General features: G+C 60.6%; 47 protein-coding genes and 2 pseudogenes. 16 read left to right on the top strand and 33 right to left on the bottom strand.

Features of this window, described 5'->3' with window-relative positions:
* The first annotated feature begins 745 nt into the window (after window positions 1-745).
* On the top strand, window positions 746-1,108 hold the full coding sequence (locus CKW38_RS27710; protein ID WP_095114389.1) for a DUF6124 family protein: 363 nt from the start codon (window positions 746-748) through the stop codon (window positions 1,106-1,108).
* A 118-nt stretch (window positions 1,109-1,226) separates the two neighbouring features.
* Here the strand turns inward: CKW38_RS27710 and CKW38_RS27715 are convergent, their stop codons facing one another.
* The 8 genes from CKW38_RS27715 to cpaB are packed head-to-tail and all read right to left on the bottom strand — an operon-like array spanning window position 1,227 to window position 8,675.
* The gene (locus CKW38_RS27715; RefSeq protein ID WP_095114390.1) at window positions 1,227-1,499 is read right to left on the bottom strand and encodes a DUF3613 domain-containing protein; all 273 of its coding nucleotides are present in this window, start codon (window positions 1,497-1,499) and stop codon (window positions 1,227-1,229) included.
* 10 nt (window positions 1,500-1,509) lie between these two features.
* Window positions 1,510-2,232: a tetratricopeptide repeat protein gene (locus CKW38_RS27720; protein WP_095114391.1), complete on the bottom strand. Its 723-nt coding sequence runs from the start codon at window positions 2,230-2,232 to the stop codon at window positions 1,510-1,512.
* 22 nt (window positions 2,233-2,254) lie between these two features.
* On the bottom strand, window positions 2,255-3,139 hold the full coding sequence (locus CKW38_RS27725; protein ID WP_007914637.1) for a type II secretion system F family protein: 885 nt from the start codon (window positions 3,137-3,139) through the stop codon (window positions 2,255-2,257).
* 1 nt (window position 3,140) lies between these two features.
* A complete protein-coding gene (locus CKW38_RS27730) occupies window positions 3,141-4,025 on the bottom strand; it encodes a type II secretion system F family protein (RefSeq protein ID WP_095114392.1) in 885 nt (294 codons plus the stop codon).
* A gap of 18 nt (window positions 4,026-4,043) precedes the next feature.
* Window positions 4,044-5,312: a CpaF family protein gene (locus CKW38_RS27735; RefSeq protein WP_095114393.1), complete on the bottom strand. Its 1,269-nt coding sequence runs from the start codon at window positions 5,310-5,312 to the stop codon at window positions 4,044-4,046.
* Entirely contained in the window at window positions 5,309-6,499 is a 1,191-nt protein-coding gene (locus CKW38_RS27740; protein ID WP_095114394.1) for a pilus assembly protein, read from the bottom strand. Before CKW38_RS27740 ends, CKW38_RS27735 begins: the two co-directional genes overlap by 4 nt.
* Complete coding sequence (locus tag CKW38_RS27745) at window positions 6,496-7,713, bottom strand: type II and III secretion system protein family protein (RefSeq protein ID WP_095114395.1); 1,218 nt, start codon at window positions 7,711-7,713, stop codon at window positions 6,496-6,498. The genes CKW38_RS27740 and CKW38_RS27745 overlap by 4 nt, the downstream gene beginning before the upstream one ends.
* 20 nt (window positions 7,714-7,733) lie before the next feature.
* Window positions 7,734-8,675: a Flp pilus assembly protein CpaB gene (gene cpaB / locus CKW38_RS27750; RefSeq protein ID WP_095114396.1), complete on the bottom strand. Its 942-nt coding sequence runs from the start codon at window positions 8,673-8,675 to the stop codon at window positions 7,734-7,736.
* Between the two features lie 340 nt (window positions 8,676-9,015).
* On the opposite strand from cpaB, the gene CKW38_RS27755 reads away from it, so the two are divergent.
* The 3 genes from CKW38_RS27755 to CKW38_RS27765 all read left to right on the top strand — a co-directional run bounded on the left by CKW38_RS27755 (window position 9,016) and on the right by CKW38_RS27765 (window position 9,929).
* Window positions 9,016-9,216 carry a Flp family type IVb pilin gene (locus CKW38_RS27755; RefSeq protein WP_042705039.1) on the top strand — a complete coding sequence of 67 codons (201 nt, stop codon included), beginning with the start codon at window positions 9,016-9,018 and terminating at the stop codon, window positions 9,214-9,216.
* An 18-nt stretch (window positions 9,217-9,234) separates the two neighbouring features.
* Entirely contained in the window at window positions 9,235-9,447 is a 213-nt protein-coding gene (locus tag CKW38_RS27760) for a Flp family type IVb pilin (RefSeq protein ID WP_007914651.1), read from the top strand.
* Window positions 9,448-9,518: 71 nt separating this feature from the next.
* Window positions 9,519-9,929 (top strand): response regulator, encoded by a 411-nt coding sequence (locus tag CKW38_RS27765; RefSeq protein ID WP_007914653.1) that lies wholly within the window; start codon window positions 9,519-9,521, stop codon window positions 9,927-9,929.
* Between the two features lie 636 nt (window positions 9,930-10,565).
* On the opposite strand, the gene CKW38_RS27770 is transcribed toward CKW38_RS27765, so the two are convergent.
* From CKW38_RS27770 to CKW38_RS27785, 4 genes are all read right to left on the bottom strand, one after another.
* The gene (locus CKW38_RS27770) at window positions 10,566-12,236 is read right to left on the bottom strand and encodes a ShlB/FhaC/HecB family hemolysin secretion/activation protein (protein WP_095114397.1); all 1,671 of its coding nucleotides are present in this window, start codon (window positions 12,234-12,236) and stop codon (window positions 10,566-10,568) included.
* Window positions 12,237-12,370: 134 nt separating this feature from the next.
* A complete protein-coding gene (locus CKW38_RS27775; protein WP_095114398.1) occupies window positions 12,371-14,050 on the bottom strand; it encodes a collagen-like triple helix repeat-containing protein in 1,680 nt (559 codons plus the stop codon).
* Window positions 14,051-14,349: 299 nt separating this feature from the next.
* Window positions 14,350-15,204 (bottom strand): MaoC family dehydratase, encoded by an 855-nt coding sequence (locus CKW38_RS27780; RefSeq protein ID WP_095114399.1) that lies wholly within the window; start codon window positions 15,202-15,204, stop codon window positions 14,350-14,352.
* Window positions 15,205-15,206: 2 nt separating this feature from the next.
* Window positions 15,207-16,559, bottom strand: coding sequence for a 3-oxoacyl-ACP reductase (locus CKW38_RS27785; protein ID WP_007950382.1), 1,353 nt, complete (start codon window positions 16,557-16,559; stop codon window positions 15,207-15,209).
* 257 nt (window positions 16,560-16,816) lie between these two features.
* On the opposite strand from CKW38_RS27785, the gene CKW38_RS27790 reads away from it, so the two are divergent.
* On the top strand, window positions 16,817-18,094 hold the full coding sequence (locus CKW38_RS27790) for an acetyl-CoA C-acetyltransferase (protein ID WP_095114400.1): 1,278 nt from the start codon (window positions 16,817-16,819) through the stop codon (window positions 18,092-18,094).
* Between the two features lie 210 nt (window positions 18,095-18,304).
* Here CKW38_RS27790 and CKW38_RS30770 read toward each other — a convergent pair whose 3' ends face one another.
* Together CKW38_RS30770 and CKW38_RS30775 are read right to left on the bottom strand one after the other, a co-directional pair.
* Window positions 18,305-19,072, bottom strand: coding sequence for a methyl-accepting chemotaxis protein (locus tag CKW38_RS30770; RefSeq protein WP_371748302.1), 768 nt, complete (start codon window positions 19,070-19,072; stop codon window positions 18,305-18,307).
* Between the two features lie 90 nt (window positions 19,073-19,162).
* A pseudogene (locus CKW38_RS30775) lies at window positions 19,163-20,251 on the bottom strand (cache domain-containing protein); the annotation flags it as partial.
* 447 nt (window positions 20,252-20,698) lie between these two features.
* Here CKW38_RS30775 and CKW38_RS27800 point away from each other — a divergent pair.
* Both CKW38_RS27800 and CKW38_RS27805 read left to right on the top strand, forming a co-directional pair.
* On the top strand, window positions 20,699-21,595 hold the full coding sequence (locus CKW38_RS27800) for a PA4780 family RIO1-like protein kinase (RefSeq protein ID WP_007914672.1): 897 nt from the start codon (window positions 20,699-20,701) through the stop codon (window positions 21,593-21,595).
* Between the two features lie 334 nt (window positions 21,596-21,929).
* A complete protein-coding gene (locus tag CKW38_RS27805; RefSeq protein WP_095114401.1) occupies window positions 21,930-23,138 on the top strand; it encodes an MFS transporter in 1,209 nt (402 codons plus the stop codon).
* Here the strand turns inward: CKW38_RS27805 and cueR are convergent.
* From cueR to CKW38_RS27820, 3 genes are all read right to left on the bottom strand, one after another.
* A complete protein-coding gene (gene cueR, locus CKW38_RS27810) occupies window positions 23,092-23,505 on the bottom strand; it encodes a Cu(I)-responsive transcriptional regulator (protein WP_007914676.1) in 414 nt (137 codons plus the stop codon). The two genes, CKW38_RS27805 and cueR, sit on opposite strands and share 47 nt — an antisense overlap.
* On the bottom strand, window positions 23,502-25,895 hold the full coding sequence (cueA, locus tag CKW38_RS27815) for a copper resistance metal-translocating P1-type ATPase CueA (RefSeq protein ID WP_095114402.1): 2,394 nt from the start codon (window positions 25,893-25,895) through the stop codon (window positions 23,502-23,504). Before cueA ends, cueR begins: the two co-directional genes overlap by 4 nt.
* A gap of 163 nt (window positions 25,896-26,058) precedes the next feature.
* Window positions 26,059-26,442 carry a hypothetical protein gene (locus tag CKW38_RS27820; RefSeq protein ID WP_007914681.1) on the bottom strand — a complete coding sequence of 128 codons (384 nt, stop codon included), beginning with the start codon at window positions 26,440-26,442 and terminating at the stop codon, window positions 26,059-26,061.
* 147 nt (window positions 26,443-26,589) lie between these two features.
* Here CKW38_RS27820 and CKW38_RS27825 point away from each other — a divergent pair, with 147 nt between their 5' ends.
* Together CKW38_RS27825 and CKW38_RS27830 are read left to right on the top strand one after the other, a co-directional pair.
* The gene (locus tag CKW38_RS27825; RefSeq protein ID WP_007914683.1) at window positions 26,590-26,787 is read left to right on the top strand and encodes a cation transporter; all 198 of its coding nucleotides are present in this window, start codon (window positions 26,590-26,592) and stop codon (window positions 26,785-26,787) included.
* Between the two features lie 87 nt (window positions 26,788-26,874).
* Window positions 26,875-28,077, top strand: coding sequence for a multidrug effflux MFS transporter (locus CKW38_RS27830; protein ID WP_095114403.1), 1,203 nt, complete (start codon window positions 26,875-26,877; stop codon window positions 28,075-28,077).
* 7 nt (window positions 28,078-28,084) lie between these two features.
* On the opposite strand, the gene CKW38_RS30265 is transcribed toward CKW38_RS27830, so the two are convergent.
* The 3 genes from CKW38_RS30265 to CKW38_RS27840 all read right to left on the bottom strand — a co-directional run bounded on the left by CKW38_RS30265 (window position 28,085) and on the right by CKW38_RS27840 (window position 29,756).
* Complete coding sequence (locus CKW38_RS30265) at window positions 28,085-28,258, bottom strand: hypothetical protein (protein WP_007914687.1); 174 nt, start codon at window positions 28,256-28,258, stop codon at window positions 28,085-28,087.
* Window positions 28,259-28,418: 160 nt separating this feature from the next.
* Entirely contained in the window at window positions 28,419-29,432 is a 1,014-nt protein-coding gene (locus tag CKW38_RS27835; protein ID WP_007914689.1) for a zinc-binding alcohol dehydrogenase family protein, read from the bottom strand.
* 30 nt (window positions 29,433-29,462) lie between these two features.
* A complete protein-coding gene (locus CKW38_RS27840) occupies window positions 29,463-29,756 on the bottom strand; it encodes a putative quinol monooxygenase (RefSeq protein WP_007914690.1) in 294 nt (97 codons plus the stop codon).
* A gap of 119 nt (window positions 29,757-29,875) precedes the next feature.
* Here CKW38_RS27840 and CKW38_RS27845 point away from each other — a divergent pair, with 119 nt between their 5' ends.
* From CKW38_RS27845 to CKW38_RS27855, 3 genes are all read left to right on the top strand, one after another.
* Entirely contained in the window at window positions 29,876-30,805 is a 930-nt protein-coding gene (locus CKW38_RS27845) for a LysR family transcriptional regulator (protein ID WP_007914691.1), read from the top strand.
* A gap of 317 nt (window positions 30,806-31,122) precedes the next feature.
* Window positions 31,123-31,857: a helix-turn-helix transcriptional regulator gene (locus tag CKW38_RS27850; protein ID WP_007914692.1), complete on the top strand. Its 735-nt coding sequence runs from the start codon at window positions 31,123-31,125 to the stop codon at window positions 31,855-31,857.
* 127 nt (window positions 31,858-31,984) lie between these two features.
* The gene (locus CKW38_RS27855; RefSeq protein ID WP_095114404.1) at window positions 31,985-33,367 is read left to right on the top strand and encodes an MFS transporter; all 1,383 of its coding nucleotides are present in this window, start codon (window positions 31,985-31,987) and stop codon (window positions 33,365-33,367) included.
* A 118-nt stretch (window positions 33,368-33,485) separates the two neighbouring features.
* Here the strand turns inward: CKW38_RS27855 and CKW38_RS27860 are convergent, their stop codons facing one another.
* The 3 genes from CKW38_RS27860 to CKW38_RS27870 form a co-directional block, all read right to left on the bottom strand.
* Window positions 33,486-34,439, bottom strand: a complete 954-nt coding sequence (locus CKW38_RS27860) for an adenosine deaminase (protein WP_007914694.1) — start codon at window positions 34,437-34,439, stop codon at window positions 33,486-33,488.
* Between the two features lie 80 nt (window positions 34,440-34,519).
* Window positions 34,520-35,485: a 2-oxoglutarate and iron-dependent oxygenase domain-containing protein gene (locus tag CKW38_RS27865; RefSeq protein WP_095114405.1), complete on the bottom strand. Its 966-nt coding sequence runs from the start codon at window positions 35,483-35,485 to the stop codon at window positions 34,520-34,522.
* Window positions 35,486-35,627: 142 nt separating this feature from the next.
* Window positions 35,628-36,701 carry a BMP family ABC transporter substrate-binding protein gene (locus CKW38_RS27870; RefSeq protein WP_007914696.1) on the bottom strand — a complete coding sequence of 358 codons (1,074 nt, stop codon included), beginning with the start codon at window positions 36,699-36,701 and terminating at the stop codon, window positions 35,628-35,630.
* A 274-nt stretch (window positions 36,702-36,975) separates the two neighbouring features.
* Here CKW38_RS27870 and CKW38_RS27875 point away from each other — a divergent pair, with 274 nt between their 5' ends.
* Window positions 36,976-38,067: a calcium:proton antiporter gene (locus CKW38_RS27875; protein ID WP_095114406.1), complete on the top strand. Its 1,092-nt coding sequence runs from the start codon at window positions 36,976-36,978 to the stop codon at window positions 38,065-38,067.
* Window positions 38,068-38,194: 127 nt separating this feature from the next.
* Here CKW38_RS27875 and CKW38_RS27880 read toward each other — a convergent pair whose 3' ends face one another.
* The 3 genes from CKW38_RS27880 to CKW38_RS27890 all read right to left on the bottom strand — a co-directional run bounded on the left by CKW38_RS27880 (window position 38,195) and on the right by CKW38_RS27890 (window position 40,863).
* Complete coding sequence (locus CKW38_RS27880) at window positions 38,195-39,553, bottom strand: 8-oxoguanine deaminase (RefSeq protein WP_095114407.1); 1,359 nt, start codon at window positions 39,551-39,553, stop codon at window positions 38,195-38,197.
* Window positions 39,554-39,803: 250 nt separating this feature from the next.
* On the bottom strand, window positions 39,804-40,490 hold the full coding sequence (locus CKW38_RS27885) for an SDR family oxidoreductase (RefSeq protein WP_086935984.1): 687 nt from the start codon (window positions 40,488-40,490) through the stop codon (window positions 39,804-39,806).
* 22 nt (window positions 40,491-40,512) lie between these two features.
* A complete protein-coding gene (locus CKW38_RS27890; RefSeq protein WP_095114408.1) occupies window positions 40,513-40,863 on the bottom strand; it encodes a MerR family transcriptional regulator in 351 nt (116 codons plus the stop codon).
* An 83-nt stretch (window positions 40,864-40,946) separates the two neighbouring features.
* On the opposite strand from CKW38_RS27890, the pseudogene CKW38_RS27895 reads away from it, so the two are divergent.
* Window positions 40,947-41,382, top strand: a pseudogene (locus CKW38_RS27895) (hypothetical protein).
* A 40-nt stretch (window positions 41,383-41,422) separates the two neighbouring features.
* Here CKW38_RS27895 and CKW38_RS27900 read toward each other — a convergent pair.
* The 7 genes from CKW38_RS27900 to CKW38_RS27930 all read right to left on the bottom strand — a co-directional run bounded on the left by CKW38_RS27900 (window position 41,423) and on the right by CKW38_RS27930 (window position 49,418).
* The gene (locus tag CKW38_RS27900) at window positions 41,423-42,349 is read right to left on the bottom strand and encodes an ABC transporter permease (protein ID WP_095114409.1); all 927 of its coding nucleotides are present in this window, start codon (window positions 42,347-42,349) and stop codon (window positions 41,423-41,425) included.
* A complete protein-coding gene (locus tag CKW38_RS27905; RefSeq protein WP_095114410.1) occupies window positions 42,349-43,455 on the bottom strand; it encodes an ABC transporter permease in 1,107 nt (368 codons plus the stop codon). Before CKW38_RS27905 ends, CKW38_RS27900 begins: the two co-directional genes overlap by 1 nt.
* 13 nt (window positions 43,456-43,468) lie before the next feature.
* Window positions 43,469-45,016 (bottom strand): ABC transporter ATP-binding protein, encoded by a 1,548-nt coding sequence (locus CKW38_RS27910; RefSeq protein WP_095114411.1) that lies wholly within the window; start codon window positions 45,014-45,016, stop codon window positions 43,469-43,471.
* 643 nt (window positions 45,017-45,659) lie between these two features.
* Window positions 45,660-46,241 carry a YigZ family protein gene (locus tag CKW38_RS27915; protein WP_038360728.1) on the bottom strand — a complete coding sequence of 194 codons (582 nt, stop codon included), beginning with the start codon at window positions 46,239-46,241 and terminating at the stop codon, window positions 45,660-45,662.
* 7 nt (window positions 46,242-46,248) lie between these two features.
* A complete protein-coding gene (locus CKW38_RS27920; RefSeq protein WP_038360732.1) occupies window positions 46,249-46,899 on the bottom strand; it encodes a TetR/AcrR family transcriptional regulator in 651 nt (216 codons plus the stop codon).
* A gap of 88 nt (window positions 46,900-46,987) precedes the next feature.
* Window positions 46,988-48,376 carry a uracil-xanthine permease family protein gene (locus CKW38_RS27925; protein WP_095114412.1) on the bottom strand — a complete coding sequence of 463 codons (1,389 nt, stop codon included), beginning with the start codon at window positions 48,374-48,376 and terminating at the stop codon, window positions 46,988-46,990.
* A 121-nt stretch (window positions 48,377-48,497) separates the two neighbouring features.
* Window positions 48,498-49,418, bottom strand: a complete 921-nt coding sequence (locus CKW38_RS27930; RefSeq protein WP_007914725.1) for a LysR family transcriptional regulator — start codon at window positions 49,416-49,418, stop codon at window positions 48,498-48,500.
* Window positions 49,419-49,556: 138 nt separating this feature from the next.
* On the opposite strand from CKW38_RS27930, the gene CKW38_RS27935 reads away from it, so the two are divergent.
* Complete coding sequence (locus tag CKW38_RS27935; protein WP_007914732.1) at window positions 49,557-50,906, top strand: aspartate aminotransferase family protein; 1,350 nt, start codon at window positions 49,557-49,559, stop codon at window positions 50,904-50,906.
* Window positions 50,907-50,983: 77 nt separating this feature from the next.
* Complete coding sequence (locus CKW38_RS27940) at window positions 50,984-52,477, top strand: CoA-acylating methylmalonate-semialdehyde dehydrogenase (protein WP_038360740.1); 1,494 nt, start codon at window positions 50,984-50,986, stop codon at window positions 52,475-52,477.
* Window positions 52,478-52,818 lie beyond the last annotated feature (341 nt).

Below are 52,818 nucleotides of genomic sequence, written 5' to 3' on the forward strand. Positions count from 1 at the left end.
CTTGATCATCTTCACGACTTGCAGCTTGAAGCTGTCGTCGAATGCCCTGCGTTTTTTAGTCATGAATAACTCCTCGATAGATGTATTTTCCACCTATCGGGGTGTCCGGGGAAATTAGACCACTGCAGTACCTCTACCAAACACCCCGGTCAGTCCCCTCTCCCTCTGGGAGAGGGCTAGGGTGAGGGGCTTTGATCTGTTTCAGAGTCTGAATTCGACTCGGTATTTCACGTCGGCGTAGCTCTACCAAACACCCCGGTCAGTCCCCTCTCCCTCTGGGAGAGGGCTAGGGTGAGGGGCTTTTGATCTGTTTCATAATCTGAGTTCGACTCGGTCTTTCACGCCGGCGTAGCTCTCCACAGACAACTCGGTCAGTCCCCTCGCCCTCTGGGAGAGGGCTAGGGTGAGGGTTGGCTTTTGGCTGTTTAAATTTGTTGCAGATAACCGGAACCTTCCCACACGGTTTTCAGGTTGTCCGTCGGACGTGCGCTCTTTAGTCTCTGGCTGTCGCTGAACACTCAGCGATCGGGTGTGAGAACCCGGCAATTTATGGTCATCAAGTCTTTGTGCACGCATAATCGCCGCCAGCTTGTCTGCTGTCTGCAATGTGTCATGGCGGCTGTGTGCGGGCAGACTTCGGTCTGGCCGGGTGTCCATAACCGGTATTCTCACCCCGCATACAGCTGCCACCTTTTGCCCCGTGAGAATGGCAGTGGGTGGCGGCAAAGACTTTGGAGTTGTTTCAATGGACAAACTGATCCCCGACCCACCCCACGAACCCACCACCCCGCTCGAAGATGCCATCCGCGCCGACGACCTCGTCAAGAACCGCGAAGCCATCAAACGCGCTCTTGATTTCTACCTCTGCCCCGAACCTGAAAAACCCCGCCAAGCCAGCACGATGTTTCTCATCCATCCGAAAATCGATACGGAAAGCCTGCTCGCCCATGCCTGCGAATCCCTGGCTTCGGCCAACACGCTGGCCGGTAACTTTGCCGATCAGTTGGCCCGGCCCGAGCGCAATACCGCGCTGGCGATTCAGCAGATCGTCATGCTGGCTGAGCTGGCGGTAAACCGGGCGCTGGATCGGGTGGATCCGCAGGCCTGATTCGGCAGGCAAACTGTGTCATCGTTCTTCGCGAGTAGGCTCGCTCCCACAGGTGGAGTGCATTTCAAAAGGTGGGAGCGAGCCTGCTCGCGAAAGCGCTCGCAAGGTCACCCCATCACTAATTCTTGCTCTCGATCTTCCCACCCGCATCCGGATCATAAAAATCCGGAATCTCATATTTGTACTTCTTCAGCCACCGCTGCATCGCCAGATCCCGTTCGGTTGCGGTCGCCGTTTGTGGCTTGGGTGAGGCGGCTTTGTTGCGGCTTTGCAGGACCAGCCAGCCTTCGGTCTCCTGTTGTTGCGCCGAGGCGGGGCCGGCGTCGATGGCGACGGCGCTGAGGGGCAGGCTGAGCAGGGTCAGGTAGCAGAGACCTTTGAAGGGATGCATGGCTGTCTCCTTACTTGAGCGATGACGGCAACGGGTCAGCGACGGCGGCCACTTGATTGCTGGTGGCCGGTTTGGTCTTGACCGGGGCTTTGAGTTTTTCTGCGCGTTGCTGGGCTTCGGTGAATTGTTCCGGGGTCAGTTTCGCGCGGCTGATGATTTCGGCAGCTTGTGGCCAGTCGTTCTGGTACAGCAACAGGGTGACCATGTTCAGGGTCGCCAGTTGGTTGTTCTGCTTGAGTTCGATCGCGGTGAGGAATTCGAAACGGGCGTCGTTCAGGCGCAGTTGGTTGAGATAGACCACGCCCAGGTCGTTGCGGATTTTTTCGTCGGTGGGCGCCAGGCGCGCGGCGCGTTGCAGGTGGGCCTGGGCCTGGCCGTTGTCGCCACGGGCGGCGTAGAGTTGGCCGAGGCCGTGTTCGGCTTCGGCGGTCAGGCAGCCGCCGAGCAGGCCGCGGTACAGCGGCTCGGCTTCGCTGCGGCCGAGCAAGCGATAGACCTTGGCTTTGCGCAGGCGCACTTCGCTGATGTTGTCCGGCAGGCTTTGCAGGTTGGCCAGGCTGGCGTGCAGTTTGCCGTCGTTGGCCAGGTCGTCCGCGAGGTTCAGGGCCAGCTCCTGCTCCTGGGTCATTTTGCTGCAACTGCTCGGTGACAGCAGCGCCGTCCACGGTGCCTGGCCGTCGGTGGCGCAACCGCCGAGCAGCAACAGACTTGCCATGACTATCAGTACTTTCATCAAACGCTCTCCATGAGCAAGGTCAGTTGGCAAACGCCCGGGCAATGGCGGTGAAGCCCGGGCCGGCGAGGACGATCAGCAGTGCCGGAAACAGAAACAGCATCATCACTACAGACATCTTCGCCGACATTTTCGAGATGTATTCCTGCAGGCGCGTCAGGCGGCGGTCATCCAGCAGTTGCTTGAGCGCCAGCAGCGACTTCATCGCGCCGCCACCCTGTTGAATCAGTTGCTGGAGGATCACGCAGGTGTCGCTGAATTCATCTACGGCGAGCATCACCGCCGCTTTGTTCAACTCCTGGCCAAGTTCCAGGCCGCTGTCGACACGGGCCAGAATCAGGCGCAGTTCGCTGGTCAGTTCCGGCAGCAGTTTTTGCGCTTCAATGCTGAGTACCCGCAGGGCTTGTTCGACGGCCATGCCGGATTCGAAAAGGATGCGCAGCAGCGGAATGAACGTCGACACCTCCACGGCAATGGTTTTCTGCCGCCGCGTCGCTGCGTAAGCCAGCAGACGTTTGGGCAGCAGATAGCCGCCGCCGGTGGCGAGCATCGGCACGATCCAGCGGTTGCTGGCCTGAGGGAAAAACACTTCTTGCAGAAAGATCGCCAGGCCCAGCGTCAGCAACGGCGTGCCGATCTGGCAGGCCGCGAACAGCGCTCGCTCGTTGGCGCGGCGCCAGCCGATACGGTTGAGCAGGGTCTGGGTTTCGCTGTCGATGCTCACCGAGCGTTGCCCGAACTTACTGCTGCCCAATGCGCGCAACCAGCTGCCGAAGCGGTTCTCGCGCACCAGTTGTCCTTGCAGGCGCTGGTTGACCTGGCGCACTCGACGGCGCTCCACCAGCAGGTGATTGATCACCAGCATCAAGGCGCCAAGCAGCAACATCAGAGCCGCGAGCCAGACCATGTCAAACGCTCCGCAACATGCGCCACAGCGCCAGGCTTCCGAACACTTGCAACACGGCGGCGCTGATCAGCATGTGCTGCCCGCTCGCGTCGTTCCACATCCCGAGCATGTAGCCGGGGTTGGTCAGCATGAAGTAACTCACCAGCAGCAACGGCAACGAGCCGAGCACCCACGCGGTCATGCGTGTTTCGCCGGTAAGGGCGCGCAGTTGCCGCGCGCCCTGATCGCGTTCGCGGATCAGTTTGATCAGGTTCTCCAGCAGTTCGCTGGCATTGCCGCCGTAGCGATGATTGACCTTCAGTCCGAGGGCAAACATGCGCAGTTCGTCCTGTTCATACAGTTCGGCAAAGTCGCTGACGGCATCCGGCAAGTTCACGCCTAATTGCACGTTGCGCTGGACCCGGCCCATGGCTTTTTTCAGCGGATCTTCACTGGCTTCGATGCCGCCCATGACCGCGTCACTCAGGGTGCGCCCGGACTTCAGGCTACGCACGGTGTGATCAAGCAACTGTGGCAGTTGCTCGATCATCCGTTTGACCCGGCGCTGGTAGAGCACGGCGATGTACAGCCGTAACGCCAGGGGCGGAATGAAGATCATCAGCAGCAGGCCGATCCAGTCGGCGAGAAAATAACCCAGTGCCATCGCCAGCGCCCACAGACTCAGCCACAGGCCGAAACGCTCGGTCGGGCGGCCCAGCCCTGCGCGCAGAAACATCCGTTCCAGGCCAACCCACACAGGTTTTTCTGGCGCCAGTTGCGGCTGTCCGGCGGCGAGACGGTTGAGGACTTTTTCCGTGGCGGTCTTGCGCAGGCCTTGCAGGAACAGACGGATCGACAGCCCCAGCAGCGTCAGGCAGATAACGATGAGAATGATCGGTCCCAGCATGCTCGGTGCTCCTTGCCGTCAGCCCAGATGCGTCTCGTGGCGCAGCTTGTCGCCGGCCGGATTGACGGCTTCGCGCAGGAAGCCGAAGCCCGTGCGGCGGTCGAGGCGGAACAGGGTGTTGGTGACGTAGACGTCTTCGCGAATACCGACCACTTCCACCACTTCACTGACGCAGCGGCGCCCGTCAGGCATGCGCGTCAACTGAATGATCACGTCGAGGGCAGCGCAGATCATCTGGCGCAGGGTGCGTTCGGCGATGGAACGGCCCGTCAGGCCGACCAGTGTTTCCAGGCGCAGCAGGGCATCCTGGGCGTTGTTGGCGTGCACGGTGCTCATCGAGCCGTCGTGACCGGTGTTCATCGCGGTCAATACGTCGACCACTTCGACGCCACGAATCTCGCCGAGAATGATCCGGTCGGGGCGCATCCGCAGGGCGTTGCGGATCAGGTCGCTGGCCTTCACTTCACCGTGGCCTTCGGCGTTCGGTGGCCGGGTTTCCAGGCGCACCACATGCGGGTGACCGAGCTGCAATTCGGCGACGTCTTCGATGGTCACCAGACGTTCGTGCGGGTTGATCAACTGGCTGAGAATATTCAGCAGCGTGGTTTTGCCGGTGCCGGTGCCGCCGCTGATCAGGATGTTGCAGCGCTTGCCGACGGCATCCTGGAAAAACTCGAAGATCGACAGGTCGATGGTTTGCATCGCCATCAGGTCGCTGCTCTTGAGCATGTCCTTGCGAAATTTACGGATCGACAGGCATGGGCCATCGAGGGCAATCGGCGGAATGATCGCGTTGACCCGACTGCCATCCGGCAGGCGCGCATCGACCATCGGCGAAGATTCGTCGAGGCGCCGACCGAGTGGCGCGAGGATGCGCTGCATCACGCGTTCGACGTGATGCGCATCGATAAACCGCAGGTCACTCTGGTGCAGCACACCGTCGCGTTCGATGAACACCCGGTGCGGGCCGTTGACCAGAATCTCGGTCACCGACTGATCGCGCAGCAACACTTCCAGCGGGCCGAAACCGGTTAACTCGTCGACGATCTCTTCGGCCAGCCGTTCCATTTCGTAGCGGGAAATCGCCAGGTGCAAACGCGCGATGTACTCGGCGACTTTGTCGGTGACGAACTGTGCGAGTTGCTGACGAGAACCTTCCAGCAGGTTTTTGCCCGACTCTTCGAGGGCGTCGATGATGTAGCGATGCAGAACCAGTTTCAGGCCTTCGTGGTCGCTGTTGCCGACGCCACTGCGGGGCGCCGCGCCGAAAAGTTTTTCTGCGCTCATGAGGTGCCTCGCAAGCGGTCGAACCAGGTCACTTTAGGCTTGGCCAGGCCCTCGGAACGTTTCGCTAACCTTTCACCGAGGGCGCGCAGGCTCTGGGTGAGTTTTTCCCGTGGGGCCAGTTCGAACAGACTGACGCCCTGGTTTTTCGCGTTCAGGCGCACTTCCGGGGTGAGGGCCAGCGTGGCGATCACTTCCAGGTTGAAGGTTTTGCCGAGGGTTTCCGAATTAGGCGCAACGTTGCTCAGGTAGCGGTCGATCAGCAGGCGTCCGTGGTCGAGCTTCATGCCTTTTTCCCGCCACAGATTGAGCACGGCGAGGTTGCGCCGGCAGTTGAGCACGTTCTGATCGGTGTACCAGAGCAACTTGTCGCAGTGGCTGACAAAGGTGCGCAAGGCTTCGCTGTCGGTCTGCCCGGTGAGGTTCACGACGATGTGCTGGAAGTGCTGGCGCAAGGCGCTGAGCAACATGTACAGCTCGGCGGCGCTGGTGTTTTCCAGCGGTTCATCGTTGCTGGCGTAGGCGAGAATGCGCAAGCCGGCCTCGGCGCTGGTGAAGGCACTGTCGATCAGCGTGGCGTCGAGCCTGCGCAGGTGGCGCAAGGCATCGCCGAAGTGAAACGAGCTCTCCAGCCCGAGCAGGGCGAGGCTGTCACCGCGCGGCAACCCGAGGTCGAGCAACAAGGTTTGCTGACCGCTCTTTTGCACCACCGAGGCCATGTGGTTGGCCAGCAGTGCGCCGTCGGAACTGCTCTGCACGCCATACATGACCGTGAGGCCACCCAACTGCGTGTTCGGTGCCACGGGCGGCAGGCGTTTGCTCAAGCGCCGCACCAGCCCGGCGACTTCACTGGAGCGCGAACCGTAGGCGACAAAATCCCGGGCGCCGGCGCGCATGGCATTGAGCACCAACTGATTGTCCATGCCGTCGCCAAGGGCCACGATTGCCAGCATCGGTTTGGCTTCCAGCGCGCCTTCGATCAATGCGCTCTGGGCGACCACGTGTTCGCGATCCAAGCCGACGAACACCAGGCTGGCAAAGGTCACGTCCACCAGTGCCAGCAATTCGTCGAGACTGCCGCCACCGGCGCTGACCACCTGACCGAGCGGCGCGAGCGCGCCTTGCAGCCACTCCAGATCGGTGCTGTTGCGGGTGATGGCGAGAAAGGTCTGGCTCAGATTCTGGCTCATTGGGATAACCCGCTGCGCTTGTCGAAGTTGCCGTTTTCAAGAAAAAACATGCGATAGAAATTCGGGTCGTAATTGCGCAGTTTTTCCCCGGGTAATGATGGCAGCTGGGCGTCGGCGGCCAATGGCTGCACCAGGTGCGGGGTGACGATCATCAGCAGTTCGCGCTCTTCGCGCTTGATCTGCGAGCCTTTGAAAAATGCACCGAGCACCGGGATGTCGCCGAGGCCGGGAAACTTGTTCACCTGCGAGCTGTTGGTGGTGCTGATCAAGCCGCTGATGACGAAGCTTTCGCCATCGCCCAGTGACACGCTGGTGTCGGTGCGGCGGATGGTCAGGGCGGGCACGGTGGTGCCGGCGATTTGTACGGCATTGCTGAAGTCCAGTTCGCTGACTTCCGGAGCGACCTTCAACGCGATGCGATCACGGCCGATGATGGTCGGCGTCAGAGTCAGGCGGATGCCGAATTCCTTGTATTCGATCGACACGCTGTCGCTGCCGGAACTGGGCACCGGAATCGGTATTTCACCGCCGGCCAGAAAGCTTGCGCTCTGACCGTTCAGCGCGACCAGACTCGGCCGTGCGAGGGTGTAGGCGAAGCCGCTGGTTTCCAGGGCATTGATGATCGCCATGGTCTTGCCGCCGATCCACGAAAAGTTGAACAGTGAGTTGTCCACCGGCAGACGTGGCTGCGGCACGCCATCAATGGGGGGCAGGGTGCCGGGCGAGCCGAACAGAAAGTTGCCGCGCGTGCCGATCAGCGAGGCGGTGGCTTCCTTGAGTTTGGTGCGGCTGACTTCGACGAAGCGGATGTCGGTCTGCACTTGCGACGGCAGGCTCGGATCATCCGACGGCAGGCTGCTGCTCAACGCAGCGGTGGCGGCGCCCTGCACGAACACCATGCTCTGGCGCGGCTCGCTTGAGCACGACGTCCAGACCATCAGGCTGGTGGCGCCGGGCGCCACACCGGTGAGCAGAAAGGACGAGCTGCCGTTGGCGTGTACGTCGGCGATTTTCGGATCGCCAATCGCCAGACGGGTGATCGCTACCGGGGACTGCACGTCCTGTTGAAACCCTTCGCCGATTTCGATCACCGGCGGCAAGCGCCCCAGTGCCGAACAGTTGCCGACCGCCGCGAACGCAGCGTCCATCGACAGACCCATCAGTAGCAGGGCGCGCAGCATGGTTTTGAATGTCGGCCTGAAACGACTCTGCATGCCCTTGGATCCTTGCGCAGTCATGGGTTTTGTTGGGTGATCTGATTGCCGCGAATGATTTCCACCGCCGGCCGTGCAGCGCCAGCGGAGCCGCCGCTGGAGGGCGCTTTCGGTGCCGCGCCCATGGCCAGTTGGGTGAACTGGAAGAGTTGTCGGTTAGCCGTGTCGACATGGGCCGCGGACTGATTTTCACCGGCCCAGTACTTGGCCAGGCGTTGTTCTTCACTGCTGCGTACGGCCAGGCGCAAGGTGCCGGCATGTGTGGCGAGCATCAGGCGACTGAGCAGTTGTTCCGGCACTGCCAGCACTACGGTGCGCGCGGCGATGCGGCGTTGATCCTGTTTGAGTTTTTCATCGGCGCTCAGGGCCGGCGATGCCGGTTGGCCGTCGTTGGTCAGGCCGTACTGATCACCCACACCAAGCACGCGCATGGCCGGTAGAACGATCTGCGCCGATTGTTCGAGGTTGCTGGAATCCTGGCGCAGGTAGAGCAAGACATCGACGTAATCGCCAGGGATCAGTTGCCCAGCCGCGCCGATCACTTCGTCGACCGCCACGGTCAATGCGCGCTCATCGCGGTGAATCATGCGTGCCAGTGAGCCGCCGGCGCTGAAGCTTTCATCATTCAGCCAGGTGCCGGCGCTGAGGTGCCGCCAAGGTGTACGGCCGATGGCCTGATCGACATTGCTCAAGCTGCCGGCCGGGGCACTGCGCAGTTTTTCCACCGTGACATCGGCGGCCGTCAGCGCGGTGAACGGCGGCACATCGTGCAGCAACACCACTACCGGTTGGCGGGTCTGGTCTTCGGCGATCGCGACAGTTTTTTCAACGGTGACAGTTGGGGCGACGGGGGCGGCGGCGACGGGCGCTGGTTGACGACTGAGTACCAGTCCCCAGTAACCGACAAAAATGGCTCCCAATAACAGGATGGCTGCAAGGCCCATGGTGACGCGACTGTTCATGACGGCTCTCCCTTTCCTGCTGCACTACCCACCGCACTTGCTAACGAGAGAAGTTCCCAATCCGGCAGCTATGAACATGCAACTATTTCGCTATTTCCACGCTAGCTGATCCAAGCCAAAACGCCATTACTGACAGGAAAATAACTCACGAAAGTATGAGTCTTGGCCAATTAACAGCAGCAATCGGCAACTTCGCGATGTGATTAATCCTTTGTGATTAATCCGTTCTTACAGTTGTTGGGCGGGGGTTTGTTGACAATGCTCAAATGGCACGGTGGGTCTTGGCCGGTGCAGCGTGACATTGGCGCCAAAGGCGCAAAGGAGTAGTCGTATGTGTCGGATGATCCTCGATTATTTGATGGCCAGAGTCCGTTTGCTGGTCAAAAACGAAGAAGCCGCGTCGGCGATCGAATATGCGATCGTGGTGGCGATGGTTGCGGTAGTCGTTGTGGCTTTTGTCACTCCGCTGGGTAACCGGGTGTTGGCTTACTTCAATAACATTCTGACCGGGCTGGGTGGCACAGCGGTAACCAGGCCCTGACTGGCGAGGAGAATTGCGATGCTCTTTGATTATTTGAAAGTGCGTGTCCGCGGCTTCTTTGCCAGTACTGAAGCAGCGTCGGCAATCGAGTATGCGATTGTCGTGGCGATGGTGGCGGTGGTGGTCATCGTGTTCGTCACCCCCGTTGGCGCCCGGGTACTGGTGATGTTCAACAATTTGCTGGTGGCACTGGGCGGCACTGCCGTGACGGCCCCCGCACCGCCGTCCTGAGCTGAACGAAGCTGATGCCTGGTTGATGCCGCGCTACACTCGGGTTCACTTTCAGTTTTCAGGGATTGCCCATGAATGCTCCTTCGCTGCCGCGCCAACAGTTGCTTCTGGTTGACGATGAAGAGGACGCGTTGCTGGAGCTGGCAGAGTTGCTGGAGGGTGAAGGGTTTACTTGCCATACGGCGACGTCGGTGAAACTGGCGTTGCATCATCTGACTCGCCATCCCGATATCGCGCTGGTGATTACTGATTTGCGTATGCCGGAGGAGTCCGGGATGTCGTTGATCAAGCGGTTGCGTGAGCATACTTCTCGGCAGCATTTGCCGGTGATTGTGATGTCGGGGCATGCGGATATGGAAGACGTCAGTGATCTGTTGCGGTTGCAGGTTGTGGATCTGTTTCGCAAGCCGATTTATTACGTCAGGTTGTTGGAAACTCTGGATAATTTGTTTCCCAAGCCTTCGAGGAATGTGGCTGGGTGATTGGGGGGCCTATCCGTTGCTGCGGGTGTGGCTGATTAGGGTTCCGCCCTTACGGCGGGTCACTTTTTCCAGACGCCGAAAAAGTAACCAAAAAGGCTTGCTCCTACGTGCGGCCCGCTCGCTGGGGCTCGGGGTTCCTTCGCTCCGGGATCGATCCGGGGGCAGCGCCTACGGTTTGCTTCGCTGCACCTCCTCTCGCTGTGTTTGGCTTCGCCAAACGGTCGCTACGCTCCCACCCTCGGATCAATCCCTCCACTCAGCCTTCCGACGCGGCCGATGAGTCAAGATCAAAAGCTGCAGCCGAGCTAAAGCTCATCCTGTTGAGTGGTGAGGAGCGGTAGCGATGCGCGGTGTGCGCTGTTTTGCTTTGGCTTTTCTGTGGGGGCGAGTTTGCTGCGGACGGCGTTCCTACGAAAGCGGCCTGACAGCCGGCCAATTTTTAACTGAATGCACTCAATCCAACTGTAGGAGTGAGCCTGCTCGCGATGGCGGCCCGACAGCCGACCAATTTCTCTCTGGATGCACCCAGTTCAACTGTGGGAGCGAGCCTGCTAGCGAAGGCGGCCTGCAATCCGACCCATTTCTGCCGGTTGTACATTCCACCCGCCGCTGCCGAAGTCTCCTGGGTGTTTCGGCTCACAACTGGTAGCTGAAGCTGATGCTGTAGCGCGGCCGGCGATTGAAGGTGTCCAGCGCTTCATCCGACATCGCCTTCGCCGCTTCCAGCGCAATGTTGTAGTACTTGGCATCGCCAAACCGCAGCCCGATCGCTGCCGATGACAGATTATTGGCCTTTACCGGCAGTTCGTTGAACCAGCTGCGCGAGCGGTCGAGCACCACGTACGGTTGCAGGATGCGCACCCAGTTGCCGTCGCGGTTGAAGCTGTAGTTGACCTCGTACGCTACGCCCCAGCCCTTGTCGCCGGACGCTTGATCGTCGGGATAACCGCGACCGAAATTCTGCCCGCCGAACACCGCGCGTTCGCTGTCGGGCAGGGTGTCGTCGCTCCAGTACAGCGCGGCCGACAGCACGCCTTGCCAGTTGTCGAGGAACTTGTTGCTCTGCACCCCGGACAGGCGTACGCGGAAGAAATCGAGGTCGATGTCGTCGTAGTTGGTATGCGCGCCCAGGCTGTCGAAACCCTGATACACGCCGCCACTGAGAATGCGCAGTTGCCGGGCATCGGCCTTGCGCCAGTCGCCTTCGAAGGCCAGAGCGCGTACGTCGGTGCGGAACTCGGTGCTGAACGGGAAGTTGATGCCGTTGTAGCGAGTCTTGTCGTCGACTGCGTACAGGCGCGAGCCGGCGGTCAGCAATTCGTTGGAGGCGGCAATCAGCGGCAGAGTGAAACCGATGGAGTAGCGGTCGTTTTCTCGATGGGTGCTGAGTCGACCACCGCCGTCGATGAGGACTTCGGTACTGGGATCGGCGCGGTAGCGTGATGCGGACAGCGCCAGTTGCGCGCCTTCGTCATTGAGGAACTGGTTGTAGTCGAGGCGGTAGTAATGTTCGTGATCGTCACCCGGCGGGAACAAACCGCTGAGGCTCAGTTGCTCGCCCATCGAGGTTTGCGAGTTGCTGCTGACACCGAGCAAAGCCTGGGTGCCGTTGCGGTTGTCTTCGGTGGTGCTCAGCGTACTGGTGAAGGGTTTGCGGCTGGCCTGGGCGACCAGGGTTGTCGCGCCGTCGGTGGTGCCCGGTGGTGGCACCTGGGCCTGAATCGTCACGCCGGGGATGCGCGTCATCAGCGTGGTGTAGCGCTCGAAGGTCTTGCGGGTCAGCGGCCGTTCGGCCTGGATCTTCGCCGCCAGTTTGTCGAGCAGCGCTTTGACCCGGCCGACATCGCCCTGGATCTGGACATCTCGCACGTAGCCTTCCACCAGCACCACGCGCGCGACGCCATCATTGAAGTTTTGCTGCGGCAAGAACGCATAGGACAGCAGGTAACCGTCCTGCTGATAGCGTCGAGTGATGTTTCGCGTGGCTTCGATCAGGTCGGCGAGCGTGGCTTGGTGGCCGATCAGGGGCTTATAGATTTCGGCGAGCTCGTTGAGCGGGTAGAGGGTTCCGCCTTCGATCTGCACGGTTTGCAGATTGATCTTGGTATCCATCAACAGCGGTTGCGCAGCGGCGGCACCGGCGTCCGGCACTTGCACGGGCGTGGCGCTCGGGCGATAAGCATCGGCCGGCAGGTTCGGCACAGGCAGGTTGCGGATGGTTTCGTTGCTGTTCAGAAAACTGGGCAGGGTGTCGGCGAGGGCGGCGGAACTGAGACTGAGGAACAGCAGGGATGCCATTACGCGCATAGGACACTCCATGGTCAGATCACAGCGCAGAGCTGTTTTTTTCCTAAGAAAAAAGCGGAAGACTCGTGGGAATCTTCCGCCCTCAACCAAGCGTAGGCGCTGTAGGTGAGGCCGTCGAATCGGCCAGGTGCAATTTAGCGTTTGTTGCCTCCCAAGGCGCCGGTCAGACCGCCGAGTACACCGCCTAGACCGCCACCGGTGGTACCCCCGCTGGTACCCCCGCTGGTACCGCCGTTGACCAGACCGCCGACGGCAGCGACGGTGCCGCCGACGTTGGTGACCAGACCACCGACCGCGGTGGTGACCGGGTTATTGGTCGCTGCAATGGTGTTGCCGATACTGCTGACCGCACCGCCAACCTGACCGGTGAGACCTGCAACAGGTGAGCCGATACCGGTCGCCGCGCCGACTTGTTGAGTCACGTTGGTAACAGCGCTGGTGACCGGGTTCAGGCCATTGCCTACGGTGGCGCCGACCGTGGCCAGAGGTGAAGTTGTCGCGGTGATCGGGGTGCCCGATCCGCCCAGCACGGTGTTGAGCGAAGCCACGGTATTGCCCAGGCCGACAGCGGTAACACCACCTGCGCTGACGACGCCATTGGTATTCCCGGCATTCAAACCTGCGCCAACGTTGACCACCGCACCGCCAACGGTTTGCAGCAAACCGGTGCCGCCGAGGCCACCGCCCAAGCCACCACCCACTCCACCGCCAGTACCCGCGCCGGTGCCGTTGGACACCAGACCGCCGGCCTTGCCCACCGCGGTGCCGGTATTGCTCAATGCGCCGCCGAGTGTGTTGGTCAAGGCATTGCCGTTACCCGCGTCGGTGACCTTGCCGCCCAGGGTGTTCACCGCGCCGCCGACTTGCGCAACCACGCCTTTGAGTGGATCGCCAAGACCTGTGGTCGCGCCGAGTTTGTCCGTGGTGCTTTCGACCATCGCAATCACCGGCACCAGACTACCGCCGAGTTTGTTGGTCAGTTGGCTGGTCGGGCCGCTGGTCAGTGTGGTGTCGAGGGTATTGCCGAGCATGGTGACTTTCTCGCCGACACCATCAAGCAACGGTGCGACTTTGGTCACCACACCGCCGACCACCGGCACGCTGCCGGTTGCCGTTGCCAGTTTGCCGCTGAGATCAGAGACGCCGTTGCCTACATCGGTGACCACGCCGCCGACCGAAGCGACGGTGGTGGTCAGGCCGTTAGGGTCGGTGGCCAGTTTACCGATGCCGTTGCTCACACCATTACCTAACGTAGTGACGACATTGCCGGCGGTGTTGGCCGCACTCTGGACCACGCCACCGACCACAGGAACGGTGCTCAGGGAATCGCCGATCTGGCCGACGCCATCGCCGACACCGGCCACGGTGGTGCCGACATCCTGCACCAGTGTGGTGGTGACCAACGGGGTGGTGGTTGGATTGGTCGGGTTGGTGGGATCGGTCGGATCTGTCGGGTTGGTTGGATTGGTCGGATCGGTGCCACCTGTGCCACCTGTACCACCGGTTCCGCCAGTACCACCCGTGCCACCGGTTCCGCCAGTCCCGGCAGTATCACCGGTGCCACCGGTGCCACCGGTTCCACCAGTCCCGGCAGTATCACCGGTGCCACCGGTGCCACCGGTGCCACCGGTTCCACCAGTGCCCGCAGTATCACCGGTGCCTCCCGTACCGCCAGTGCCAGCGGTACCGTCCGCCGCAGAGCTGCCGGAACTGCTTTTATGACCGCCACCACCGCTGCTGCACCCGGTGAGGCCAAGGGAGAGAATCAATGCCAGAGCGATTGCCGATTTGCACCATACGCCTTGAGTTTTCATGATCGTAATTCCTTGCACCTGTCACAACGTTCGTTGACTTCGATGGCTCGCCGATCTGTCGTCGGTGATGCCTTCGACCGTTGTGCTCAATCTCAGTCCAGGGGCGGGTTTCAGGCCATTCTCAAGTTGGTATTAACGCCTTTATATAGAGGGTGAAGTTCAGCGCCTAAGGACTAATACCCACGATATAGCCGCGCAAAAAAAGGCCTTGATAATCAAGGCCCGGGTTTTTTCGGCGAAGGGGGAAAGGCTGGGAAAAACTTAAGTGATATACACACAATTAACGGTGTTCCGAGTGCTCAGGCAATCGGTTGCCACTGCCCGACCATGTGCTCCAGGTCTTGTGCACCGATCAGCCGCAACTCTCCACTGGAACCCGCCGCGCTCGCCAGCAAGGTCACCTCACTGGGCAGGCGCACCGGTTTGCGAAAATGCACGGCGATTTCGAGGTTGGCCTTGGGCAAATGATCGCCCAGCGCCGCCAGGGTTCGAGCCTTGTTCCACAAACCATGGGCGATGGCTGTTGGGAAGCCAAACAGCTTGGCACTTGCCGCACTCAGGTGAATCGGGTTGTAGTCTCCGGACACTTTGGCGTATTGCCGACCGATATCGGCCGGGGCTTTCCAGCGCGCCACCTCCACCAGCGATTGCGACGGCTCCCAGGTCAGTTCGACCGGCTCGCCCTCAAGCTTGACGCCGCGACAGAGCATCTGGCTTTCCGCTTCCCACAATGGCCCGAGCTGATCATCCAGCGTGGTCAGCAGATCGAACGTCGCACCTTTGGGGTGCGGTTGCAGGTTGTGCACGCGAACGCTGACTTGCGCCCGACCGATCCCGCCCATCGGGCGCAACACGCGAATGCGGTTGCTCAAATGAATCAGCCCCAACAGGGGAAACGGAAACTCTTTGGCAGTGAGCAATTGCATCTGCAGGGCGAAGGCGAGGATGTGCGGATACGTCGGCGGCAGCAGACCGTCATCGACGAATCCACACACCTTGCGATAGGCCGCCAGACGTTTGCCATCGACATCGACCCAACAGCGCAAGCCGCCGTCAGGCAATTGAGTGCCGGTGATTTTCCGTCGTGTCGCCGCCCGTGCGTACAGCCCCGGCAGATTCGGTTCGCGATCCAGCGTATGCCATTCGATGCTCATGCCTAAGCCCCCAGAACACTTTGTCCACAAACCCGCAGCGCCTGCCCGGTGAATGCGCCGGTGCCTGGTTGCGCCAGCCACGCGACCGCTTCGGCGACATCCTGCGGCAAACCGCCCTGGCCCAGTGAACTCATACGCCGGCCAGCCTCGCGCAGGCCGAACGGAATGTGTGCAGTCATCTGCGTTTCGATAAAACCGGGGGCGACGGCGTTGATGCTGATACCGCGTTCCAGCAGCGTCGGCGCCCATGCCTGCGCCAGACCGATCAGCCCGGCCTTGCTCGCGGCGTAGTTGGTTTGCCCACGGTTGCCGGCGATGCCACTGATTGAGGCCAGCAGAATCACCCGCGCATTATCGTGTAGCGTGCCATTGTCGAGTAGCGCCTTGGTCAATACTTGCGGGGCATTGAGGTTGACTGCGAGCACCGCGTCCCAGAATTCCGGGGTCATATTGGCCAGGGTTTTGTCGCGGGTGATGCCGGCGTTGTGCACCAGAATGTCGAGGCCGTCAGGCAGTTGTTCGATCAATTGCGCGGCGGCGTCTTCGGCGCAGATATCGAGGGTAATCGCACGACCGCCGAGGCGCGCGGCGAGGGCTTCCAGATCCGTCTTGGCCGGGGGAACATCGAGCAGGATCACCTCGGCACCATCGCGGGCCAGGGTTTCGGCAATGGACGCACCGATGCCGCGTGCAGCACCGGTGACCAGCGCCTTGCGCCCGGCCAGTGGCCGCGTCCAGTCAGTCACCTGCGTTGCACACGCCGTCAGGCGAATCACCTGCCCGGAGACAAACGCGCTTTTCGGCGAGAGGAAAAACCGCAGCGGACCTTCCAGTTGATCTTCAGCGCCTTCGCCGACGTAGATCAATTGCAGCGTGCCGCCGCTGCGCAGCTCCTTGGCCAGCGAACGGGAAAACCCTTCCAGTGCTCGTTGCGCACTCGCGGCGAACGGGTCAGTCAGGCTTTCCGGCGCACGACCGAGAATCACCAGGTGCGCGCTGTGCTCAAGGTTCTTCATCAACGGCTGAAAGAATTCGCGCAGCTGTTTGAGCTGGTCGGTGTGCAGCAGTTCGCTGGCGTCGAACACCACGGCTTTGAGTTTCGGGCCGTGGCCGGGAATCCATTCAGTCGCGGTCGTCGGTTGCTCGCCGTAGCGGTAGATACTCTCGGTCAAACGGTTGGCGAAAGCGCTGACGCGTTCGGCCAGCGGCCCGCCGCCGATCAGCAGCGCACCTTCCACCGGCCGCAGGCGCCCGGCCTGCCAGCGTTCCAGTCGCACCGGCGACGGCAGACCCAGCGCCCCGACCAGACGATGGCCGATGGACGAGTTGGCGAAGTCGATATAGCGGTCAGACATGGAACGCTCTCCAGAAGTTGGGGTTCAAAGTGTGGACTGTCGATGGCAATCAATCGTTCGATTCACGCAATAAGGCCTACGCTAGACACTGAGGTTTAGCAGGTCTTGCAGAGGAACGCGGTACTTGTGGGAGCGAGCCTGCTCGCGAAAGCGATATGTCAGCCACTGAAGATGCTGAATGTGCCGGCGTTTTCGCGAGCAGGCTCGCTCCCACAGGGGACTGCATCAAATTCGATCAATTTGAAAAGGAGTTATTCATGAGTCAGCTGCGCCGCGTCGCGATCATCGGCGGTAACCGTATCCCTTTCGCCCGCTCCAACGGGCCGTACGCCACCGCGAGTAATCAGGCGATGCTCACCGCCGCCCTTGAAGGCCTGATCGAACGCTACAACCTGCACGGTCAGCGCATCGGCGAAGTGGTGGCGGGCGCGGTGCTGAAATTGTCACGAGATATGAGCCTGACCCGCGAATGCGTGCTTGGCTCGCGCCTGTCCCCGGCCACGCCGGCCTACGATATTCAGCAAGCCTGCGGCACCGGTCTGGAAGCGGCGATCCTGGTGGCAAACAAGATCGCCCTGGGTCAGATCGACAGCGGCATCGCTGGCGGCGTCGACACCACGTCGGACGCGCCGATTGGTGTCAGCGAAGGCCTGCGCAAAATTCTCCTGCAAGCCAATCGCGCCAAAACTACCGGCGACAAACTGAAAACCTTTCTGCAATTGCGACCGAAACATCTGATTCCGGATTTCCCACGCAACGGCGAGCCACGCACTGGTCTGTCGATGGGCGAGCACTGTGAATTGATGGCGAAGACCTGGCAGATCCCGCGTGAAGAGCAGGATCAACTGACCCTCGAAAGCCACCACAAACTCGCCGCGTCCTACAGCGAAGGCTGGCACAACGACCTGATGACGCCGTTCCTTGGTCTGACTCGCGATAACAATTTGCGCCCGGACCTGACCCTGGAAAAACTCTCGACGCTGAAACCGGCGTTCGAGAAAAGCGCTAAAGGCACGTTGACGGCGGGTAACTCCACGCCGCTCACAGATGGCGCGTCCGTGGTGCTGCTCGGCAGTGAGGAATGGGCGAAGGCGCGTGGCCTGCCGATCCTCGCTTATCTGCGCGATGGCGAAGCAGCGGCAGTGGATTTCGTCAACGGTGCCGAAGGGCTGCTGATGGCGCCGGTGTATGCGGTGCCGCGGTTGCTGGCGCGCAATGGTCTGACCCTGCAGGACTTCGACTACTACGAAATTCATGAAGCGTTTGCGGCTCAGGTGCTGTGCACGCTGAAGGCCTGGGAAGATCCGGAATACTGCAAAACCCGGCTGGGCCTTGACGCGCCGCTGGGCTCGATCGATCGCAGCCGACTCAATGTGAAGGGCAGTTCGCTGGCGGCCGGGCATCCGTTTGCCGCGACCGGTGGGCGCATCGTCGCGAACCTGGCGAAGTTGCTGGACGCGGCGGGGAAGGGCAGGGGCCTGATCTCGATTTGCGCGGCGGGCGGGCAAGGCGTCACCGCCATCATCGAACGCTAACGCTTGAAGAGCCCCTCACCCTAGCCCTCCCGAAACGTCGGACCGCCCAGAGGGAGAGGGGACTGATTGGGGGATGCTTTAGAGTTACACCGACCTGATCTTGCTTTACCGAATCCATAATCGACGGGGTATTTCAGGTCGATGCATGCCGCCAGACACCTCGGTCAGCCCCCTCTCCCTCTGGGAGAGGGCTGGGGTCGCTGTTGAGGTTCAGGTACGAAACCGTCTGACCAACCCATCCAGCTCATTCGACAACCCCGCCAGACTCTGCGAATCCAGACGCGCCGAGTTGGCCAGTTCTGCCACCAACTGCGCATCCCCGTGAATCTGGCTGATGTGCCGGTTAATGTCCTCTGCCACCTGATGCTGTTCTTCAGCGGCGGTAGCGATTTGCGTGTTCATGTCACGAATCACGTCCACCGACTCGCGGATCTGCCCGAAACTCTCGCGCGCCTCGCCGATGCGTGTCACCGACTGCTGCGACACTTGCAGGCTGGCGTGCATCTGTTGCGTGACCTGGCTGGTGCGCTTGGCCAGATTGCCGAGCAGGCCATCAATCTCTGCCGTCGAATCCGCGGTGCGTTTGGCCAGTGCGCGCACTTCATCGGCGACCACGGCAAAACCGCGGCCCTGTTCACCGGCACGCGCCGCTTCGATGGCGGCGTTGAGCGCCAGCAGGTTGGTCTGTTCGGCGATGGAACGGATGGTGCCGAGGATCGACTGGATATCGTTGCTGTCGCGCTCCAGTTGCTGCATCGACTGCGCCGATTGCTCCAGCTCTTGGCTCAGTTGGTCGACGCTGTGCACCGCCGCATCAATCTGCTGCTGGCCTTGACGAGCCTGACGCTGGCCGCTGTCCGCCGAGTCCGCCGCCTGACTGCACGAGCGCGCGACTTCGTTGGCGGTGGCGACCATTTCGTGGAAGGCGGTCGAGACCATGTCGACGGCTTCACGCTGCCGCCCGGCCGCTTCGGCCATGTCGCTCGACACGCGGGTCGAGCTCTGCGAGGTCGCGAGGATTTTCCCGGCGGCGCCGCCGATGTGCTGAATCAGGCTGCGGATCGCAGTGAGGAACTGATTGAACCAGTTAGCCAGTTGCGCGGTTTCGTCGTTGCCCCGAATGTCGAGGTTTTTGGTCAGGTCGCCTTCGCCCTGCGCGATGCCTTCCAGACCGCTGGCGACGCTGCGAATCGGACGCACGATCAGGCTGGCGAAACTGGCGCCGACCACGGCGAACAGCACGGCCAGCACGGCAGCGATGATCGCGATCAGCCAGGTCAGTTGCGTGGCCGAGCTCATCACGTCGCTCTGCTTGATCAGGCCAACGAAGGTCCAGCCCAATTGCTCCGACGGCCAGACGTTGGCCATGTAGCGCTCGCCATTAAGCTCGACTTCCACCAGGCCTTTGCCGGCCTTGGCCAGTTGCGCATATCCTTCGCCGAGGCTGTCCAGCGGCTTGAAATTGTGTTCCGGCTGTTTCGGGTCGACCAGCACCGTGCCGCTGTTTTCCAGGAGCATCAGGTAGCCGGTTTCGCCCAGCTTGATCTGTTTGACGATCTCGGTGAGCTGCTTGAGCGTCACGTCGATGCTGACCACGCCGCCGTTGCTGCCGAGTTTGTTGTCGATGGTGCGCACGGTGCTGACGTAGGTCGCATCGTCCTGCGCCCAGTAATAAGCGGCGGTACGCAACGGCTTGCCCGGTTTGGCCTGGGCAGCCTTGTACCACGGCCGCTGACGCGGGTCGTAGTTGTTGAGCTTGGGATCGTCCGGCCACGACACGTAACCACCGGCAGCGGTACCGACGATGGCGTAGGCGTAAGCCGGGTGAGCGTTGCCCAGGTCCTGGAGGAACGCGAAGACCTTTTTGTCCATCTCGCCCTGCGGGATGGATTCGGCGTTGGCGCCCATGTAGGTCTTGAGGCTGTCGTCGGTGTTTTTGATCAGCGGTTGCGACGCCAGGTAATCGACGTTCTGGCTGATGCCATCAAAAAACAGCTGCATGGCATTGCTGACCTGACGGATCTCGCGACCGCTGCTGTCGACAAAGCTGTCCCGGGCATCGCTGCGCAGGTTCATCACCACCAGCGTTGCGACCAGCACCACCGGCAAGCAGGCGATGATTGCAAACGCCCACGTCAATTTCTGTTTGATGTTCATCCGCGCTCCAGATTTTCTTGTAGGCCCACGCAGTGCAGATGACTTGTGGTTTATTGGCAGCCGAAAACGTTATGGATCACCCGTTGCCCTGAGTGCGGCATCGCTGATTATTGTGGAACGATTGTCGGACAAATCCCTCTGTCATTGAGGACTTCGGCTGCGAAACAGGGAAATTGAGGCGACTTTGCAAAAATCTTCCGAAGGGGCATCAGCCAAATGTCAGATTCTGTCGCAAATGCCCTTGAAGACATGTACCAACAAGTACAACAGGCTCGGCTATGATTCTCGACGGTCGATGCGCGAACGCAGAGTTGGCCCTGTTTAATCCGGCACAGTGTGTGCATTCTCAACGTTCACAGGTCGGCAACCCCTCCCCGTGATGCGAGGATTGCCGTATAACGAGTGACATTCGCGTGTTTGGTAATAAAGGACCCACAATAAAAGCTGATGAAGACTCCAAAACGCATTGAACCCCTGATCGAGGACGGTCTGGTCGACGAAGTGCTGCGCCCACTGATGAGTGGTAAAGAAGCAGCTGTTTATGTGGTGCGCTGCGGCAATCAGTTACGTTGCGCAAAGGTCTACAAGGAGGCGAACAAACGCAGTTTCCGCCAGGCGGCCGAGTATCAGGAAGGCCGCAAGGTTCGTAATAGCCGACAGGCTCGGGCGATGGCCAAGGGCTCCAAGTTCGGTCGCAAAGAGACTGAAGATGCCTGGCAGAACGCCGAAGTGGCGGCGCTGTTTCGTCTGGCCGGTGCCGGCGTGCGGGTGCCCAAGCCGTATGACTTCCTCGACGGCGTGCTGTTGATGGAGTTGGTGGCCGACGAATTCGGCGATGCCGCGCCGCGTCTGAACGACGTGGTGCTGGAGCCGGATCAGGCGCGCGAGTATCACGCGTTCCTGATCTCGCAGATCGTGCTGATGTTGTGTACCGGTCTGGTGCACGGTGACCTCTCGGAGTTCAACGTGCTGCTGACGCCGACCGGTCCGGTCATCATCGACTTGCCGCAAGCCGTCGACGCTGCCGGCAACAACCATGCGTTCAGCATGCTGGAGCGCGATGTCGGCAACATGGCTTCGTACTTCGGTCGCTTTGCGCCGGAATTGAAACTGACCAAGTACGCCAAGGAAATGTGGGCGTTGTACGAAGCCGGCACCTTGCACCCGAACAGTGTGCTGACCGGTGAGTTCGATGATCCGGAAGACCTGGCCGATGTGGGCGGGGTATTGCGCGAGATCGAAGCGGCGCGCCTCGACGAGGAACGCAAGCAGGCCATCCGCGCAGCGGACGACGAGCCGAAAGGCAAGTCCGACGAACCACCGCCGCCACCGTGGATGCAGTGATCGCTTGATGAGAAACCCGGCTTCGGCCGGGTTTTTTGTTTGAATCAGAATCCCTAGAAGCCCCTCACCCCAACCCTCTCCCAGAGGGAGAGGGGGCCGACCGAGGTGTCTTGCGTCATACATCGACCTGAAACACCGGGTCGATTACGGATTGGACGAGGTCAGCATTTGGACCTGTTTGGATTCGGTAAAGAAATTTCAGGTCGGCGTATCTCCACAGCATCCCCCAATCAGTCCCCTCTCCCCCTGGGAGAGGGTTAGGGTGAGGGCCCTTTCGGATCAACGCAATTTCGCGTCTACTGTCCACCGCTCCAGCCACACTCAAGGACTGAATGTGACCATCCTGCGCAACACCCACCTGATCGTCACCGCCCGACTGATCTCCGATTTCGGCGCCTTCCTCAACATGGTCGCGCTGGCCACCTACGTCTACCTGCTGAGCAACAGCGCCATGAGCGTCGGGATTTTCCTCGCCAGCCGCGTGGGTGGGGGGATCTTTGCCAGTTTGATCGGCACCGCGTTTTACCGGCGATGCAGCGGACGCGTGCCACTGATCGCGTTCGATCTGCTGCGCGCCAGTGTGCTGGGTCTGTTATTGATTGTGCCTGTCAGCCAGCAAGCCATGCTGTTGCCGGTGATTGCCTTCGGTCTGGGCTTGGGCAACTCGATGTTCGCCATCGGCCTCAACAGTCAGTTGCCGCGTCTGATCCCCGCCGATCAACTGCTCAAGGCCAACGCCTGGATCACCTCGGCCTCATCTGCCGCGATGGTCGGTGGCAGTCTGGTATCGGGTTTGCTGGTGGCGGGTTTTGGTTTTGAAACGGTGTTCGCACTGAATGCACTGACCTATTTGCTGGCAGCATTGTTGATCGTGCCGCTGCGTTTCGAACCTGCAACAGCCAACGAGGAAACCGAACGCAGCGAATGGTCAGCCCTCAAACAGGGCTTGCGTGCTGCGCCGGTGGTTGCTGCGATGCTTGCGGTGACCATGGCCGACACCCTGGGCAGCGCCGCGCACAACGTCGGCTTTCCGATCATTTCCAAACTGCTCACGCCAGAGTCGGCGAGTACCACGCTGGGGTTGATGCTGGCGGTGTGGGCCAGCGGCAAACTGCTGGGTGCGCGAATCGCCAGTCGTCTGAAGGGTTCGGACAACATTGACCTCGAGCGACGGTTTTTCTTCGGCGTGGCGCTGATGTCCTGCGGCTTTATCCTGATGTTCCAGCAACACAGCCTCTACGGCCTGCTGCTGTTTTCATTGCCGGCGGGACTGGGTGACGGCTTTTCCGAAGTCGGGCTGATGTCGCGTCTGCAACGCGAACCCGAGCAGTTACGCCTGCCGATTTTCAGCGTGCTGACTTTGCTGCAGATGACCGGGTTCGGCATCGGCATGCTCATCGCCGCGCCTTTCTACGCGTGGTGGACGCCGGGTGCCGTGGTCATGCTGTTCCACGGCATTCCCCTCGGCACATTGCTCACGGTGAAACTGTTGGCGCTCAAGCGCGGGCGGGTTGCGCGCAGCAGCCCGACGCCAGCTCCTTGAGAATCGGGCAGTCGGGACGGTGGTCGCCGTTGCAGTGCTCGACGAGGTCTTGCAGGGTGTCACGCAACTCGCCAAGTTCGCGAATCTTCTGATTCAACTCGTCGATGTGCTGGCGCGCCAACGCCTTCACATCAGCGCTGGCGCGCTGGCGGTCCTGCCACAGGGTCAGCAGTTTGCCGACTTCTTCCAGGGAAAAGCCCAAGTCCCGCGAGCGCTTGATGAATGCCAGCGTGTGCAGGTCATCGTCACCGTAGAGCCGATAACCGCTGTCGGTGCGATGCGCCGCTTTGAGCAGGCCGATCGACTCGTAATAACGGATCATTTTCGCGCTGAGGCCACTGTGTTTGGCCGCTTGACCGATGTTCATCGGTGCTCCTCCAGGTCCTTGGGTTTCCAGGTTTTCAACAGTAGCGCATTGCTCACCACGCTGACGCTCGACAGCGCCATCGCCGCACCGGCCAGCACCGGATTGAGGAAGCCGAACGCCGCCAGCGGAATACCGATCAGGTTGTAGACGAAGGCCCAGAACAGGTTCTGGCGGATCTTCGCATAGGTCTTGCGGCTGATCTCCAGCGCCGCCGGCACCAAGCGTGGGTCGCCGCGCATCAGGGTGATGCCCGCCGCGTGCATGGCCACGTCGGTGCCGCCGCCCATGGCGATACCGATGTCGGCAGCGGCGAGGGCCGGCGCGTCGTTGATGCCGTCACCGACCATGGCGACCACGCCGGTTTTTTTCAGCTCAGTGACGGTGGCGGCTTTGTCCGCTGGCAGCACTTCAGCGTGGACATTGCTGATGCCCAGGGCCTCGGCGACGACGCGAGCGCTGCCACGGTTGTCGCCGGTCAGCAGATGGCTGTGGATATTTCGCGCGGCCAGTTGTTGTACGGCTTCCAGTGCACCGGGTTTCAAAGTGTCACCGAAGGCGAACAAGCCGAGTACTTGCGGTTCAGGACTTTGTTCGATTAACCACGACAGGGTGCGGCCCTCGGCCTCCCATGCCTGGGCAGATTCGCTCAGGTTGCCCGCGCTCAAATCACTTTCTTCGAGCATCCGCCGATTGCCCAGCGCCAGGCGCCGGCCGTCGAGATTGCCGGCGATGCCGCGACCGGTCAGCGACTGGCTGTCGCTGACCTCGGGCACCGTCAAGCCGCGCTCGGCGGCTGCATCCAGCACGGCTTTGGCCAGTGGGTGTTCGCTGCCGCGTTGTAGAGCGCCGGCCAGTGTCAGCAGGTTGTTTTCGTCACCGTCGATGGCGCTGAAGTGGGCGATACGCGGTGTGCCGGAGGTCAGCGTACCGGTCTTGTCGAAGACCACGCTGCTGACTTCATGGGCGCGCTCCAGCGCTTCGGCATCCTTGATCAGAATGCCGTGACGCGCTGCTACACCGGTGCCGGCCATGATCGCCGTCGGCGTGGCAAGGCCCAGTGCACATGGGCAAGCGATGACCAGCACCGCGACAGCATTGATCAGTGCCGTTTCCATTGGCGCACCGTAGAGCCACCAGCCGATCAGCGTAGCGAGGGCAATCAGCAACACCGTCGGCACGAAGATCTGGCTGACTTTATCCACCAGTTTCTGAATCGGTGCCTTGGCCGCTTGGGCGTCTTCCACCAGACGAATAATCCGCGCCAGTACGGTTTCCGCGCCGAGTGCCTGAGTGCGCACCAGCAAGCGACCTTCACCGTTGATCGCGCCACCGGTGACTTTGTCGCCCGGTTGTTTCGGTACCGGCAGGCTTTCGCCACTGATCAGTGCTTCATCAGCGTGGCTCTGGCCTTCGATGACTTCGCCGTCGACCGGGAAACGCTCGCCGGGTTTGACCAGCACCAGATCGCCCAGGCGCAGGGCGCTGATAGCGACGTCCTGCTCGCGGCCTTCGATCACTTGAATCGCCCGCTCCGGCCGCAACGCTTCGAGGGCGCGGATGGCGCTGGCAGTCTGGCGTTTGGCGCGGCTCTCGAGATATTTACCGAGCAGCACCAAGGCAATGACCACCGCCGATGCTTCGAAATACAGGTGCGGCATGCGCCCGGCAGCGGTGGCCCATTCATAAAGACTCAGGCCGTAGCCGGCGCTGGTGCCGAGGGCGACCAGCAAGTCCATGTTGCCAGCACCAGCGCGAACGGCTTTCCACGCGGCGACGTAAAAGCGCGCACCAAAAATGAACTGCACCGGCGTGGCGAGGGCGAATTGCGCCCAAGCCGGGAGCATCCAGTGAATGCCGAACGGTTGCAGCAACATCGGCGCCACCAGCGGCAGGGCGAGGGCGATCGCGCAGATCAGCGCCCAGCGTTCATGTTTCAGCCGCTGCTGTTGGATATCGGTTTGCGGGTGATCAGCTTGCCAGACGCTGGCCGAGTAGCCGGCCTTGCTCACCGCGTCGAGCAGACTTTGCGGATCGACCTGGCCAAGTAGTTCGAGGTGCGCACGTTCGTTGGCCAGGTTGACGCTGACGCCTTTCACACCGGGGACTTTGTTCAGCGCACGCTCGACGCGACCGACGCAGGAGGCGCAGGTCATGCCTTCGATGTTCAGTTCCAGGGTTTGCTGCGGGACGCTGTAACCGGCGCGTTCAACCGCCTCCATCAAGGCCGGCAGGCTGTCGCCGGGTGCCTGCACACGGGCCTGCTCGGTGGCGAGGTTGACGCTGACGGCACTGGCGCCGCTGACTTTACTCAATGCCCGCTCGACACGCCCGGCGCAACTGGCGCAGGTCATGCCGGCAATCGGCAGATCGAAAGTGATGGAATCGGACATCGGTCGTACTCCCTGTAGTAGATGCCTACAAGGATCAACCTTGCCATGCGGGCAAGGTCAAGCGCCAATCTCAAATGCAAAAGATCGCAGCCTTCGGCAGCTCCTACATTGGAATGCAATCCCTGTAGGAGCTGCCGACGGCTGCGATCTTTTGGCTAGCGACTCAGTATTCGAGAGCCGCAGGCTTCAAGTAGACGCCTTCGGAATTCATCGCCAACCGATACTTCAGCACATCACCCGCATGCAATTTGATCTCCTGCGACCCCGGCGCGAGCATCCCCGGGTTGCAACCGGCGACTTGTCCCGGCAGCAACTTCAAGCGCAGCGAAACAGTGCCAGGCGGCAGGTTGAAGGAAATGCTTTGCTCCTGCAGCAACCGCGCCGAGAGCTGATCCTGGATGTACACGCCGATCTCACACGAGGTCGACACTTCCAGACGCTCGCGGGAAATGATCAGCACCGCATAGTCCTCGCCGGCGGCTTGCACCTGAGGGACGGCGGCAAAAAGGCCGAGAAAGCCAAACAGGCTGAAAGCTGACCAGCGCATGGCTGAATCTCCTGAATCGAGTCATTGATGTACGCAGCTTGGCCGAGCGCGGCGCCGATTGCCAGCCCGGCAGTTTATTGAAGAACTTGACCTTGCCATCGTGGCAAGCTCGAAAGTGGCGGCAACCTCACTCAAAGGAGTCATTCCATGCAAGTGTTCAACGTTCAAGGCATGTCCTGCGGTCACTGCGTCAAAGCCATCACCAACGCCGTGCAGGCCAAGGATCCGGCGGCCAGCGTGCGGGTCGATCTGGCGGCGAAAGAGGTCGGCGTCGAAAGCGCCATGAGTGCTGATCAGGTCATCGAAGCGATTCGCGAAGAGGGATATGAGGTGAAGCTCGTCTGAAATTGATCGTTAGCGAGCTATCGGAATGTTCAAGGCGTCCGGGCGCGGCTAGACTGTCGGGCTGCCGACTTGCAACCTGGATGCCTGATGAACTTCCGTACCATTCTGATTCTCGGTGCCTTGACCGCCTTCGGGCCCTTGGCCATCGACTTCTATTTACCCGCATTCCCCTCGATGGCGCTGGCGTTCGGCACCGACGAGAAACACGTGCAGATGACGCTGGCGGCATATTTCGCCGGGTTGTCGATCGGCCAACTGGCTTATGGGCCGGTGGCGGATCGCTTTGGCCGACGCATCCCGTTACTCGTCGGGCTTACGCTGTTCACCCTGGCATCGCTCGCCTGCGCTTATGCGCCGAACCTGGAATGGCTGATCGGCGCACGTTTCGTCCAGGCGTTGGGCGGTTGTGCGGGGATGGTGATTTCCCGGGCGGTGGTCAGCGACAAGTGCGACGCGGTGGGTTCGGCGAAAGTCTTCTCGCAATTGATGCTGGTGATGGGCCTGGCGCCAATTCTGGCGCCGATGCTCGGCGGTCTGCTGGTCAACACCACAGGCTGGCAGTCGATCTTCCTTGTGCTGACCGGGTTCAGTGCCTTGGCCGGTTTGGCCGTGGCGCTGGGGCTGCCGGAAAGTATGCCGGCGCACATGCCGCGCCAGCCGTTGTCCGGCGCCCTGCGCCAGTACGGGCGCTTGCTCAAGGATCGGGTTTACCTCGGTCATGCCCTGACCGGTGGCATCGCCATCGCCGGGATGTTTGCCTACATCGCCGGCTCGCCGTTTATCTTCATCAAGTTGTATGGCGTCCCGGCCGAACATTTCGGCTGGCTGTTCGGTACCAATGCGGCGGGCTTCATTCTGGTGGCGCAGGTCAATGCGCGGATGTTGGCCAAACGCGGCCCGGCGTTCCTGCTGTCGAGGGCAGTGTGGGTGTATTTCGCTGCCGGGCTGGCGCTGCTCGCGGTCAGCGCAATGCATACCGAGTCCTTGTGGCCGCTGCTGATTCCACTGTTCATCTGCGTGTCGAGCCTGGGCTGCATCAGCCCCAACGCCGCTGCCTGCGCGATGAACGGCCAGGGTGCGCGCGCCGGCAGTGCCTCGGCGCTGCTCGGCTGCATGCAATTCAGCGTCGCCGCCGGCGCTTCGGCACTGGTGGGGGTGTTGCACGACGGCACAGCCGTGCCGATGGCGATGGTTATCAGCCTGTGCGGTTTGCTGGTGGTGTGTGTGGCGCTGCTCACCCGCCGTCTGCAGAATGCCCGGGCACTGGCGCAAGCTCAGGCCGAGGCATAAAACAGCCTCAGCCGGCAGCGCGCTGCTGGCTGCGGTCGGGAATCTGATGGGGCGCGCACAGTCGCGCTTCGAGGGTGCGGGTGAAGGCCAGTGCTTCGGCTTCACTGCGGAATGTCACGGCGTGTTGGTCCAGACGAACCTGCCATTGGGACTTTGCCACTTCTTTTATCAGGATCTTCATTGCTGACCTCCCTTGCGTAAAAGATGTATCGCAGAGGCTTCGATTGTAGACCTGAATACGATCGCAATTGTGACAACGGTCAAGCATCGGACTGACGGCAAAAAACAGCGCAGCCCCGCCGACCGCTCTAGGTTCGGCGAAGGCTGCGACGTGCGGTTTTTTAGAAACCTTCTAAAACAATTTTCCCCTTGGCTTTGCCACTTTCCAGCAGCTCATGAGCACGACGCAGGTTCGCCGCATTGATCGTGCCGAAGTGCTCGCCCACCGTGGTCTTCAACGTCCCGGCATCAATCAGCTGCGCCACGCGGTTAAGCAGTTTGTGCTGTTCGATCATGTCCGGCGTCTCGAACAGCGAGCGGGTGTACATGAACTCCCAGTGCAGCGACAGGCTCTTGCGCTTGAGTTTGCTCACGTCCAGCGACTTCGGATCGTCGATCAGTGCCAGTTTGCCTTGCGGCGCCAGCGCTTCGACCAGTTGATCGAGGTGCTGTTCGGTCTGGGTCAGGCTGGCGACGTGGGTCACGCTGTCGATCCCGGCGCGCTTGAGTTCTTCGCTCAGCGGCTGGCTGTGATCGATGACGAGGTCGGCGCCCAGTTGTTTGACCCAGTCACGGGTTTGCTCACGGGATGCGGTGCCGATGACTTTCAGGCCGGTCAGTTGCCTGGCCAATTGCGTGAGGATTGAGCCAACCCCGCCGGCCGCGCCAACGATCAGCAAACTCTGATCTTCGTTGGTTTTGCCTTCGCGGATTTGCAAGCGTTCGAACAGCAATTCCCATGCGGTGATCGCGGTCAGCGGCAGTGCGGCAGCTTCGGCAAATCCGAGAGATTTCGGCATATGGCCGACGATGCGCTCATCGACCACGTGCAGTTCACTGTTGCCGCCGGCACGGGCGATGGAGCCGGCGTAGAAAACCTTGTCGCCAGCCTTGAACAGCGTCACTTCGCTGCCGACAGCCTTGACCACACCGGCGACGTCCCAGCCCAGCACTTTCGCTGCAGCGTTTTCCGGTGCCACGTTCTGCCGCACTTTGGTGTCGACCGGGTTGACCGAAATGGCTTTGACTTCCACCAGCAGGTCGCGCGGGCCGGCGACCGGTTCTGGCAGTTCGATGTCTTGCAGGGATTTGGCGTCGCTGATCGGCAGGGAAGCGTAATAGGCAATGGCTTTCATGAAGGGCTCCGTACAGTTAATAGAAGAAGATCAGGCAATCACGCCAAGGCGCTTGAGCTGGAAGTGTTCGATGGTGTGGCCGGCAGTGGCCTGGAAGTTCTGAAAGTGCGCGCTGTTGTTGTGCGCCTCAAGAATCGCTTCGCTGGCCCAGTGTTCGATCACATAAAACACCTGCGGGTCGGTGAGGTCGCGGTGCAGGTCGTACTGGCTGCAACCGTGTTCGGCGCGGCTCGGTTCAACCAGGGCGCGCAAGCCCTGTTCGAGAAGATCCTGTTGACCGGGTTTGGCAATCAGGGTGGCGATAGCGGTGAAAGGCTGGGACATGCTCGGCTCCAGAGAAGCGGGATGAATGCGATGGAGTGATGATTGGCTATTTCTCTGCGAGATAAAACCGGCTAAAAGAGCAGTCTCTTTCAATATTTTTTTGATAATCGAGGCTGATCATGCTGCGTTTCGATGACTTGCAGTTGTTTGTCCGGGCGGCGGATCTGGGCAGTCTGTCGGCGGCAGCGCGGGTAATGGACATGTCTGCGGCCGTGGCCAGTGCGGCGTTGAAACGGATCGAACAGCAACTCGGCGCGCGGTTGCTCGCGCGTTCGACCCGCAGTTTGCGTCTGACGGCCGAAGGTGAAGGCTTTCTCGAATACGCCCGCGCGGCGTTGAGCAATCTCGATGAAGGCCGGCGCTTGCTGGCCAGCGGCCAGGATCAGGTCAGTGGGGTCTTGCAGTTGTCGGCACCTTCGGACTTCGGCCGCAATCTGTTGCTGCCATGGCTCGACGCGTTCCAGCGCGAACACCCGAAGCTGACCGTGCGTTTGCTGCTCGGCGACCGCATTGCTGACCTGTTCCGCCAACCGGTAGACATCGCCTTGCGTTATGGCGAACCGGAAGACTCAAGCCTGGTCGCCTTGCCCATCGCCCCGCATAACCGTCGTGTGCTGTGTGCCTCGCCGGCGTATCTGGCCCGGCACGGCGAACCGCGCCAGCTTGAACAACTGGCCCAGCACAACTGCCTGCTGTACATGCTCGGCAGTCGGGTGCATGACCATTGGAGTTTTCATGACGGCAAACGTGAAGTCGGCCTGACCGTCAGTGGTGACCGTTTCAGCGATGACGCCGACGTGGTGCGCCTGTGGGCGGTGGCCGGCGCCGGAATTGCCTACAAGTCGTGGCTGGACGTGGGCGCCGATGTGCTCGCCGGGCGTCTCAAAGTGCTGCTGCCGGAGTTGCTGTGTGAGCGCGCACCGCTGAATTTGTTGTGCGCCCATCGCGCTCAATTGAGTAAGCCGGTGAACCTTCTGCGGGAAATGCTCGCCAGCCGATGCGCTGATTTGAGTAGTCAATTTCCCGCTTTTTCGGAAGTTGATCATTAGTCGCAGGTAAATAGAGAAATTTCTGTCAGGAACAATCACCACCTGCGCAGGCCCCGGCGCGGGACGCGGGAGCTAACCCGCTTATACTAGCGCCCGCCTCATGCCAGCACCGACACCCCGGCCCGGAGACCCTCGCACCGCGTCGCCAGTATTCGAGTGATGGTCGCGCAACTGCTGCGGGTTCTGTGCTGGAGCAGGCTGCGTCACTGGCCTGCCTTGTCCCGGTTCATGGCGATTTTCGCGTCTTGGCCGATGACTCATTACCGGCCAAGATGTCTCCGAGCAGTAGACGATACGATTCAACAGGGAGTGAACACATGGAACATGCACCTTGCATCAGCCAGATCGCCACGTTGCTGGCCGACCCCAAGCGCAGCGCGATGATGTGGGCGTTGATGGATGGCTCGGCCCGGCAAACCGAGGAGCTTGCGCTACTGGCAGGGCTGTCGCCGTCGTCGGCCAGCGCGCACTTGGCGCGGCTTTCCACGGGTGGTCTGTTGAAGGTCGAAGTCCGCGGTCGCAAACGGTTTTTCCGTCTCTCGGCACCGGAGGTCGGCGCTGCAATAGAAGCGTTGGCCAGCGCTACCATTGCCAGTGCTCCAAGGGACATTCCCGAGGTATTCAAACGCACCACCCCCATGGCCAAACCGCAGACCGCGCCGTCCTCACTGTTGCGTGCGCGTTTTTGCGATGACCATCTGGGCGGTACGCTGGCGGCGGATCTGTATCAGCGGCTGCTTGATGCCGGTTGGATCGAACAGCTTGAGCAACGCGTCGTGGTGACCCACAAGGGGGCGAAATTGTTGGCTGGGCGCGGTGTGTTCATTCAAGCGTTGGCCCATCGCAACGTACAAGTGGCGTGTGCCTGTCCGGACTGGAGCGAGCGTCGTCCGCACATGGGAGGCTCACTGGGTGCCGCGTTGCTGCAGTTGTTCATGCAGTCCGGTTGGCTGACCCTGCCCAACGATTCCAGAGCCTTGCAATTGACGGCCACTGGCCAACGGGAACTGCACCGCTTCGCCAAGGAAACCGAACTGGAAATGGCGTTGTAGAGCACTCGCATTCGACGTCAGCACTTCTGGCGTCGTCCACGACTGCGAACAGGTCGCATCCAGCAGCAACGCCTGAGCGCTATCGCGCACACTCGATCCGGGGATATTTCGGATCGGGGGAGGCGGCATGGACACACACGGCTACAGCGCGGCGGAACGCTTGGAGCGACTGCCAATAAGCGGTTATCACCGGATCATTTTCATCATTATTGCCCTGGCGTTTTTCTTCGACTCCATGGACCTGGCGATGATGACGTTCCTGCTCGGCTCGATCAAAGCCGAGTTCGGCCTGAGCAGTGCGCAAGCGGGGCTGCTCGCCAGTTCGAGCTTCTTCGGCATGGTGCTGGGAGCGTCGCTGTCGGGCATGCTCGCCGACCGCTTCGGGCGCAAACCGGTGTTTCAGTGGAGCATCGTGCTGTGGGGCGTGGCCAGTTATCTGTGCTCGACGGCGCAAACGGTCGAGATGCTGACACTGTTCCGCATCCTGTTGGGGATCGGCATGGGCATGGAGTTTCCCATCGCCCAGTCGATGTTGTCCGAGCTGATTCCGGCGCAACGTCGCGGTCGTTACATCGCGTTGATGGACGGCTTCTGGCCGCTCGGCTTCGTCGCTGCTGGCGTGCTGTCCTACTTTCTGCTGCCACTGATTGGCTGGCGCGACATCTTTCTGGTGTTGGCCGTGCCGGCAGTGTTTGTGCTGGCGATCCGCTTTTTCATTCCCGAGTCACCGCGCTGGCTGGAACAGGCGGGGCGCGATGACGCTGCGGACAAGGTGTTGAACGGCATCGAGGCGCGGGTGCGCAACTCGCTGGGCGGTGCGGCGCTGCCGGAACCGATTCGTTTGCCGCGCACTGTGACGCCGCCGGGCAACTTCTTTTCGGCGCTCAAACAGATCTGGTCGCCGCAGTATCGCCAGCGCACCACAATGATCTGGAGTCTGTGGTTCTTTGCGCTGCTTGGCTTTTACGGGCTGACGTCGTGGCTCAGTGCGCTGCTGCAACAGTCGGGTTTCGCGGTGACGCAGTCGGTGTATTACACGGTGCTGATTTCCCTGGGCGGGATTCCCGGGTTTCTGATGGCGGCGTGGCTGGTCGAGCGCTGGGGGCGCAAACCGGTGTGCATCGTCACGTTGCTCGGCGGCGGGGTGATGGCGTTTCTGTATGGGCAGAGCGCGGTGTTTGGCGGCAACGTTGCGCTGCTGATCAGCACCGGGCTGTTGATGCAGTTTTTCCTGTTCGGTATGTGGGCGGTGCTCTACACCTACACGCCGGAGTTGTATCCGACGTCGGCACGGGCAACCGGTTCGGGCTTCGCCTCGGCAATTGGCCGCGTGGGGTCGCTGCTCGGGCCGTTGGTGACCGGGCTGGTGTTCCCGATTACCGGGCAGGGCGGGGTGTTTGCGCTGGGCGCGGCGTGCTTTGCGATAGCGGCGGGGGTGGTGTGGCTGTTCGGGATGGAGACGCGCGGGAAAACCCTGGAAGAGCTGACTGAAACCCAATCTATCGGCTAACACCGATCCAATGTAGGAGTGAGCCTGCTCGCGATAGCGGAGTGTCAGATATAGATTTTTTAGCTGACACCCTGCTATCGCGAGCCGGCGAAGGCCTACAAAGGTTTTGCGGTGTTGCTTATGGCTTTACCAGTCGCGCATCCAGGCTGTTCTGCGCCAGGCGCTTGGCCTGATCCTGGGTCATGCCCAAATGCTCATGCAGTGCGTAGAAGTTCTCGGTCACGTAACCACCGAAGTACGCCGGGTCATCGGAGTTCACCGTAACCTTCACGCCACGCTCGAGCATGTCGAGGATGTTGTGCTGCGACATGTGATCGAACACGCAAAGCTTGGTATTCGACAGCGGGCACACGGTCAGCGGGATCTGCTCATCGATGATCCGCTGCATCAGGCGCTCGTCTTCGATGGCGCGCACGCCATGGTCGATACGCTGGATTTTCAGCAGGTCGATGGCCTCCCAGATGTACTCCGGCGGGCCTTCTTCGCCAGCGTGGGCGACGGTCAGGAAGCCTTCGTGGCGGGCACGGTCGAACACGCGCTGGAACTTGCTCGGCGGGTGGCCCATCTCGGAGCTGTCGAGGCCGACCGCGACAAACGCATCACGGAACGGCAGCGCTTGATCGAGAGTTTTCTCGGCTTGTTCTTCGCTGAGGTGGCGCAGGAAACTGAGGATCAAACCGCTGGTGATGCCCAGTTGCTGCTCGCCATCCTTCAACGCCGCGGCGATGCCGTTGAGCACCACTTCGAACGGGATGCCCCGGTCGGTGTGGGTCTGCGGGTCGAAGAACGGTTCAGTGTGAATGACGTTCTGTGCTTTGCAGCGCAGCAGGTAGGCCCAGGTCAGGTCGTAGAAGTCCTGCGAGGTGCGCAATACGTCGGCACCTTGGTAATACAGGTCGAGGAATTCCTGCAGGTTGTTGAAGGCGTAAGCCTTGCGCAGGGTTTCCACGTCGTTCCACGGCAGGGCGATCTTGTTGCGTTCGGCCAGGGCGAACAGCAGCTCGGGCTCCAGCGAGCCTTCCAGGTGCAGGTGCAGTTCAGCCTTGGGCAAGGCATTGAGCCAGTCGTACATATTCTTTTCTCATCAGGTGCAATGGCGGCATTCTACAGATGCTCGCCGAAACAATTGGCAAAACCTGACCAAGCGATCCATCAAACGGCTTCCTGCTCACGGCGATAAGCGTAGGTATCGGCGAAGCGCGAGAGCAGGAATTCGGCGCAGGTGGTGGTCGGATACTTCGCTGGGTGTTGTGCGTCCTGACAACCGGGCAGGCATTCGATGCGCGTGTCCGGGTGCGGCTCGGCGAAGAACGGCATCGAATAGCGATCGACCCCGAGCGGACTGATGACGCGGTGCGGCGTCGAGCGATAACGGTCGTTGCTCCAGCGCGCCATCATGTCGCCGAGGTTGACCACGAAAGTGCCCTCAATCGGTGGCGCGTCGATCCATTCGCCTTTGACATTCTTCACTTGCAAGCCACCGGCGCTGTCCTGATAGAGCAGGGTGACGCAGCCGTAATCGGTGTGCGCGCCGGCGCCTTGCTGCTCGGCGGAGCTGGCGGTGTGGCGCGGTGGGTAATGGATCATGCGCAGCACGCTGACGGGGTCGTTGAAACGGCTGTCGAAGAAGTCGCGCTCGATGCCCAGCGCGAGAGTCATTGCCCGCAGCAGGGTTTGGGCGAGAGCCTGCATGTCGAGGTAATGCTGTTCCATCAACTCGGCCCAGCCGGTTTGCGCCGGATGACGGTTCGGCCCGCGCAACGGTTTTCCGGCGAGTACGTCGGGATGGTTGGCCGGCAGGTGCAGGCCCATGTCGAAGGTTTCTTTGAGGTCGCTGGGTTTGCTTGGGTCGAGTTGCTCGGTGGCGATCGCACCGTAGCCGCGATGGTGGCGGGTCTGGGTGATGTCGATCTTGAGTTTTTCCGCTGCGGGCAGAGCAAAAAAACGCTGAGTCTGATCGAGCACCGCGTCGATGCGTTGCGCCGAAATCGGGTGACCCTTGATGTAGAAAAAGCCCCACTCGCGGCAGGCGTGGTCGATTTGCCCGGCCACGGCGGGCCAGGCGTTTTCATCGTCGCTGTAGAGCGGGCTGATATCGATGATCGGAAGCTGATCCATACACAATCCTTGAGAGCGCTGAAGATCAAATGTAGGAGTGAGCCTGCTCGCGATAGCGGTGTATCAGGCGACACTTTTGCTGAATGACCCACCGCTATCGCGAGCAGGCTCACTCCTACAAGGGATGGTGGTATGACTGAAATTACTTCGGCATCTCAGCCTTCATGCCTTCAACGTAATAGTTCATCGACGCCAGCTCCGCATTCGTCGCGCTCACGCCTGCGGGGATTTTCTCCACGCCGGCCTGATCCTTGATCGGCCCGGTAAACGGCTGCAACGCACCGCTCTTGATGTCGGCAATGAGTTGCTCGGCCTCGGCTTTCACCGGCGCTGGCACCAAGTCACTGATCGGCAGTTCAACCGTGCCTTCCTTCAGCCCGCCCCAGTAGTCCTGGGATTTCCAGGTGTGGTCGATCACGCTTTGCGTCGCCTGAATATAGTGCGGCGCCCAGTCGTTGACGATCGAGGTCAGCACCGCTTTTGGCCCGAAGTGCGCCATGTCCGAGGCATAACCCACCGCGTACACGCCACGACGCTCAGCCGCCTGAATCGGCGCCGGGCTGTCGGTGTGCTGGAACACCACGTCGACGCCCTGATCGATCAGCGCGTTGGCCGCGTCGGCCTCCTTGCCCGGGTCGAACCACGAGTTGACCCACACCACTTTGATCTCGGTGCCGGGGTTGTATTTGTTCAAGGCCAGTTGAATCGCGTTGATGTCGCGGATCACCTCGGGGATCGGGAACGAGGCGACGTAACCGATCTTTTTGGTCTTGGTCATCTTCGCCGCGAGAAAACCGCCGACGTAGCGACCCTCGTAAGTGCGCGCCAGATAGGTGCCGAGGTTCTTGTCCTGTTTGTAGCCGGTAGCGTGTTCGAAGGTCACCTTGGGAAATTGTTTGGCGACCTTCACGGTCGGGTTCATGTAGCCGAAAGAGGTGGTGAAGATCAGGTCGTACTTGTCCTTGGCCATGTTGCGGATCACCCGCTCGGCGTCGGCACCTTCGGCGACGTTCTCGACGTAGTTGGTGGTGATCTGATTGCCGAATTTCTCCGCGAGTGCCTTGCGCCCCTGTTCATGCTGATACGTCCAGCCGTGGTCACCGATCGGGCCGATATAGACGAAACCGACCTTCAGCGGATCGGCAGCGCTGGCGCTCAGGCTGATCCCCAGACCGAGGGCGGCGCACAGCAGTTTGTGCAGCGGACGTATTTGCATGAATTGGAGCTCCGTTTTGTTGTGTGTGGTCAGGGCCAATGCAAATTGCTGACCAACAGGACAACAAACAAAAAAGATCGCAGCCTTCGGCAACTCCTACATGGGAATGCGCAAGCTGTAGGAGCTGCCGAAGGCTGCGATCTTTTCAGCGCCCGGACCAACGCAGTGCAAGTCCGCGAGTTCACGCCATCGCTTGGTGCGCTAAGGTGTAACGAAACGTTAGCGCCGCTCCGCAGTCAGTAGCTCATTCGCTCTCTTCGGCAAAAGGCCCGCCATGCTCACCCTCCTCAAGCAAGAAAGCTTTCTCCTGCTGGCAGTTATCGCCGCGTGCGTTGCCTATTCGTTGGAACACTGGATGCTGCACAGCGGCCAGATCGTCGCGCTGACTGCCGGTCTGGTGCTGATCGCCTTCATCGTCGCCGCCTCGATGCGCGTCGCCCATCACGCCGAATTGCTCGCCGAAAAGGTCGGCGACCCTTACGGCACGATGATCCTCACGCTTGCGGCCGTGCTGGTCGAAGTGGTTATTCTGGCAATCATGATGAGCAACGAAGCGTCGCCCACGCTGGTGCGCGACACGATCTACTCCGCCGTGATGCTCGACATCAACGGCATCCTCGGCCTCGCAGCGCTGATGGGCGGGATCAAACACGGCGAACAGTCCTACAACGACGATTCCGCGCGCAGCTACAGCGTGATGATCCTCACCGCCATGGGCGTGTCGATGGTGGTGCCGGAGTTCATTCCCGAGGCCAACTGGAAGATTTATTCAGCGTTCACCATCGGCGCGATGGTCGTGCTTTACGCGTTGTTTCTGCGCATGCAGGTCGGCCCGCACAGTTACTTTTTCAGCTACAGCTACCCCGACAAACGCCGTAAGAAAGAACCGCAGGACGCTCAGGCAAAAGCACCGAGCATCGGTCTGTCGATCGGCATTCTGGTGTTTGGCATTGTGGTGATCGGCGCATTGGCCGAGGTAATGTCGAAGACCCTCGATCTGGGCCTGGAAGGCACGGGTGCACCGCCGGTGATCACGGCGATTCTGGTGGCGGCGATATCCGCAGCGCCGGAGATTCTGACCGCGTTGCGCGCAGCATTGGCCAACCGCATGCAGTCGGTGGTGAACATTGCGATGGGCGCGTCACTGTCGACGGTGATTCTGACGGTGCCGGTGATGGAGGCGATGGCCCTGTACACCGGCCAGCCGTTTCAGATGGCGATGACGCCGGTGCAGACGGTGATGATCTTCATCACGCTGATCGTTAGTGCGATCAACCTCAATGACGGTGAGACCAATGCCATCGAGGGCATGACGCACTTCGTGCTGTTCGCGACCTTCATCATGCTGTCCCTGCTCGGTCTCTGATGATTGATCGTTCCCACGCTCCGCGTGGGAATGCCGCCATGGACGCTCTGCGTCCGCCGCTGGGACGCGGAGCGTCCCGAGATGCATTCCCACGCAGAGCGTGGGAACGATCAGATGGGGAGGGGGATCAGGTACCTGCGATCAGCTGGCGCGCCGCCTGGCTGTGATCAGCGATCAGGCCTTTCAAGTCGAGCCCTTCAACCTGGCCATCCACCACACGCCACTTGCCACCAATCATCACCCGATCCGCACGATCCGCGCCGCACAACAGCAACGCGGAAATCGGATCATGGCTGCCCGAGAAGCGCAGCTCATCAAGCTTGAACAACGCCAGATCCGCCTGCTTGCCCACGGCAATCTCACCAATATCGGTACGGCCCAACAAGCTCGCCGAACCCTTGGTCGCCCAGCCCAGTACGCGTTCCGGGGTGATCTTCTCGGCGCCGTAACGCAGACGCTGGATGTACAGCGCCTGACGCGCTTCGAGAATCATGTTCGACGCATCGTTGGACGCCGACCCATCCACGCCCAGACCAAACAACGCACCCGCGTCAGTCAGATCGATACTCGGGCAGATGCCGGAAGCCAGACGCATGTTCGAGCTCGGGCAATGGCAAATACCGGTGCCCGCCTCGCCGAGTCGAGTGATTTCGTCCGGGTTGAAGTGGATGCCGTGGGCCAGCCAAGTGCGCGGGCCGAGCCAGCCGACGCTGTCGAGATAATCGACGGTGCGCAGGCCGAAACGCTGCAGGCAGAAATCCTCTTCGTCGAGGGTTTCCGCCAAGTGCGTGTGCAGACGCACGTCGAGCTTGTTCGCCAGTTCGGCGCTGGCCGACATGATTTCCGGGGTCACCGAGAACGGCGAGCACGGTGCCAGGGCGATCTGGATCTGCGCGCCGTCGCCACGTTCGTGGTACTCGTGAATCAGGCGCTGACTGTCGTCGAGAATCACTTGGCCTTCCTGCACGGTCTGCTGCGGCGGCAAACCGCCGTCCTTCTCGCCGAGGCTCATCGAGCCGCGTGTGAGCATGGCGCGCATGCCCAGCTCCCGCACGCTTTCGACTTGCACATCGATGGCGTTTTCCAGACCGTCCGGGAACAGGTAGTGGTGGTCGGCAGCGGTGGTGCAGCCCGACAGCAGCAGTTCGGCCAAAGCGACTTTGCTGGCGAGGGCGAGTTTTTCCGGCGTCAGGCGCGCCCACACCGGGTACAGGGTTTTCAGCCATGGGAACAACGGCTGATTGACCACCGGCGCCCAAGCGCGGGTGAGGGTTTGATAGAAGTGATGGTGGGTGTTGATCAGGCCCGGCAGGATCACATGCTCGCGGGCATCGAACACTGCATTGCACGGCGCCGACGGCTGTTGGCCAGCGGCGAGGACTTCGACGATGACACCGTCTTGCACGACAAGACCGCCACGGGCATCGAGCTCGTTAGAAGTGAAAGTGGCGAGGGGATTTTTTAACCAGGTACGGGTCGCGGGCATGTTGCCGGCTCCTCTGAAAATGGGGTTCAGGGTTGCCAGCTCAGTGATGCCCTGTCTGCTGATCCAGGGTCGCCGCGAGGGACGAGGTGCGCAGTTTCAAACAAATTGCCACACCGGGCAAGCCCAACCCGACAGGACAACATCACCAAAATACATAACCCCTGTAGGAGCTGCCGAAGGCTGCGATCTTTTGATCTTAAAAAAAATCAAAAGATCGCAGCCTTCGGCAGCTCCTACAGGGGATCATCAATTACCAGGGAATCGTTTCGCCCTTGTAATTGATGAAGTGATGTCCGCCCTTGCCGGTGTACGCATTCACCTGATCAATCAATCCACGGGTGCTGGTTTCCACATCAAGGTCAGCCCCTTCGCCGCCCATATCGGTCTTCACCCAACCCGGATGCAGCGACAACACGGTCATTTTCTGCTCGCCCAATTGGGTGACAAAACTGTTGGTCATCGAGTTCAGCGCAGCCTTGCTGGCCTTGTACAACGCCAGTTCCGGCGCGTCCGGCACCGTCACACTGCCCAGCCCGGAACTCATGAACGCCAGCACACCGCTGCCGTCACGAATCTGCCCGACAAACCGTTGCGCCAGATTGATCGGCGCCACCGCGTTGGTGAAAAACAGCTGACCGACTTCAGCCAGAGTCGCGCCGCCCGGGGTCTGATCGGCCGGGCCTTTGACCCCGGCGTTGACGAACAGCAGGTCGAAGGTTTCGCCTTTGAGCTGCTGACTCAGAGCGATCACCGCTTGCTGATCGTCCATGTCGAGCTTCTCGATCCGCACTTTGCCCAGCGCTTGCAGCGCCTCGGCGTTTTGCGGATTGCGCACGGTGGCGGTGACTTGCCAGCCGTCGGCCAGCAGGGTTTTCACCAGACCGAGGCCAAGGCCCCGGGAGGCGCCGATGATCAGTGCGTTTTTTGCAGACATGATGGGCTTCCTTGATGAATGAGGATCATGGATTCAATGGACAGGCCTGACCGAGGCGAAGTTGCAACTCCTGACGCAGCGCGTCGAGTTCGCGCATGCGGGTTTCGATCAGTTGCAGTTTGTCGCGCAGCAACTGCGCCACGGCGTTGTCAGGATTGGGGGCATTCCACAACGCGGCGACGCTGTTGCCGATCTCGCCGAGGGTAAATCCCAGGCGTTGCGCCGTTTTGATATAGAGCACCAGTTGCACCATCTCCGGCGGATAGTCGCGATAACCGTTGGCGCTGCGCTGCGCCGCAATCAACCCGCGCTGCTCGTAGAAGCGCAGGGTGTCACGGCTGACGGCACTGGCCTGGGCTAACTCACCGATGCGCATGCTGGTTCTCAAAAGGGCTATTGACCCTGGAGCATACTCCAGGCTTTACCGTGGTTGCTCCTCAAATTTCTGGAGCATGGATGATGTGGACTTCAACGCAATATCGCAACGTGGTGCGCGGCAGTGCCTGGTATGACCTGGTCGTCACGGCGGCGTTTGCCACGCCGTGGAGTTTTGCCGCTGTGCACGGATTGTTGAGCGCGCTGAATTTGCCCGGCGAGCTGCCGGTGTTTCAGCCTGTGCATATGTTGATGGCGAATCTGCTGGGCTCGGGTGGTGTGCGTGTGGGCGGTGCTGCGGATTCGTGATCCGCAGGCGCTTTATGGACGCTATGACGCGGTGGCGCGGTTTCTGTTTGCGGCTTGGCAGGCGTATGCCTTGCTCCACGGCGCCAGTTCGATTTTGCTGGTTTTTCTGGTCTTCGAACTGGCGTGGGGCATCGCTCAAGTGTTGCCTGTTGAAAAGCCATCGCGAGCAGGCTCACTCCTACAAGGGGGTTGTGAACCCGATCCAATGTAGGAGTGAGCCTGCTCGCGATAGGGCCATTGAAATCACTACATCAATGCCCTGACTGCCAAGGCTGCCCAAGCGAAACCGGCGCATACAACCGCGTACGCAGTGCATCGCGTGACAACAGCACCAACACCACAATCGTCGCCACATACGGCAGCATCGCCAGCAAACTCGACGGAATCGCCAGCCCCAATCCCTGCGCCACCAAATGCAGGATGCTGGCGAGGCCAAACAGATACGCCCCGAGCAACAACCGCCACACCCGCCAACTGGCAAACACCACCAGCGCCAACGCGATCCAGCCACGCCCGGCGGTCATGTTCTCCGCCCACATCGGCGTATACGCCAGCGACAAATAAGCCCCGGCCAACCCAGCCATCGCTCCGCCAAACAGCACCGCCAACGTGCGCACGGTCAACACCGGCAGCCCCATCGCACTGGCCGCATCCGGATTTTCGCCGACCGCTTGAATGATCAACCCGACACGACTTTTGACGATCACCCACGCCACCAGCGCAAACAGCGCGAACGACAGATACACCAGCAAGTCCTGAGCAAACAGCATCCGCCCGATCAGCGGAATCTCACTCAGATAAGGAATCGCCAGCGGCTCAAAACCGGCCAACGGTTTACCCACCCAAGCCGCGCCGACAAAGGTCGACAGCCCGACACCAAAAATCGTCAGGGCCAACCCGGTCGCCACCTGATTGGCGTTGAACACCAGCGCCACCAAGGCAAACAGCGACGACAACAGCATCCCGGCCAACATCGCCAGCAACACACCGAGCCACAGGTTGCCGCTGTTCAGCGCGACGATAAAACCGATCACCGCACCAAACAGCATCATTCCTTCCTGCCCAAGATTGAGCACGCCGCTCTTCTCGCAGATCAGTTCCCCCAGCGCCACCAGCAACAGCGGTGTGCCGCAACGCACCATGGCGTAGAAAATATTGCTCAACAGATCGATATCCATCACAGCGCTCCGGCAGTTACGGCGGTGGTCGAAGTGCGCTTCACCCAGCGCAGATTCAGGCGTGGCCGATAGAGGATCAGCACGTCACTGGCGAGCAGGAAAAACAGCATCATTCCCTGGAATAACTGGGTGATCGCTTGCGGCAGATTCAGGCTCATCTGCGCACTCTCGCCACCGATGTACAGCAGTGCCATCAACAGGCTGGAAAACAGAATCCCGATCGGATTCAGGCGCCCAAGAAAAGCCACGGTGATTGCCGCATAGCCGTAACCCGGGGACACCTGCGGCACCAACTGGCCAATCGGCCCGGTGACTTCGCAGACACCCGCAAGCCCGGCCAAGCCGCCACTGATCAACAGCGCCAGCCAGATCAACCGCTTCTCGCGAAAGCCGACAAACCCTGCGGCACGCTTGTCCAACCCAAGCACTTTGATCTGGAAACCGACAAAGCTTTTCTGTAACAACACCCACACCGCGACCAGTGCGAGCAAGGCGAAATACACCCCGGCATGCACGCGGCTATCCTCCATCAACAACGGCAAACGGCTGGCGTCGCCGAACATCGCCGACTCGGGAAAGTTGAAGCCGGCCGGATCCTTCAGCGGCCCGTGCACGCAGAACAGCAGCAAGTTCAGCGCGATGTAATTGAGCATGATGCTGGTGAGGATTTCGTTGGCATTGAAGCGCGTGCGCAACCACGCGGTCAGCCCGGCCCACGCCGCACCAGCGACGGTGCCGGTGAGCAGAATAAATACCAGCGCCCAACGACTTTGCATGCCGATGATGTTCACCGCCAAGGCACTGCCGGCGAGCGCGCCGAGGAGCAATTGGCCTTCGGCGCCGATGTTCCAGATTCGCGCCTGGTACGCCACGGCCAACCCCAGTGCGCAAAGCAGAATCGGCAGCGCTTTGACCAGCAATTCGGAGACGCCATACAAATCGCTGACCGGTGCGATCAGCAGCGTGTGCAAGGTTTGCAGCGGGTCGTGGCCGAGCGCGATAAACAGCAGCGAGCCGCAGCCGAGCGTCAGCGCCGCCGCCAGTAATGGCGAGCACCACAGCATCAGGCGCGATTGCTGGCCACGGGGTTCGAGGGAAAGCAGCATGTTTGAAACTCCGTTAAACCGTGGCGGCTGAAGGGGCGTGGTCGAACTGACCGGCCATCCAGCCGCCGACGTCGCTGAGTTGGGTATCGGTGGTGTTGTGCAACGCCGACAAACGTCCACCGCACAACGCGCCGAGGCGGTCGCTGATCTGGAACAGTTCGTCGAGGTCTTCGGAAATCACCAGAATCGCCGCGCCGGCATCGCGCAAAGCGATCAATGCGCGGTGGATGGTCGCGGCGGCGCCGACGTCGACGCCCCAGGTCGGGTGCGCAGCGATCAGCAGTTTCGGTTGCTGGAGGATTTCCCGGCCGAGGATGAATTTCTGCAGGTTGCCGCCGGACAGGCTGCGCGCAGCGGTATGCGTGTCCGGGGTTTTTACGCCGAAGCGCTGAATGATCTGTCGGGCGAGGGCTTCGACTTTGCCGCGTTCGATCAAACCGTGGCTGACCAAGCCTTGTTGGAACGCGGTAAGCAGAGCGTTATCGGCCAGACTCAATTCCGGTACTGCGCCGTGGCCGAGACGCTCGGCAGGCACGAATGCCAAACCCAGTTTGCGCCGTGAATCCGGGCGTAAATCGGCGACGTTTTGCTCGGCAAATCGAATGGTCGCAGTTTCGGCGCGGGGCAGGGTTTGCTCGCCACTGAGCAGGGCGAGCAACTCATCCTGACCATTACCGGCGACCCCGGCGATGCCGACGATTTCACCGCTGCGCACTTCCAGGTCGATATCTTTCAGCGAGCAGCCAAACGGATCCGGGTTGTGCCAACTCAATCCGCTCACCCGCAAAAACGCCGCGCCGCCGCTGACCTTCGGATAATCGCCAATCAACGCCGCCGCTTCGCCCACCATCATCTGCGCCAACTGCTGATCCGAACATTCGGCAGGCACGCAATGTCCGGCGACACGCCCGCCGCGCAGAACCGTTGCGCTATGACACAACGCGCGCACTTCACCAAGCTTGTGGCTGATAAACAGAATGCTGCAGCCTTCGGCAGCGAGGCGGCGCAGGGTGATGAACAACTCGTCGGCCTCCTGCGGTGTGAGTACCGAAGTCGGCTCATCGAGGATCAGCAGACGAATGTCCTGCATCAGGCAGCGAATAATCTCCACTCGTTGCCGCTCGCCGATCGACAGGCTGTGGACAAGTCTTTCCGGTTCCAGCGCCATACCGTAGCGACGCGACACTTCGCGAATTTTCGGCTCCAGTTGTTTCGGTGTGCCGGCCGCAGCGCCCATTGCCAGGGCAATGTTCTGTGCCACGCTGAGGGTTTCGAACAGCGAGAAATGCTGGAACACCATGCCGATGCCCAACTGCCGCGCCTGTGCCGGGTTGCGGATATTCACCGGCTGACCTTGCCAGAGCATCTCGCCGGCATCGGCCTGGGTGACGCCGTAGATAATTTTCATCAAGGTACTTTTGCCCGCGCCGTTTTCACCGAGCAGGGCATGGATTTCCCCCGGCGCGATGCTCAGGTCGATGGCGTCATTGGCCAGACAACCGGGGTAGCGTTTGCTGATATGGCGCAATTGCAGGCGCGAAGTAAGAGGGGCGATTGGCATGGCAGGCTCGACTTGCTTGGAGTTGTGCCTGTGGATAAAGCAATTTCCTGGCCATTGAGTCAGGAACGCGAGCGGGCCGCGTGTGCGAGTGCCTGAAGCAGAGCATTGCCTGCAAAATTGGCTGGGCTCACGGCACCAATTCAGAGCAAAGCCGTTGATCGGGCTCCAGTTTTGCCCGTCGGCAACTGATCAAAAAACGAGCAAACCCCTGTGGACTAGGCAGGACCTGCGACTGCGCCAGCCATGAACGGGTTATCCACAGGTTGCTCCACAGTTATTGTGCGCAAGCTGCGAACCTGGGCATAAGCACTGCGGTGCTTTCTTCTAATGGTGATAAACCACGCTAACTGACTGTTTCTGTTTGAAATTTTCGTTTCGTCGAGTGAATTGAACGAAAAGTGAACAAACCGCGCAAAGCCACGTGACAGAAGGGTTACAGCGGAATGTACTCAGGTTATCCACAGTCGGGTGCACAGCAGATGTGGGCAAGTCCGGGGAATAACGGAAAAGGGTCATGCCCTAAAAGATCGCAGCCTTCGGCAGCTCCTACACGAAAACGCTGATACCGGTATCACCAACGAAATTCATGACAAACCCGGATCCCTGTAGGAGCTGCGGAACGCTGCGATCTCTTGATCCTGCTTCACCGCTGCAACAAAATCCGCCCACGGCTCAAATCCGCTAGCTGGGTTTGCAAGACATCGATTTGCGCCTCACCCACCGCTAACTTCAACTCGACCCCGTTCGCCGTGAAGTTTTCCTCCACTACCAATCCACCCAAGTCCGCAACCCGCAACTTCACCAACGCCAACTCGGCAAACCCACAGGCACAACTCAACGGCACCCGACTGATCAACTCGACCTTGGCCGCCGTTTGCAGGCACTTGTTCGCGCCACCGCCATACGCGCGGGCCAACCCCCCAGTGCCGAGTTGAATACCGCCGTACCAACGGATCACCAACACCGCGACCTGATCGCAATCCTGCGCTTCGATCGCCGCCAGAATCGGTCGCCCGGCCGTGCCGCCCGGTTCGCCGTCGTCATTGCTGCGGTATTGATCGCCGAGTTTCCACGCCCAGCAATTGTGCGAGGCGTTGAAATCGCTGTGTTGCTCGAAGAACGCCTGCGCCTCGGCAGGGCTGCCGATCGGCGTGGCAAAGGTGATAAAGCGGCTTTTGCGAATCTCTTCGCGGTACTCGCAAAAACCGCTGAGGGTGAAAGGCATAAACGTCTTATAGAGGAGGAGTGAGGCCGCAGCCTTTGAGAATGATGCGGATCAGGTTGTTGCCGGCGTCTTCCATGTCCTGCTTGGTCAACTTGCTGCGACCGCTGACGCGGCAGATCTGCGTGGCGAAGTCAGCGTAATGCTGGGTGCTGCCCCACAACAGGAAGATCAAATGCACCGGATCGACCGGGTCCATTTTGCCGGCATCGATCCACGCTTGAAATACCGCCGCGCGGCCGGTGAACCAGGCGCGGTAGTCCTGATTGAAATATTCGCTCAGGCATTCGCCGCCGCTGATCACTTCCATCGCAAAGATTCGCGAGGCCTGTGGCTGACGACGGGAGAATTCCATCTTGGCGCGAATATAGCGAGTCAGCGCTTCGGCCGGATCGTCCTCGGCGGTAAGGGTGTTGAAGGTGCTGTCCCACAGCTCGATGATGTTGCTCAGCACCGCCACGTACAAACCGAGTTTGTTGGTGAAGTAGTAATGCAGGTTGGCCTTGGGCAACCCGGCATTCTGGGCGATGGTGTTCATGCTGGTGCCTTTGTAACCGTGACGGGCGAACTCGTCTTCGGCGGCTTTGAGGATGGTCTCTTCGTTTTTCTGACGAATGCGGCTGGCGGGTTTGCCGCCATGGGCTGGGACTTCAAAGGTCATAGGCACTTCCGGGTTTGTCTGTGGGTGCAACCAGTTGCGTTGATAGCGCACCCACAGGCATCCGACAAGTGTTTGAGCGAGAAAACCGTTACGCCTGTTCGATCTTGTTCAGCGGCGGGTGCGCTTCAGCAGCCTCGATTTTCGACTCCGGCAGCAGCAGGCAAAGGATTATCGCGGTCAGGCCGCCGCTGGTGATCGCCGAATCAAACAGGTTTTGCACCAGTTTCGGCAGCAGGTGCAGCAGGTTCGGTTGCGCGGCAATGCCCAGGCCGACGCCGAACGACGTGGCGATGATCAACATGCTGCGTCGATCCAGCGGCGACTGCGCGAGGATGCGCACGCCGGCTGCAGCCACCGCGCCGAACATCACCAAGGTAGCGCCGCCGAGCACCGGTTTCGGGATCTGCTGCAGCACGGCGCCGATCATCGGGAACAGGCCGAGACAAAACAGGATCGCGCCGATGTACAGGCCGACGTAGCGGCTGGCGACGCCGGTCAACTGAATCACGCCGTTGTTCTGCGCAAACGTGGTATTGGGAAAGGCGCTGAAGGTCGCGGCGATCATGCAGCTCACGCCGTCACCGAGTACGCCCCCGCGCAGGCGGCTTATATAGGAAGGGCCGCTGATTGGCTGACGGGCGAGCATGCAGTTGGCGGTGAGGTCACCGACGGTTTCGATGGTGCTGATCAGATAAATCAGCGCGACCGGCAGGAAAGCCGTCCAGTCGAAGCTGAAGCCAAACTTGAACGGTGTAGGAAAACTCACCAGTGGCAAGTCAGGTAAAGGCTGCGGCACCAGTTTCCCACTGAACCACGCGGCCAGACTGCCGAGCAGCAAACCGATGATGATTGCCGACAAGCGCACCCATGGCGTGTTCGAGCGGTTGAGCAGAATGATCGTCAGCAACACAAACACGCCCAGCGCCAGATTGCCCGGCGCACCGAAATCCGGCGCATTGAAGCCGCCACCCAGATCGGTGATGCCGACCTTGATCAGGCTGATACCGATCAGGGTGATGACGATCCCGGTCACCAGCGGTGTGACGACTCTGCGCAACTGGCCGATGAAGCGGCTGAGGACGATCTGCACGATTGCGCCGAAAAAGCACACACCGAAGATCATCGCCAGAATGTCTTCCGGGCTGCCGCCACGTTGCTTGACCAGAAACCCCGCCGACAGCACCGCACCAAGAAAAGCAAAACTGGTGCCTTGCAGACAGATCATTCCCGCCCCGATGCCGAACGGCCGCCGCGCCTGAATAAAGGTGCCGACGCCCGAAACCATCAAGGCCATGCTGATCAGGTACGGCAAATGCGCGGTCAGCCCGAGGGCCGAGCCGATCACCAATGGCGGGGTGATGATGCCGACGAAACTGGCGAGCACGTGTTGCAGCGCCGCGAGTGTCGCGGCAAGCGGTTTGGGGCGGTCGTCGAGGCCGTAGATCAGGTCGCTGGACGGTGCGGAATCTGGCTGCATGGCTTAAGGCTTCTTGTTGAAGGATCGAGGTTGATCCTGCTTTGCAAAAAGCTGTCCACTTGCTCAGGTTATTTGTCGAATTTGTTGCTAAGGCCCAACGCTGGTGGGCCTCGGAGGATTTTCAACGCGTTGCCGCCAGACTCTCCAAAAAGCTTTCCAGCACCAAATGAGGGCGCCGCCCCTTGCGCGTGACCGATGCGAGGCTCAGGTCGTAGAAACGTGTTTGCGATTTCAGCGCACGCAAACGACCTTGCTGCACCCAGAGGCTGGCGTAGTGATCCGGCAGGTAACCGATGTAGCGTCCGGTCAAAATCAGGAATGCCATGCCTTCGCGGTCGGAAGCGCTGGCCGTGCAATTAAGCGCCTGGTAATGCGCCTGAATCTCCGCCGGCAAACGAAAGGTCGGCGCGATCGCGTCCTGACTGTTAAGGCGTTCGTCATCGAGCTGTTTGTCATCGACATAAAACAACGGATGACCCACCGCGCAGTAAAGCAGCGAACGTTCGCTGTACAGCGGCTGATATTCCAGGCCCGACAACGCACTGGCCTGCGGCACCACGCCGACATGCAGGCGCCCATCGAGCACGCCTTGTTCGACCTCATTCGGCGCAATCATGCGGATCTGGATCTGCACATCCGGCCCGCGCTCCTTCAATTGCGCGAGGGCGTGGGTGATGCGCATGTGGGGCAGGGTGACCAGGTTGTCGGTCAGGCCGATGATCAACTCGCCACGCAAATGCTGGTGCAGGCCGTTGACCTCAGTGCGGAAGCTTTCCAGCGCACTTAACAGTTGCAGCGCCGACTGATACACCTCGCGACCTTCTTCGGTCAGCGAAAACCCGGCGCGCCCACGCTGGCACAGACGTAAGCCGAGGCGCTGCTCCAGATCGCTCATCTGCTGACTGATCGCCGAGCGACCGATGCCGAGCACCGTCTCCGCTGCCGAGAACCCGCCGCATTCCACCACGCTGCGAAAAATCCGCAGCAAGCGGATATCAAAGTCACTGACTTGGGCCAGCGGATCGGGGCGGCGGCTGCTCATCTTATTGTTCTCATTGTTTAGCAAAGCTCTAACTGAAGGTTAGAAGAGTTGGATTTCACCGACTTTATCCGCGTGGCAATTTAGCTGCAACAACGCTTTTTATCTCCCTGACGCTTATGCCCTGCGAGGTTTTGCCCGATGAACATGCCTGAAAACGCGCCGTCGCCACTGGCCAGCCAACTGAAGCTGGACGCGCACTGGATGCCGTACACCGCCAACCGCAATTTCCAGCGCGATCCGCGTTTGATCGTTGGCGCCGAAGGCAGCTGGTTGATCGACGACAAGGGCCGCCGGGTATACGACTCGCTGTCCGGTCTGTGGACCTGCGGCGCCGGCCACACCCGCAAGGAAATTCAGGAAGCGGTCTCCAAGCAGTTGGGCACCCTCGATTACTCGCCGGGCTTCCAGTACGGCCACCCATTGTCGTTCCAGCTGGCTGAGAAAATCACCGAGCTGACCCCGGGCAATCTGAACCATGTGTTCTTCACCGACTCCGGTTCCGAGTGCGCTGACACCGCGGTGAAAATGGTCCGTGCCTACTGGCGCCTGAAGGGGCAGTCGACCAAAACCAAAATGATTGGCCGTGCCCGTGGCTACCACGGCGTGAACATCGCCGGCACCAGCCTCGGCGGCGTCAACGGTAACCGCAAGCTGTTCGGTCAGGCGATGATGGACGTCGATCATCTGCCGCACACGCTGCTGGCCAGCAACGCCTTCTCCCGTGGCATGCCGGAGCAGGGCGGTATCGCCTTGGCCGATGAACTGCTGAAGCTGATCGAACTGCACGACGCTTCGAACATCGCCGCCGTATTCGTAGAGCCTATGGCCGGTTCCGCCGGCGTGCTGGTGCCACCGCAGGGTTACCTGAAACGTCTGCGCGAGATCTGCGACCAGCACAGCATTCTGTTGGTGTTCGACGAAGTGATCACCGGTTTCGGCCGTACCGGCAACATGTTCGGCGCTGACACCTTTGGCGTGACCCCGGACCTGATGTGCATCGCCAAGCAAGTCACCAACGGCGCGATCCCGATGGGCGCGGTGATTGCCAGCTCCGAGATCTACCAGACCTTCATGAATCAGCCGACCCCTGAGTACGCGGTGGAATTCCCGCACGGCTACACCTACTCGGCGCACCCGGTGGCTTGCGCCGCTGGCCTGGCAGCGCTCGATCTGCTGCAAAAGGAAAATCTGGTGCAGAGCGTCGCTGAAGTAGCACCGCATTTCGAAAACGCGCTGCATGGCCTGAAAGGTTCGAAGAACGTTATCGACATCCGTAACTTCGGTCTGGCCGGCGCGATCCAGATTGCCGGTCGTGACGGCGACGCCATCGTGCGTCCGTTCGAAGCGGGCATGGCCCTGTGGAAAGCCGGGTTCTACGTGCGCTTCGGCGGCGACACCCTGCAGTTCGGCCCAACCTTCAATAGCAAGCCGCAAGACCTCGATCGTCTGTTCGATGCGGTCGGCGAAGTGCTGAACAAGCTCGACTGATTTTTCCCTCTATATATAAGTACAAACAGCCGGCGCCCCTCGTGGGCGTCTGCGGACAAGAATTCAGGAGTTTTTCGATGAGCGTTATCCCGCATTTGATCAATGGCGAACTGGTGACCGAGAACGGTCGCGCAGTTGATGTGTTCAACCCGTCTACCGGTCAGGCTATCCACAAGCTGCCACTGGCCAGCCAGGCAACCATCCAGAAAGCCATCGATGCCGCCAAGGCAGCGTTCCCGGCCTGGCGCAACACGCCACCGGCCAAACGTGCGCAGGTAATGTTCCGCTTCAAGCAACTGCTGGAGCAGAACGAAGCGCGCATCTCGCAATTGATCAGTGAAGAACACGGCAAGACCCTGGAAGACGCCGCCGGTGAACTGAAGCGTGGTATCGAGAACGTCGAGTTCGCTTGCGCAGCTCCAGAAATCCTCAAGGGCGAGTACAGCCGCAACGTCGGCCCGAACATCGACGCATGGTCGGACTTCCAGCCGCTGGGCATCGTTGCCGGGATCACCCCGTTCAACTTCCCGGCCATGGTGCCGCTGTGGATGTACCCGTTGGCGATCGTCTGCGGCAACTGCTTTATCCTCAAGCCGTCCGAGCGCGATCCAAGCTCGACACTGCTGATCGCACAGTTGCTGCTGGAAGCCGGTTTGCCGAAAGGCGTGATGAGCGTGGTTCACGGTGACAAGACTGCAGTAGACGCGCTGATCGAAGCGCCGGAAGTCAAAGCGCTGAGCTTTGTCGGTTCGACGCCGATCGCTGAATACATCTATGCCGAAGGCACCAAGCGCGGCAAACGCGTTCAGGCACTGGGCGGCGCGAAGAACCACGCAGTGTTGATGCCGGATGCCGATCTGGACAACGCGGTCAGCGCACTGATGGGCGCGGCCTACGGTTCCTGCGGCGAGCGCTGCATGGCGATTTCGGTCGCTGTGTGTGTGGGTGACCAGGTGGCGGATGCTCTGGTGGCGAAACTGGTTCCACAGATCCAAGCGCTGAAAATCGGTGCCGGCACTTCTTGCGGTCTGGACATGGGCCCACTGGTGACCGGTCAGGCGCGCGACAAAGTCAGCGGTTACGTAGATGACGGCGTGGCAGCGGGCGCGACTCTGGTGGTCGACGGTCGTGGTTTCAGCGTGGCCGGTCATGAAGAAGGCTTCTTCCTCGGTGGCTGCCTGTTCGACAACGTCACCCCAGAGATGCGCATCTATAAAGAAGAGATCTTCGGCCCGGTACTGTGCATCGTTCGTGTGAACAGTCTGGAAGAGGCAATGCAACTGATCAACGATCACGAATACGGAAACGGCACCTGCATCTTCACCCGTGACGGTGAAGCGGCGCGCCTGTTCTGCGACGAGATCGAGGTCGGCATGGTTGGCGTTAACGTACCGCTGCCGGTGCCGGTGGCTTATCACAGCTTTGGCGGCTGGAAGCGTTCGCTGTTCGGCGACCTGCATGCCTATGGTCCGGATGGTGTGCGCTTCTACACCCGTCGCAAGGCGATCACCCAGCGCTGGCCGCAACGGGCGAGCCATGAGGCTTCGCAGTTCGCCTTTCCTAGCTTGTAAGTAGGGCAGTGCAGCGAAGGCCGACCCCTTGGGGTCGGCCTTCGCCTTTTCGGGGATTTTTGACTGATGTGACAGAATTATGAAAATAGGTGTTGACGGCAGATTTCAGATGTCTATAATTCGCCCCACTTCCGGCGCAGTCGAAACGGAAAACTCCTTGAGATTCAATGAGTTATGTAGGTTTCGGCAGCAGGTTGCTTCAGTTCATCGAAGTCGAAAGGAAGTTGAAAAAGAGGTGTTGACAGCAGCGTGTAACGCTGTAGAATTCGCCTCCCGCTGACGAGAGATCGGAAGCGCAAGTGGTTGAAGTTGTTGAAGAATTCTTCGAAAACTTCTGAAAA

The organism is Pseudomonas sp. Irchel 3H7, assembly GCF_900187605.1.
Classification (GTDB): Bacteria; Pseudomonadota; Gammaproteobacteria; order Pseudomonadales; family Pseudomonadaceae; genus Aquipseudomonas.

Coding starts and splice junctions, on each gene's coding strand:
- CKW38_RS27855 (WP_095114404.1), top strand. CDS start 31,985: ATGGACACACACGGCTACAGCGCGGCGGAACGCTTGGAGCGACTGCCA.
- CKW38_RS27835 (WP_007914689.1), bottom strand. CDS start 29,432: ATGAAAGCCATTGCCTATTACGCTTCCCTGCCGATCAGCGACGCCAAA.
- CKW38_RS27825 (WP_007914683.1), top strand. CDS start 26,590: ATGCAAGTGTTCAACGTTCAAGGCATGTCCTGCGGTCACTGCGTCAAA.
- cueA (WP_095114402.1), bottom strand. CDS start 25,895: ATGTCCGATTCCATCACTTTCGATCTGCCGATTGCCGGCATGACCTGC.
- CKW38_RS30770 (WP_371748302.1), bottom strand. CDS start 19,072: ATGGCCGAAGCGGCCGGGCGGCAGCGTGAAGCCGTCGACATGGTCTCG.
- CKW38_RS27760 (WP_007914651.1), top strand. CDS start 9,235: ATGCTCTTTGATTATTTGAAAGTGCGTGTCCGCGGCTTCTTTGCCAGT.
- CKW38_RS27865 (WP_095114405.1), bottom strand. CDS start 35,485: ATGGATCAGCTTCCGATCATCGATATCAGCCCGCTCTACAGCGACGAT.
- CKW38_RS27925 (WP_095114412.1), bottom strand. CDS start 48,376: ATGCAGCCAGATTCCGCACCGTCCAGCGACCTGATCTACGGCCTCGAC.
- CKW38_RS27915 (WP_038360728.1), bottom strand. CDS start 46,241: ATGCCTTTCACCCTCAGCGGTTTTTGCGAGTACCGCGAAGAGATTCGC.
- CKW38_RS27745 (WP_095114395.1), bottom strand. CDS start 7,713: ATGCAGAGTCGTTTCAGGCCGACATTCAAAACCATGCTGCGCGCCCTG.
- CKW38_RS27755 (WP_042705039.1), top strand. CDS start 9,016: ATGATCCTCGATTATTTGATGGCCAGAGTCCGTTTGCTGGTCAAAAAC.
- CKW38_RS27770 (WP_095114397.1), bottom strand. CDS start 12,236: ATGCGCGTAATGGCATCCCTGCTGTTCCTCAGTCTCAGTTCCGCCGCC.
- CKW38_RS27820 (WP_007914681.1), bottom strand. CDS start 26,442: ATGCGCTGGTCAGCTTTCAGCCTGTTTGGCTTTCTCGGCCTTTTTGCC.
- CKW38_RS27930 (WP_007914725.1), bottom strand. CDS start 49,418: ATGAGCAGCCGCCGCCCCGATCCGCTGGCCCAAGTCAGTGACTTTGAT.
- CKW38_RS27880 (WP_095114407.1), bottom strand. CDS start 39,553: ATGCCCGCGACCCGTACCTGGTTAAAAAATCCCCTCGCCACTTTCACT.
- CKW38_RS27800 (WP_007914672.1), top strand. CDS start 20,699: ATGAAGACTCCAAAACGCATTGAACCCCTGATCGAGGACGGTCTGGTC.
- CKW38_RS30265 (WP_007914687.1), bottom strand. CDS start 28,258: ATGAAGATCCTGATAAAAGAAGTGGCAAAGTCCCAATGGCAGGTTCGT.
- cpaB (WP_095114396.1), bottom strand. CDS start 8,675: ATGAACAGTCGCGTCACCATGGGCCTTGCAGCCATCCTGTTATTGGGA.
- CKW38_RS27780 (WP_095114399.1), bottom strand. CDS start 15,204: ATGAGCATCGAATGGCATACGCTGGATCGCGAACCGAATCTGCCGGGG.
- CKW38_RS27890 (WP_095114408.1), bottom strand. CDS start 40,863: ATGCGCATCGGTGAGTTAGCCCAGGCCAGTGCCGTCAGCCGTGACACC.
- CKW38_RS27830 (WP_095114403.1), top strand. CDS start 26,875: ATGAACTTCCGTACCATTCTGATTCTCGGTGCCTTGACCGCCTTCGGG.
- cueR (WP_007914676.1), bottom strand. CDS start 23,505: ATGAACATCGGTCAAGCGGCCAAACACAGTGGCCTCAGCGCGAAAATG.
- CKW38_RS27715 (WP_095114390.1), bottom strand. CDS start 1,499: ATGCATCCCTTCAAAGGTCTCTGCTACCTGACCCTGCTCAGCCTGCCC.
- CKW38_RS27740 (WP_095114394.1), bottom strand. CDS start 6,499: ATGAGCCAGAATCTGAGCCAGACCTTTCTCGCCATCACCCGCAACAGC.
- CKW38_RS27845 (WP_007914691.1), top strand. CDS start 29,876: ATGCTGCGTTTCGATGACTTGCAGTTGTTTGTCCGGGCGGCGGATCTG.
- CKW38_RS27840 (WP_007914690.1), bottom strand. CDS start 29,756: ATGTCCCAGCCTTTCACCGCTATCGCCACCCTGATTGCCAAACCCGGT.
- CKW38_RS27775 (WP_095114398.1), bottom strand. CDS start 14,050: ATGAAAACTCAAGGCGTATGGTGCAAATCGGCAATCGCTCTGGCATTG.
- CKW38_RS27850 (WP_007914692.1), top strand. CDS start 31,123: ATGGAACATGCACCTTGCATCAGCCAGATCGCCACGTTGCTGGCCGAC.
- CKW38_RS27870 (WP_007914696.1), bottom strand. CDS start 36,701: ATGCAAATACGTCCGCTGCACAAACTGCTGTGCGCCGCCCTCGGTCTG.
- CKW38_RS27905 (WP_095114410.1), bottom strand. CDS start 43,455: ATGCTGCTTTCCCTCGAACCCCGTGGCCAGCAATCGCGCCTGATGCTG.
- CKW38_RS27710 (WP_095114389.1), top strand. CDS start 746: ATGGACAAACTGATCCCCGACCCACCCCACGAACCCACCACCCCGCTC.
- CKW38_RS27860 (WP_007914694.1), bottom strand. CDS start 34,439: ATGTACGACTGGCTCAATGCCTTGCCCAAGGCTGAACTGCACCTGCAC.
- CKW38_RS27900 (WP_095114409.1), bottom strand. CDS start 42,349: ATGGATATCGATCTGTTGAGCAATATTTTCTACGCCATGGTGCGTTGC.
- CKW38_RS27720 (WP_095114391.1), bottom strand. CDS start 2,232: ATGAAAGTACTGATAGTCATGGCAAGTCTGTTGCTGCTCGGCGGTTGC.
- CKW38_RS27785 (WP_007950382.1), bottom strand. CDS start 16,559: ATGTCTGACCGCTATATCGACTTCGCCAACTCGTCCATCGGCCATCGT.
- CKW38_RS27765 (WP_007914653.1), top strand. CDS start 9,519: ATGAATGCTCCTTCGCTGCCGCGCCAACAGTTGCTTCTGGTTGACGAT.
- CKW38_RS27920 (WP_038360732.1), bottom strand. CDS start 46,899: ATGACCTTTGAAGTCCCAGCCCATGGCGGCAAACCCGCCAGCCGCATT.
- CKW38_RS27790 (WP_095114400.1), top strand. CDS start 16,817: ATGAGTCAGCTGCGCCGCGTCGCGATCATCGGCGGTAACCGTATCCCT.
- CKW38_RS27940 (WP_038360740.1), top strand. CDS start 50,984: ATGAGCGTTATCCCGCATTTGATCAATGGCGAACTGGTGACCGAGAAC.
- CKW38_RS27725 (WP_007914637.1), bottom strand. CDS start 3,139: ATGGTCTGGCTCGCGGCTCTGATGTTGCTGCTTGGCGCCTTGATGCTG.
- CKW38_RS27910 (WP_095114411.1), bottom strand. CDS start 45,016: ATGCCAATCGCCCCTCTTACTTCGCGCCTGCAATTGCGCCATATCAGC.
- CKW38_RS27735 (WP_095114393.1), bottom strand. CDS start 5,312: ATGAGCGCAGAAAAACTTTTCGGCGCGGCGCCCCGCAGTGGCGTCGGC.
- CKW38_RS27935 (WP_007914732.1), top strand. CDS start 49,557: ATGAACATGCCTGAAAACGCGCCGTCGCCACTGGCCAGCCAACTGAAG.
- CKW38_RS27730 (WP_095114392.1), bottom strand. CDS start 4,025: ATGCTGGGACCGATCATTCTCATCGTTATCTGCCTGACGCTGCTGGGG.
- CKW38_RS27875 (WP_095114406.1), top strand. CDS start 36,976: ATGCTCACCCTCCTCAAGCAAGAAAGCTTTCTCCTGCTGGCAGTTATC.